Below are 55,357 nucleotides of genomic sequence, written 5' to 3'. Positions count from 1 at the left end.
GCCGCACGGTCAGACGGCGCGCGAGCAGGGCGGAGTTGTGGAACGGTAACCAGGAGTCGTCGCTGTGGTCGGTGTTCACCGACCCGGGGCACATCCTGCGGTGGGGCTGGCGGAGCTACCGGCGCAACCGGGCGAGGGTGCTGTCCCTGGTCGACGAGGTCGTGGTCGTGCGGCTGCGCGGGCAGCGGCAGGTGGAGCGGTGGCTGGCGGGGCCGCTGGCCTCGGTCGGGGAGGAGCGTGCCCGGTGAGAACGGCGCTGGTGCTCGGCGGGACCGGCATGCTCGTCGGCTGCGCGCGGCAGCTCGTGACCAGGGGCTGGCACGTGGTGCTGCCGTCGCGGACCCGGCCGCTGATGGCAGACGGCGGACCTGACCGCGCGGCACGGGCGATCTCCCGCGAACACCGGCCGACCTGGGTCAAGGCCGACTGGACCAAGCCGCACGAGCTCGCTGCCGAGGTCGAGTACGAGTTGCAGGGCCACGTGGTCAACCTGCTCGTGGCATGGGTGCACAGCAGCTATCGCGTGAACGTGCTCAACGCCGTGCTGCCCCTTCTGGCAGAAGGCGCACCGGTGGTGGAGGTGCACACGTGCGCGCCGGTACCGGACCCGGTGCTGCCGAACCCCACCCAGCAGGTGCTGCTCGGTCACTTCGCCCACGATGCCGCGCACCGCACGAGCCGTGCGGTGCTGGAGGCCGTCGAACGGGCGTTGGAGGGACGACCGCCTTCTCTGCATCACGAGGACGCCCGTTGAGCGGTCGTTCGACACGTCGGCGCCGCGATGGCGAGGCGCCGGTCAGCGTGCCGACCGCATCCCCCGCACCAGCAGCATGACCGACTCGCGCACCTCCGCCCGCGACCGCTCGGGCTGGAACACCTGCCAGTCCAGCGCGATCACGAGCAGGGTGCCGAACAACGCCGCCGACGCCGTGCCGACCTCGACGCCGTCGGGGAGCCGGCCCGCGTCGGAGAGGCGCTTCATCTGACCGCGCACGATCGACACGATGTCGTCGCGCAGCAGCGAGAGGGTGCCGTGCCACTGGCCCGGCGTCCGCCACAGCTCGGAGACCAGGAGCTGGCCGAACGCCGGGTACTCGGCCCAGAAGCCGAGCATCTCGTCGACCAGGGCCTCCAGCGAGTCCTCGGAGCCCTCGGCGGACCGCAGCCGGCTCGCGAGGATCTCCACGCCGTGTCGCAGCAGGGCCTCGACCAGGGCGTCCTTCGAGGCGAAGTTGTAGTAGATCGTGCCCTTGGCGACACCTGCCTCCGCGGCGATCTCGTCGACCGTCACCGAGGCCGCGCCCCGTTCGCCGACCAGCTTCAACGCCGCGTCGAAGAGCTTCTGCCTGGTCGCCGTCGTCCGCGCGCTCACAGCACGAGCTCCGGCTTCAGCCTCGACGCTGTCCACACCCGCTGCTTGTAGGCCGCCACGGACGTCAAGGCTAGGGCTCCGACCAGCCAGGCGAGAAGGATCAAAGCGTCGCGCTGCACGCTGCCCAGGTCACCGCCGTACATCAGGTGCCGCAGACCGTCGACCGCGTAGCCCATCGGCAGGCCGTAGTGCAGCGGGTACAGCGGCACCGGGATCGTCTGCCACGGGAACGTGCCACCCGCGCTGACCAGCTGCAGGATCAGCAGGACCAGGCCGAGGAACTTGCCCACCGCGCCGAACGCGGCGTTCAGCGCGTGCAGGATCGCCACGAACGTCAGCGACATGAGCACGAGGAACCCGAACGTGCCGAAGGGGTTCGACGGCTCGATGTCCACCACGAACCGCACCACCGAAAACATGACCAGCACCTGCACGACGCCCAGCAGCGCGGCCGGCAACCAGCCGCCCAACGCGACGCGCAACGCCGACTGGCCCGCGGCGAGCGCACGGCGTGAGAGCGGTCGCAGCAGAAGGAACAGCACGAACGCGCCGATCCACGTCGCCAGGCCGAGGAAGAACGGGGCCAGCCCGGCGCCGTACGTGGCGGCCTTCGTCTGGGACAGGCCGCGCACCGCCACCGGATCACCGATCGCCTGGGCCATCGCGGCGCGCGTCGGGTCGTCCGCGTCCGGGATCTTGCCGACGCCACCGGACAGGCCGTCGCGAAGCTGCGCCGACCCGGTCGCGAGCTCGGCGGCGCCGTCGCGCAGCTGCGGCGTGCCCTGCGCCGCCGTGCCGAGGCCGTCGCGGAGCTGCGCGTTGCCGCCGGCGAGCTTCGTCGCGCCGTCGTCGAGCCGGGCGATGCCACCGACCAGGGCCGGCATCTTCGCGGAGAGCTGCTCGGCGCCGTCGGCCACCTGGTCCGCGCCGGTCGCGAGCGCGCGCAGGCCGCCCGCGGCGCCCTGGACCTTGCCGTTGGCGTCGTCGACGGGCTTGCGGACCTGGCCGATCGTGCTCAGCACGCGCTGGACCTGGTCCTCGGTGAACCCCGCCGCGCGCAGGCGGGCCGCGATGTCGCCGTTCGCCTGGTCCAGCACGCCGACCAGCGCCTGCGCCTTCTTCGCGTACTCCTCGGCCTGGGCCGCCGCGGCCTCGTTGCCGGCCGCGACCTGGCGCGCGCCGTCGGCGACCTTCTTCGCGCCCTCGGGCAGCGGGGCGGTCTGGGCGCGGAGCTCGTGCGTGCCGTCCCGCAGCTGGGCCGCGCCGGACGCGGCCGTCGCGGCACCGGTCGAGAGCTGCTGCACGCCCTTGTCGAGCTCGGTCAGCTTGTCGCGCAGCCGGGCGCCGCCGTCCGCGATCCGCGTGGCGCCCTCGACGGCCTTGGTGGTCTCCTGGCGGATCGTGGAGAAGCCCAGCAACAGCCGGTCGGCGGCCTCCCTGGAGACCTTCTCGGTCACCGCGCGGCGCACCTCGGACACGACCTGGTTCGCGATCGTGCTGCCCAGGTAGTTGTTGGCGTCGTTGGTCGTCAGCGTCAGCACGCCCTGGCGCGGCTTCTTCTGCTCGGTGGACGTGAGCGCCTCGGAGAAGTCCTCCGGCAGCGTCAGCGCGAAGATGTACCTGCCCTTGCGCACGCCCTCGTCGGCGTCGGCGGCGCTCGGCACGACCTGCCAGTTGAACTTCTTGCCGGTGAGCAGCTCGTCCGAGACCTCCCGGCCGGCGTTGAGGTCCGGCTTCCCGCTCTGCGGGGCGCCCCTGTCCTGCACGACCAGCGCGGCGGGCACCTGGTCGAGGTTCGCGTACGGGTCCTTGTTGGCGTACAGGTACAGCGACGCGTACAGCAGCGGAACCAGCGCCAGAGCCAGGACGGCGAGCTTGGGGAGCCTGCCGGAGGTGATCCGGCGCAGTTCGTTGAAAGCCATGCGCAGGGCGCTCATGCGGTGATCTCCATCTTGGTGTCGTCGTCCTCACCAAGGCGCGCGTGCGGGAGGCCGAGGATGCGGGCGGAGGAGTTCGAGCACAGGACGACCACGGCCCGTTCGGGCGTCACGTGGGTATGCGCCAGGTCGAACCACTCGTGCGGGTCGGGGTGGTAGCGGTCGGGGCTGTCGAGGACGAGCGCCGTGACGCCGGGGCGCGCGGCCGCCAGTTCGAGCAGGACGGCGCAGCGCGTCCCGGCCGGCACCTGCTCGAACCGCTTGGCCGCGTGCTCGTCGGCGGCGTGCTCCACCAACCAGTCGTGGACCGCCTTCTTGCCGGAGGGCATGCCGTTCATCGCGAGCTCCTCGCCGACGACCGCGGCCAGGCTCAGCGCCTCCTCCGGCTCGGTCACCCCGGGGGCGTCGACCAGCACGACCCGCCGGCGCAACGTCCACGCGTCCGGCGACACCGTGCCCGTCGAGAGCTTCATGCGACCGGACAGCGCCAGGCCCAGCGCCGTGTGACCGGAGCCGGGCTCGCCCGCGACCAGCGTCAGCTCGCCCGGCTTCACGACCAGCGAAGTCGGGCGCAGCAGGGGACCATGTGCGCCGTCGACGCCTGCGCGCTGCGCGTGGATCTCCACGGCCTTTACCTCCCGTTTAAACTGACCGGTCAGTACAAATTCTTGCGCAGACTTCGGCCGTCGGCAACTCGGGCAGAGCTCACCTGAGGGCGGAAGCGGGGCGTACTTCCCAGACGGTCCAGAGCGGGCGGTAGCCCTGACGGGGCCAGAAGACGCTGCTCAACGGGTTCGGCGGGTTGTAGTAGAGGTACGTGCCGACGGCACCCGCCCGGTGCAGCTCCTGGTGGACGTGGGCGACGAGCTGCTGGCCGATACCGGTGCCGCGGGCTCCCGGCAGCACGGAGACGCAGTTCACGTAGCCCCAGCGGCCGCGGGGGAGCCGCACGGCCGCGCTGGTGCCCGGTTCGGACGACACGATCGCGCACTCGGCGAGCGCCACCGCGATGCCGTCGCGTTCGGCGAGCCAGATGGGGCTCGCGTTGGCCAGGCGATCGGCGAGCGCCCGTCGTTTGACCGCCGCCGCTTCCGGGCGGACGACGGTGGAGCCGACGTGCGACGAGTACTCCAGCTCCGCCAGCGACAGCTCCAGCACGGTCTCGAGGTCGTGCGGGGTGGCGCGGCGGATCGTGAGCGTGCGGGGCACGTTCGCGTTCGGCGCGCGAAGCCGGACGCCGAGCACGGACAGCGGCACCAGGCCGTGATCGAGGAACGCGCGCGCGGCCTTCGTGTCACGGCTCGGCCAATGCACGACGCACGCCGTGTCTTCACCTATCTCTTGCGTGTCGAGATGCGCGCGCCACCGCGCGAGGAGCGCGTCCATGCCTTGTGTGGTGCCCACGAGGGGCAGCAGCTCCCACACCTCCGCGGCTGACCACAGCCGTGTGATCGTGTGGGGCTCGAAGCTCTGATGGCTGATGACCCCGGCGACGCGTGTGCCGTCCGCGAGCGCCGCCGTGATGACGTGACCGCCCGCCGGCGGTTCGACGGCGGGCGGGAGCAACGGGTCCAGTGCCGCGAAACGAGCTGACTGGGCCGCCACGAGTCCGCGTGCCGAGGTCATGAGCAGGAAGATTACGACGTCAGGCGGGTGCGGAAGATCGCGGTGCCGGGGAAGAGCTTGCCGCGCAGCGGGCTCCACTGGCCCCAGACCCGGTCGTGCCCCCGCGGCCACTCCGGCTCGACCAGGTCTTCGAGGACGAACCCGGTGCTCGTGAGCGCGCGGACGTAGTCGCCGAGCGTGCGGTGGTGCTCGACGTAGGTGGCCTGGCCGTCGCCGTCGACCTCCACGTAGGGCGTGCGGTCGAAGTACGACTGGGTGACCGTGAGCCCGAGCGGGCCGGGGTCGTCCGGGAAGATCCAGCGCATCGGGTGGTTGACCGCGAAGACCCACCTCGCGCCCGGCTTGAGCACGCGGGCGAGCTCGCTGAAGACCTCCCGGACGTCCGCCACGAACGGCACCGCGCCGAACGCCGAGCAGGCGGCGTCGAAGGCGTCGTCGCGGAACGGCAGCTGGTCGGCGCTGGCCTGGACGAGCGGGACCGCGACGCCGGTCTTGGCGTTGTTCTCGCGGGCGTGGCGGAGCATGCCCGCGGAGATGTCGAACGCGGTGACGTCCGCGCCGTTGGCCTTGAGCCAGCGGGCGCACGGGGCGCTGCCGCAGCCGACCTCGAGGACGCTGCGGCCGGCGACCTCGCCCAGGAAGCGGCTCTGCTCCTCGCGCAGGCCCTCCGGGCACCAGACGAAGTCCGCCGCGCCCAGGAAGTCGCCGTGGGTGTCGTGGTAGTCGTCGGCGTCCGCGTCCCACCAGATGCGGTTCGCCAGGCGCGACTCGGCGGCGTCCGCACCCCGCTTGACGATGCCGGCCGTGCCGAGCGCTTGTTCCGCGCTCGCGTGCTGGTTGGACACACTGCTCCTTCACGAGGGGGCTGGTTTGCTTGCGGCTCCGGCGGCCGCGTACGATATCGCGTGCGTAGTGGGTTAGTCCTGCCCATGATCCAGAATGCTCGGGATTCCAGGTCGCTGCGACGCTGCGCGCGCACCACTACCCAGCCATCACTGCCAATCCGTACCGGAGCCACCTACCTAATGTCCACCGACACCACCACCGCCCCCGTTGCCGCTGCGCCGAAGCAGGTCGCGATCAACGACATCGGGACGGAGGAGGACTTCCTCGCTGCTATCGACAAGACGATCAAGTACTTCAACGACGGCGACATCGTTGAGGGAACCATCGTCAAGGTCGACCGGGACGAGGTCCTGCTCGACATCGGCTACAAGACCGAGGGCGTCATCCCCTCGCGCGAACTGTCGATCAAGCACGACGTCGACCCCAACGAGGTTGTCTCCGTCGGTGACGAGGTCGAGGCTCTTGTTCTCCAGAAGGAGGACAAGGAAGGCCGCCTGATCCTCTCCAAGAAGCGCGCCCAGTACGAGCGCGCGTGGGGCACCATCGAGGCCCTCAAGGAGAAGGACGAGCCCGTCAAGGGCACCGTCATCGAGGTCGTCAAGGGTGGTCTCATCCTCGACATCGGCCTCCGCGGCTTCCTCCCCGCCTCGCTCGTCGAGATGCGTCGCGTCCGCGACCTCCAGCCGTACGTCGGCCGCGAGCTCGAGGCGAAGATCATCGAGCTGGACAAGAACCGCAACAACGTGGTCCTGTCCCGCCGCGCGTGGCTCGAGCAGACCCAGTCCGAGGTCCGCAGCGAGTTCCTCAACCAGCTGCAGAAGGGCCAGGTCCGCAAGGGCGTCGTGTCCTCGATCGTCAACTTCGGTGCCTTCGTGGACCTGGGTGGCGTCGACGGTCTCGTCCACGTCTCGGAGCTGTCCTGGAAGCACATCGACCACCCGTCCGAGGTCGTCGAGGTCGGCCAGGAGGTCACGGTCGAGGTCCTCGACGTCGACATGGAGCGCGAGCGCGTCTCCCTGTCGCTGAAGGCGACCCAGGAAGACCCGTGGCGCCAGTTCGCCCGCACCCACGCGATCGGTCAGATCGTGCCGGGCAAGGTCACCAAGCTGGTTCCGTTCGGTGCGTTCGTCCGCGTGGACGAGGGCATCGAGGGCCTGGTCCACATCTCCGAGCTGGCCGAGCGCCACGTCGAGATCCCGGAGCAGGTCGTCCAGGTCGGCGACGACGTCATGGTCAAGGTCATCGACATCGACCTCGACCGTCGCCGCATCTCGCTCTCGCTCAAGCAGGCCAACGAGGGCTTCACGGTCGACACCGAGTTCGACCCGACCCAGTACGGCATGGCCGCCGAGTACGACGACCAGGGCAACTACATCTACCCCGAGGGCTTCGACCCGGAGACCCAGGAGTGGCAGGACGGCTTCGACAAGCAGCGTGAGGAGTGGGAGCGCCAGTACGCCGAGGCGCACACTCGTTACGAGGCCCACATGAAGCAGATCCGCAAGGCCGCCGAGGCCGAGGAAGAGGCGACGGCCGAGGGTGCGGGCAACTACACCTCGGGCGGCGACGCTCCTTCCGCCTCGACGGGCGCGCCGGCCCAGTCCGGTGGCACGCTCGCTTCGGACGAGCAGCTCGCGGCGCTCCGCGAGAAGCTGTCGGGCGGCATGTGAGTCGCTGACGCTCCTTCGGGTAGCTGACTGACGAAGGCCCCCGCACCTCATCGGTGCGGGGGCCTTCGTCGTGCGCGCCGGGTCGCGGTCCCGGTCGCGGGGCAGGTGCGCTTGCGGGAGCGCCTCGATCCGTTCACTCTGTGGTGGAGGGCCGAGCCCGTCTTGTAGGTTGGCAAACCTATGCGTGGGAACAAGTTCTTCGTGGCGCTGAGCGCGGTTGCGTTGACGGCCGGCTCGGCCTGCTCGGCGGCGGTGCCGCAGCCGCAGGCGCCGCCGCCGCAGATTCCGAAGATCACTCCGCACACCACGGCGTCGAAGGTCCCGGTGATGGTCGACCGGCCGTTGCCGGACGACTGCGAGCTCGTGGTGCCCGTCGACACGATGAACGCCGTGGTGGGGCAGGAGGTCCCGGGGGAGCCGCGGATCATCATCGGCGTCAAGGAGCCGGGGATCGGCCGCACGGGCAAGATCGACTGCTACTACGGCATCCCCGAGAAGAAGAACCTGCCGGACGCGAAGATCGTCATCGGGCTCGCCACGTACACGGACGAGGCGACGGCTCGGACGCGGGTCGCCGAGAGCGTCGAGGCCGAGCGGCAGGCGGGGTCGAAGATCACCGAGGTCGACGTCGGCAAGCAGAAGGGCACGCTGGTCGAGGGCAAGGACGAGCAGCTGCTCGTCGGCTCGCTCGGCAAGTCGACGTTCGTGGTGCGCAACCGGCACAACTTCATCCCCCAGGCCCGGCTCATCGCGATCCTCCCGGTGCTCGCGCAGCACTCGATGACGCCGCCGGTCTAGCGGTGCCGCTCCGGCGGGCGGCACCGGCCCGGTTAACCTGACCGGCATGCTCAGGGTGGGGTTGACCGGCGGGATCGGGTCGGGCAAGTCGACGGTCGCGCGGCTGTTCGCGGCGAACGGCGCCGTCGTCATCGACGCGGACAAGCTCGCGCGCGAGGTGCTGGAGCCCGGCACGGAAGGGCTCGCGGAGGTCGTGCGGGCCTTCGGCGAGGACGTCCTGCACGAGGACGGCACGGTGAACCGGGCGGCGCTGGCGGCCAAGGCGTTCGCGACCGAGGAGGCCCGGCAGACGCTCAACGGGATCACGCACCCCCGCATCGGGGCGCTCACCGGGCAGCGGATGGCGGAGGCGGCCGAGGACGCGATCGTCGTGCACGACATCCCGCTGCTGGTCGAGAGGGACATCGCGGCGGCCTACCACCTCGTGGTCGTGGTGTACGCGGACCCGGCCACGCGGCTGGAGCGGCTCGTCACGAGCCGGGGCATGGACCGGCAGGACGCCGAGAACCGGATCGCCGCGCAGGCCACGGACGAGCAGCGCCGGGCTGTCGCGGACGTGTGGCTCGACAACTCGGGCGAGGTCCCGGACGTCACGGCGTTGTGGGACCGGCTGGTGGTTTTCGAGGAGAACGTGCGCACGCGGACCTATGCGTCCGGGCCACCGGTCATCGTGCCGTACGACGAGAGCTGGCCCGCCCAGGCGTGGCGGATCGCGCGGCGGATCAGCGCGGCGGCCGGTGGGCGGCACGTCGAGCACATCGGCTCGACGGCCGTGCCCGGTCTCGCGGCCAAGGACGTCCTCGACTTCCAGCTCGCCGTCGAGGACATGGAGACGGCCGACTCGTTGCGGGAGGTGCTGGCCCAGGCCGGCTTCCCGTACGTGGGGCCGTACCTGGACACGCCGCGCGGCGAGGGCGACTGGAGCAAGCGGCTGCACGCCGGTGCCGATCCGGGGCGGGGGGTGAACCTGCACCTGCGGGTCGGGGGTGCGCCGAACTGGCGGTGGGCGGTCGACTTCCGCGACTGGCTGCGGCACGACGCCGAGGCCCGCGAGGAGTACGCCGCGCTCAAGCTGGAGCTGTCCCGGCGGTTCGCGGCGGACACCGGTTCCGCCGCCTACGGCGAGGCGAAGGAGCCGTGGATGGCGGCGGCCGTCGAGCGGGTCGAGGCCTACAGGGGCGGCCAGGAGTCGTAGATGCCGTGCCACGTCAGCCACGACGTCAGGTTGTGGTTGACGTTGCTCAGCTCTTCGAGGGCGCGGTGGACGGTGCGCAGCGCCTGGTCGGCGTCACCCGGCAGCAGCACCCGGCCCGCGACGGCGGCGGCGAACTCCTCGGTGCGCACGATGCGGGGCGTGGCGCCGCCGGGAACCGCGAGGCCGAGCAGCAGGTCCGTGGTGTGCCAGTGCCGGTGGTCGTGCTCGACCCGCACCGCGGACAGGATGCTCGGGCCGCTGCGGGAATGCCGGGAACGGGCGCGGTAGGTCGTGAGGCGCAGGCCCGGCTCGGGCATCAGCCAGGTGACCTCGGAGTCGGAAAAGGGGTCTTCCGGGGTGGGATGCTCGATTCGCAGACCCCACCGTTCGACATGACACGAACTGAGTGTCCGCGTGCCACCGGACGAATATGCACGCACGCCCGAAATGGTGTCGACGACATCGACCAGCTGAGGTGTAGTGACCGCTCCCACGGCGCCGAGGGTAGTCAAATAACTGCTCCCAGTTACACGCCGGACTGATTTGTTACGTCACGGTCAGGTGACGACTACACTCTGTGTATCAACGCCAGGTGGTAGGGCAACCCGAATAGGCGAGCCATCTCACCACATCGTGACCGTGCGCTGAAATTCCGGACACCGCCGAGTAGGTGTTTTCCAACGCCCATTGCGCGCGTTCCGGAGAGATCAACCCGTGCTGGACCGCGGAGATCAGCTCGTCGGTGTCCAGCACGCTGACGCTGCGACCCGTTCGCACGATCAGGTCGAGGTAGAGGTCGGTCGTACGCCATACGCTGCCGATCGCGGAGATCTCCACGACGTCGACGTAGAAGTCGAAGTCGAGCCGGTGGCCGGGGTGCCAGGACTGGCGGGTGACCCGGAGGCCGAGCTTCGGCAGGAACCAGCTCTCGAAGTGGCTGATCTTCGGATGTCCCGCGAGCGGCCGGAACATGTAGAGGCCCGCCGGGGTGAGCCGGAACTCGTCGACGCTCCTCAGGTATCCCTTCGGATCGGTGTTGCTCTTGGCGTCCAGGTCGAAGTACTCGATCTTCGGCGGATGGATGTGTGCCACGTCCGCGATACTGCCACCGCCGGGCCGTCCGGCCACTTAGGATTCCGCGCATGTTCGGGATCATCCGCCCCTGTCGCAACAGGATGGGCGCTGAGCTGCGATCCGCGTGGCTCGCCCACCTGTGCGGGATGTGCCTGTCGTTGCGCGACGAGCACGGTCACCTGTCGCGTCTCGTCACCAACTACGACGGTCTGATGATCTCTGCCGCGGTCGAGGCGCAGTCCGCTGTGTCGCGGCGGACGGCGGGCCCGTGCGCGTTGCGCGGCATGAGGTCCGCGGACGTCGCCATCGGCGCGGGTGCGCGGCTGGCGGCCTCCGTGTCGCTCGTGCTGGCGTCGTTGAAGATCGACGATCACGTGGACGACGGCGACGGGCTGGCCGGCCGGATGGGGTGGGCCGGGCGCAGGGTCGCGCAGCGCTGGGCCGCCAAGGGCCTCACCACGGCCTCCGACCTCGGGTTCGACGCCTCGGTGATGGTGGACGCGGTGCGGCGGCAGCCCCTCGTGGAGGCGGCGGCGGGACTCGGCAGCCCGGTGCTCGCGGTGACCGAGCCGACGGAGACCGCGACGGGGTTCGCCGTCGCGCAGACCGCGTTCATCGCCGGGAGGCCGTCGAACGCCGAGCCGTTGCGCGAGGTCGGCCGGTTGTTCGGGCGGGTCGCGCACCTCCTGGACGCCGTGGAGGACCTGGAGGAGGACCGCGCGTCGGGCGCGTGGAACCCGTTGCTCGCCACCGGGACATCCGTCGAGGAGGCGCACCGGCTGTGCCGGGACGCCGTCGCGGGGATCCGGCTCGCGCTGGCCGACGTCGAGTTCACCGACGCCCGGCTGGTGCACAAGCTGCTGGTGCACGAGCTGGAGGAGTCGGTCGTCCGGGTGTTCGGCAAGCGCAGGCGGCACGACCACCCGCCGGGCGAGCCGCGCTGGTCCGATCCCGGCAGCGGGCTGTGGGCCTATCCGCGGCTGAACTGGCAGCCGCGGCCCCGCGGGTGCTTCGCCGGCTGCGGCGCGTTCCTCTACATGTGCGGGACCTGCCAGTTCTGCTGCCGCGACCCGTTCCCGGGTCCGTGGAGCGACAAGCGGCGGGACGGCTGCGACCCCGGCGACTGCGGTCCGAACTGCGATTGCGATTGCAACTGCTGTCCGTGCGACTAGGCTCCTGACCAGGCGCGATCGGAAATTGTCAGACCTCCGGCGTAACGTTGTGCCCGTGGCATTCGCAACCGAGCTTCCGCCAGAGGAGAGCACCGTCAAGGCGCACTCCGAGCACCGCCCTGTCGGCGAGATCGCCCGCACCGACGGCAAGTTCCGCGTGGTCAGCGAGTACCAGCCGGCGGGTGACCAGCCGGCCGCCATCGACGAGCTGGAGCGCCGCGTGCGCTCCGGTGAGCGCGACGTGGTGCTGCTCGGCGCCACCGGCACGGGCAAGTCGGCGACCACGGCGTGGCTGGTCGAGCGGCTGCAGCGCCCGACCCTGGTCATGGCGCCGAACAAGACCCTGGCCGCCCAGCTGGCCAACGAGCTGAAGGAGCTCTTCCCGCACAACGCGGTCGAGTACTTCGTCAGCTACTACGACTACTACCAGCCAGAGGCGTACATCCCGCAGACGGACACGTACATCGAGAAGGACTCCTCGATCAACGAGGACGTCGAGCGGCTGCGCCACTCCGCCACCATGTCGCTGCTGACCCGGCGCGACGTCATCGTGGTCGCCTCGGTCTCGTGCATCTACGGCCTGGGTACGCCCCAGTCGTACCTCGACCGCTCCATCCCGCTGGAGACGGGGGTGGAGGTCGACCGCGACGCGTTCCTGCGCCTGCTGGTCGACGTGCAGTACACCCGCAACGACATGTCGTTCACCCGCGGCTCGTTCCGGGTGCGCGGCGACACGGTCGAGATCATCCCGTCCTACGAGGAGCTCGCCGTCCGCGTCGAGTTCTTCGGCGACGAGATCGACAAGCTGTACTACCTGCACCCCCTGACGGGCGACGTGGTGCGCGAGGTGTCCGAGCTGCGCATCTTCCCGGCGACGCACTACGTGGCGGGCCCGGAGCGCATGGAGCGGGCGATCCGCGACATCGAGGCGGAGCTGGAGACGACGCTGGCCCAGATGGAGCGCCAGGGCAAGCTGCTGGAGGCCCAGCGGCTGCGCATGCGCACGTCCTACGACATCGAGATGATGCGCCAGGTCGGCTTCTGCAACGGCATCGAGAACTACTCGCGGCACATCGACGGCCGTGCCCCCGGCACGGCGCCGGCCACGCTGCTCGACTACTTCCCCGACGACTTCCTGATGGTGATCGACGAGTCGCACGTGACGGTCCCGCAGATCGGCGGCATGTACGAGGGCGACGCCTCTCGCAAGCGCAACCTCGTGGAGCACGGGTTCCGGTTGCCGTCGGCGTTGGACAACAGGCCGCTGACATGGGAGGAGTTCGCCGACCGGATCGGCCAGGTCGTCTACCTGTCGGCCACGCCGGGGTCGTACGAGCTGGGGCAGTCCGGCGGCGAGTTCGTCGAGCAGGTCATCCGCCCGACGGGCCTGGTCGACCCCGAGATCGTGGTGAAGCCGACCGAGGGGCAGATCGACGACCTGGTGCACTCGATCCGCGAGCGCGCCGAGCGGGACGAGCGCGTGCTGGTCACGACGCTGACCAAGAAGATGGCCGAGGACCTCACCGACTACCTGCTGGAGCTGGGCATCCGGGTCCGGTACCTGCACTCCGAGGTCGACACCCTGCGGCGCGTCGAGCTGCTGCGGCAGCTGCGGCTCGGCGAGTTCGACGTGTTGATCGGCATCAACCTGCTGCGGGAGGGTCTCGACCTCCCCGAGGTGTCGCTGGTGGCGATCCTGGACGCCGACAAGGAGGGGTTCCTGCGGTCCGGCACCTCCTTGGTGCAGACGATCGGCCGTGCGGCGCGCAACGTGTCGGGCGAGGTCCACATGTACGCGGACCGGATCACCGACTCGATGCGGCACGCCATCGACGAGACCAACCGGCGCCGGGAGAAGCAGGTCGCCTACAACCTCGAACGGGGCATCGATCCGCAGCCGTTGCGGAAGAAGATCACCGACATCCTCGAGGCCGTGTACTCCGAGGCGGAGGACGAGGTCCCGGTCGGCGGGTCCGGGCGCAACCAGTCGCGGGGCAAGCGGGCCACCGGGGAGAGCGGGCGGTCCTCCGGGGTCGTCGCTGCCCAGGGGCGGGCAGGGATGGCTCGGTCGGAGCTCGCCGACCTGGTGCAGTCGCTGACCGATCAGATGATGAACGCGGCCCGGGATCTGCAGTTCGAGCTCGCGGCCCGGTTGCGGGACGAGATCCAGGACCTCAAGAAGGAGCTGCGGGGAATGGACGCGGCCGGGGTCAGGTGACCTGTTCTGGGTTCGCCGGTGGCGGGATTGCCGGTTGAGTGCGTGGTGCTGTTGCGTTCGCGGTGGCGGCTCGATTCCGCCACCGCCGAGATGCGTGTCGCCGTGGTGCGGAAAAGGCAATCCTCATCCGCGTAAATCGCCCTCTGGGGTGAGATGTCGGCTGACAGCTTCATCCGTGACGCGGGGCCGCCATGATCTCACGGTGGACGTGGACTCCCACCTCGCTGCGGTGGAGCAGGCGCTGATCGCCATGCGGCGCAGCCAGTCACGCCGGGCGCTCGCTGAGCTGGCCGTTCCTGCCTTCGACGTGCTCGACGTCGTGGAGACAGCCGAACGGGCCGGTGTGCAGGCGACGGTTTCCAGCGTGGCTTCGGCTCTGCACGTCGATCAGCCCCGTGCCAGCAAGCTCGTCGCCAGTGCCGTCGACTCCGGGCTGGTGTCGCGGGTGGCGGACAAGGCGGACGGGCGGCGGGTGCTGCTCGTCCGCACACCTCGCGGGCGGGCCACCTCAGCGGAGCTGCACCGGGCTCGGCAGGCGGCTTGTGCCGCCGCCATGGCCGAGTGGAGTGACGAGGAGCGGGCGGTGTTCGCCGAGCTGCTCGGCCGGTTCGTCGCCGTGTTCGGTGCGCGATGACGCTGTCGTGACACTGGACGAGCTGATCGCCTACTGCGCCGGGAAACCCGGTGCGGAGGAGACGTACCCCTGGGGTGAGGCCGAGCTGGTGTGCAAGGTCGGCGGCAAGGCGTTCGCCTTCATCGGGCTCGATGCGCACACCGTCGGGCTCAAGTGCGGGGTGGACGGTGAGGCTGCCGCGGTGTGGCGGGAGCGCTTCCCCGAGGACGTCGCGATCAGCGGGTACATCGGGCGTTATGGGTGGAACACCATCTCCCTCAAGGGATCGGTGCCCGACGACGACCTGGTGGAGCTGGTCGACGGGTCCTACGAGGCCGTCGTCGCCCGCCTGCCCAGGCGGAAGCGGCCGGCCTAGCGCTCGGCCGGCTGCAGGACGCCGAAGATGTTGGCCTCGGTGTCCCTGTAGTAGGCGAGGAGACCCACGCCGGGCACCTCGTCCTTGGGCAGAGCCACCGTGCCGCCGTTGACGTCGATGGCCGCGATCGTGGCGTCGATGTCGGCCGCGCTGATCGTCACGACGTAGCCGTGGACCGGTGCGTCGGGCGCCGGAGCCGGGCCTCGGCGCGGGAGCAGGCCGCCGTTCACACCCGGCTGGTCGTCCTCGCCGGTGGTGATGGTCCAGTAGGGGAGGTCGCCCCACCGCCCGATCTTCCAGCCGAAGACGGCGGAGCAGAACCGCCGCGCGCGATCGGGACCTGCGGCGTGGATCTCGAAGTGCACCGGACGTGGCATGGGGACGGCACGCTACTCCGGACAGTGGTTGTCCGCATTGGTCTCTACGGTTGCCGCATGGCAATCGGAATCCAGGTCACGATGGACGCCGCGGACCCCGGCAAGCTGGCCGAGTTCTGGGCGCAGGCACTCGGGTACGTGGTGCAGCCGCCGCCTCCCGGCTTCGAGTCGTGGGAGGACTTCGCGGTGAAGAACAACATCCCCTTCGAGTCGGTGAACGACTACTCGGCGATCGTCGATCCCGAGGGGAAGGGGCCGCGGTTCTTCTTCCAGCGCGTGCCGGAGGGCAAGACGGCCAAGAACCGCGTCCACCTGGACGTGAACGCGGGTCTCGGCGCGGTGGAACGGCTCGTTGCCCTCGGTGCCACCAAGGTGGAGGAGTTCGACGACGGCAAGGGCCACTGGGTGACCATGCTCGACCCCGAGGGCAACGAGTTCTGCGTCCAGTGACGACTAGCTGGTGATGTCCTTGGTCTTGAACCGCCTCGCCGCGAGCAACGTGAAGATGCCGCCGTAGACGAGCGCGGAGAACGTTCCGCGGGTCATCTCCGACCAGTCCACGTCGGTCGAGAGCAGGTCGGCCCACGCCATCGCGTAGTGCGTCGGCAGGTAGTTGCGCAGGTCCCCGAGCGGCTCGATCTGGTCGAGGATCTGCGACACGATCGACACCAGCACCGTGCCGCCGACCGCGCCGAGCGGCGCGTCGGTAATCACGGACAGGAACAGCGCAAGGCCCGCCACCCAGAACAGGTTGATCGCGATGTAGCAGACGGCGAGCGCCATGCCGAGCACGCCGTCGGCGAACGGGGCCGCCTCACCGGTCGGGCTCACGACCTCGCCCGCGCCGTACCACGCGACGCCGACGCCCAGGGCCACCGCCGGGAGCAGGGCCAGGGCGAAGACGCTCAGGATGCCCGACGCCATCGCCTTCTGCCGGAGCAGGCGGTGGCGCGGGATCGGCGCGGCCAGCAGGTACTTGAGGCTCGACCAGGACGCCTCGGACGCGATCGTGTCGCCGAAGAACAGCGCCACGATCATCGGCAGCAGGAAGCTGCCGCTCACGAACAGCGTCAGCACCACGAAGTTGATGCCGCTGGCGGTCGCGAGGTCCACGAAGCCGCCGGTGCGGCGGTTCGGGTCGGACTGGCCGATCTCGAAGCTCAGCGCGAGGATGAACGGCAGCAGCACCAGGAAGCCCAGCACGAACTGGGTCCTGCGGCGGCGGACCTGCCGTTGCAGCTCCACGCCGACGCGGAGGGTGCGGCGCGCCTTGTAGCCGGCCGCCGAACCGTCCTGGGCCACCTCGGTGCGCTGGTGGGCGGCGGCGTCGGTGAGCTCGGTGATCGCGCCGGGGTCGGTGTGGACGTCGTGCTCGTTCACCGGTCCACCTCCTGCCGGGTCGGGGTCTTCGCGCGGGCCGGGGCCTTCGTGCGGTTCGGGTTCGCGGTGAGGACGGTCTTCACCGGGTAGGCGGACTTCGCCGTGCGCGAACCGCCGTCGTGAACGGTCCGTTCGCGACGCTCGCCGTGGGGAACTGTCGGTGCCGGCTGGGAGAATGGAACCAGGGGTCCCCCTTGCCGAGCGGGCGACGTGTGCGCCGGTTCGGAGGGGACGCCTGCGGGAGCGTGCTCCACGCTCGTCGGCTCTTCCGTGTTCGGAGTCTGCCCGGCGGTCATTCGCCGCCCTCCTCGTCCTGCATCGTCTCGCCGGTGGTGGTCCCGCCGGTGGTGATTCCGTCGGCGATGGTTTCGTCGGTCAGGTCGAGACCGGCCCCGGCCAGCACCTCGAGCGCGCCGGAGCCCGGGGCGCCCGCCGCCGTGGCGGACGCCGCTGCCATCAGGAAGTCATTCACCGACCAGCTCCAGGAACGCGTCTTCCAGCCTGCGGCGCGGACCCGCCTGGTCCACCGCCACACCGGCCGCCACGAGAGCGGACAGCGCGGCGGCGCGCGGGACGCCGTTCAGCGACGCGTGCACGGCGTCCTCGTCCTCGTGCACGTCGTGCACGCCTTCGAGGCCCCGCAGCACGTCGGCCGCCTTCGCCGGGGCGTCGACGCGGAAGGTCGCCTCGCCGCCGCCCGCCGCGATGTCGGCCACCTCGCCCGCGGCGACGAGCTGGCCCTTGTGCATCACGACCACGTGCGAACAGGTCTGCTCCACCTCGGCCAGCAGGTGCGACGACACCAGCACCGTGCGGCCGGCCGCGGCGTAGCGGCGCAGGACCTCGCGCATCTGGTGGATCTGGGGCGGGTCGAGCCCGTTGGTCGGCTCGTCCAGGATCAGCAGGTCCGGGAGGCCGAGCATGGCCTGCGCGATCGCCAGCCGCTGGCGCATGCCCTGGCTGTACGTGCGCACCCTGCGGTGCACCGCGTCGCCGAGGCCCGCGATCTCCAGGGCCTCCTCGACGTGCGCCTCCTCCAGCGGACGTCCGGTCGCCGCCCAGTACAGCCGCAGGTTCGCGGCGCCGGAGAGGTGCGGCAGGAAGCCGGAGCCCTCGACGAACGAACCGATGCGCGACAGCACGGGCGCACCCGGCGTCACCTTGTGGCCGAAGACCCGGATGTGGCCCTCGGACGGGTGAATCAGGCCCATGACCATGCGCAGGGTCGTCGTCTTGCCCGCGCCGTTCGGGCCGAGCAGGCCGAGGACCTGGCCGTGCTCCACGCGGAACGACAGGTCCTTCACCGCGGTCAGGCCACCGGGGTAGGACTTGGTCAGGTTCGAGATGACCAGCGGCACGCCGGCCAGGTCGGGGTCCGAGTCGTGCGCGAGGCGGCGGCGGAACATCGCGACGACGCCGGCGCCGATCAGCACCAGCAGCGCGACCACGATGCCCCACAGGGCCCCGGTCGGGAAGCCCGTCGTCACGTTGCGGCCGGACACCACCGGCACCGAGATCTCGTCGGAGGCCAGCGAGATGCGGTACGCGGCGGGCTGTTCGGCGTTCGCGAACGCCTGGTCCGTCGTCGACACGACCAGAGCCAGCTTGTGCTCGCTCTCGACGGGCCGCACGGCCGGCGGCAGCGTCACGGTCACCTCGGCGGCCGAGCCGTCCGGCGGCAGCGCCACGCGGAACGGCGCGACGGCCGAGCCCGGCAGCACCCGCGAGCCGTCGGCGGCCACGTCGTAGAGCTTCGCGAACAGGATCGCCTCGCCGGAGGTCTGGTCGCCGCGGGCGACGCGCAGCCGCACCGTCGACGACCCCGTGAGCAGCAGCTGCGACTCCAGGGCGTCGGAGGTGAACACCGCGGCCTGGCCCGGCAGGTCGATCGACAGCCGCGACGAGATCGCCGACGACCGGGAGAGAGCGGAACCGAGGCCCGGCAGGTTGCTGATCGCCGCCGGGTTGCCGCCGGCGGGGTTCACCGCCACCTGCTCGCGGCCGTTCAGCTTGAGCGTCCGGCGCTCGGCGGACGAGCCGGGGGACAGACCGGGGTAGGCCGGCGCGACCACGGTGCGCAGCGACGGCGTGCCGGACGAGCGGAACGCGCCCTGCACCGCGTACTCGAAGCCGGTGCCGGGGTCGGTCCCCCTGCCCTGCAGGTGGAACGCCATCCAGTCGGCGATCTCGCCGCGCAGGGACGTGCCGGGGTTGCCGCCGTCGTGGCCGCCCGCGTACCAGACCATCTTCACCTTGCCGCCGGCCGCGGCGATCTGGCGCGCGGTCGCGTCGGACTGGTCGAGGCCGAACAGGGTGTCCTGCTCGCCCTGCACCAGCATCGTCGGCTGGCTGATCCGGTCGGTCACCGCGACGGGGGACGACTTGCGCAGCAGGTCGAGCGTCTGCTGCGAGGCGCGGCCCGTGGTGGCGACCTCGGTGTAGGCGGTGCACACCTCCGGGCGGAAGCGGCCGCACGCGCCCAGCGACGGCGTCGGCGGCTGCTGGCCCTGCGCGCCCGAGCCACCGGCCGGCGGCTGCTGCACGGCGGGCTGGTTCGACTCCGTCTGGCCCATCTCGGGCGCCTCGCCGGTGGGCGAGGAGAGGTCGATCGACGTCATGCCCGCGGAGAAGAAGATGCCCGCCCACGACCGCTTGAAGATGCCGTCCTCGCCGAACGCGGTCGCGGCCGGCGTGGCGTCCGAGCGCGGTGTCGCGAGGGCCGAGTTCGGCAGCAGCGACTGCGCGAGGTCGTTGTAGGTGATGACGGGGACAAGGGTGTCGACGCGCTTGTCGACGCCCGCGAGCAGCAGCGAGAGCGCACCGCCGTACGACGCGCCTGTCACGCCGACGCGCGGGTCGCCGCCGCTGTCCTTCTGCACCTCGTCACGTGTGCCGAGGAAGTCGAGCAGCTTCTGCGCGTCGCGGACCTCGCGGTCGAGCGAGTTCAGCGCGATCTGGCCGGTGCTGCGGCCGAAACCGCGAGCGGACCACGTCAGGACGACGAAGCCGCGCCGGGCGAACTCCTCCGCCTGGGTGTGCACGCTGCGGAGGCTGCCGCCGAAACCGTGCGCGAGCATGATCGCGGGCGCGGGCGTCTGCTGGGGGAGGTAGAGGCGCGTCTCGATGTTCACCGTCTGCGGGCTGTCGGGCCCCTCGGGTGCGTCGATGATCGCTTCTCTGAACGTCACGGGCGCGGGGTCGTCGCCTGAACGGGTGAAGTACACGCCACCTGCGATGAGGGCGAGCACGACGACCGCTGCGGGGATTGACCACCTGCCGCGAATGCGGGAGAGGCGGGACACAACGCAGACGATAGGCGAGTTCCGCTGAGAACGACCGGGAGGGATCCGCCCGTGGTCTCAGCATGAGTGGATCTTCAGCCGAGCTTCAGGTAACGGCGGCTCGATGCCCCGCCGGCCCCCTCTTATTCCCGTTGCACCTGGTCGCGTGGGTCTGATCACCCTGTGTGGCGCCGACCGACCCTCGTGGAGCACAATATTCACGCAGGATGGAGGGGAGTACTCCCTAAGCGGCGGTGTCGTCAGTACGGAGCTCGGCGTGGAGCTTCCGGTGCCGTCGGTCGTTCGAGAGCTTCTCTCGGCGGCGGAGGAGACCTCCGGGTGTATTTGGCGTGCGCTAAAAGTCCCGGAGGTTGGGTTGTGAACGTCCCCGCATGGATGTGGATCGCTACGATCGCAGGTCTGCTCGTCCTGCTCGCCGTGGACCTCGTGATCGTCGATCGAAAGCCCCATGAGGTGACGATCGGTGAAGCCGCCCGCTGGGTGACCTTCTACGTGGCCATGGCCGCCGTCTTCGGCGTCGGTGTCTGGTACTTCTCCGGTGGTCAGTACGCGACGGAGTTCTTCGCGGGGTACATCACCGAGTACTCGTTGAGCGTCGACAACCTGTTCATCTTCTTGATCATCATGACGACGTTCAAGGTGCCCGCGATCCACCAGCACAAGGTGCTGCTGATCGGCATCCTGCTCGCGCTCGTCATGCGCGGCATCTTCATCGCGCTCGGCGCGGCGCTCATCGCGAAGTTCAGCTGGGTCTTCTTCATCTTCGGCGCGTTCCTCATCTACACCGGCTGGCAGCTGGCGCGGGAGAGCCACGACGACGAGGAGGAGTACAAGGAGAACCTGATGCTGCGCATGGTGCGCAAGGTTTTCCCGGTGACCAACGACTTCCACGGCTCCAAGTCGTTCATCAAGATCGACGGCAAGCGCTTCGTGACCCCGATGTTCATCGTGATGGTCGCGATCGGCTCCACCGACCTGCTGTTCGCGCTCGACTCGATCCCCGCGATCTTCGGCCTCACCAAGGAGCCGTTCCTGGTGTTCACGGCCAACGCGTTCGCGCTGATGGGCCTGCGCCAGCTGTACTTCCTGCTCGGCGGCCTGCTCGCGAAGCTCGTCTACCTGTCGATCGGCCTGTCGGTGATCCTCGGCTTCATCGGCGTGAAGCTGATCCTCGAAGCGCTGCACACCAACAGCCTGCCGTTCCTCAACGGCGGCGAGCCGTTCCACGTACCGACCATCGGCATCGAGGTCTCGCTGTCGGTGATCATCGGCGTGCTGGCGATCACGACGATCGCCAGCCTCCTCAAGGTGAAGCGCCACCCGGAAGCCGCCAAGCACATCGGTGCCGACGCCGACGCCCACCACTAGCCCGGTCTCCCGAAGTGGCCCGTGTCCTAGGACGCGGGCCACTTCCGCGTCAGCGAACGTTGCAGTAGTTCGGATCGACCGCGGCCGGTCGGTGCCAGTCCTTCAGCAGCCCCTGGTTCCGAGCGTCGACATGAACTCGTCGTCCCACCTGTGCTTCAGGAAGTCGGCGATCTTGTCGGAGAGGTCGCGGCACACGTTCGGGTGGTTCTGCCGGAGTGCGACGCCGTAAGCCTGCCGGGCGGAGTCCTGCGCATCGGGCATCGACACGGTCACGAGCGGAACGCGGTCGGCGTCGGCCTCGACGATCGTGGCGTTCTGGTTGAAGACGCGGATGATGCTCCAGTCCGAAGCGATGTACTTCGTGTCGCTGTCGTCGAAGAACTCCTTGTAACAGGTCGACAGCTTCTCCGGGACGTCGACGAACATGATCGCGCCGAGGTCTTTGCCGATGCGCGCCTGCACATCGGCGAGCCTGTGCTTGCCGGTTGTTCCCTCGACCGCGCACCCGCGCAGGATTTCTCCTCGTTTGACCTGCGGCTTGTCACCGTTCGCGAGCGCCATGGACTTGTCGAGGTAGTAGGGGCCGGCCATGTCGAACATGGCGAGTCGTTCCGGGGTGATGGAGAACGCCGAAATCACCAGATCGACCTCTTCGGTGTTCTGGGTCCCGTCCCACATGTGCTCCCGCTGGGCCTGGCTCACCTTGACCCACTTGATCTCCTTGATCCCGTAGGCCTTCTGGATGTGCTTGGCCAGAGCGATGTCGAACCCCTCCTTCTCCCCTCCCGTCTCGAGGCTCCAGCCGGGGAGCTCGCCGTTGATGGCGACTCGCAACTGGTCGCGGTCGAAGTAGAGGTCCGGGTCATCGCCGGAGAACGGCCACATCGTGCTCAGGGCGACCAGCACCGCTGACGTCGTGTACGAAAGGACGTGCGACCGGATCCCCGCGGGACGACCTGCCGAGGATCGGACGTGCGTGGACGACTGCAGGCGGAAGAGGATGAACGAAATCGCGATGCCGAGAACGGCGAGGACGATGCCGATCACGGCGGCCAGGGTCTCGGCATCACCTGACGTCATGACCAGCACGACCACGAACGCGGTGACGGCGATGGTCGGGGCGAGCCACAGCAGCTCCCGGAGCACCGAGCTGCCCCGACCTGAGGAGGATTCGCTGTCGGTTGTCTTCATGGATCCTGTTCCAGGTCAGTGGGAGCTGGCGGGCGATCGAACGCGCTCAAGAGATGGATCGCCGGGAACTGACCACTGTGTATTGGAACTTCGGGTGCTGAACTCCTCTTCCGCCGATGTTCCCTCGAACGGATCAACCGAGTTCGCTCGAGTGGAATCAGTTCGTCTCAGAGCACGGAGACGCCGTTCTGGTAGACGGCGCGGATGGCCTGCTTCAGCGTTCCGGCCTTCACGTGCTGCTCGGCGTCACCCTCCACGAGAACGAGATCGGCGAGCTTGCCAGGGGCGAGCTCGCCGAGTTCGTCCTCGAGCCCCATCAGCTCGGCGGCGGACCTGGTGGTCGCGTGGATCGCCTCGGCGGGCGACATGCCGTACTCGGCCATCAGCGTGAGCTCGGTCAGGTTGTCGCCGTGCGCGCCGACCCCGGAGTCGGTGCCCATCGCGATCTTCACCCCGGCCCGGTACGCCTTCTGGAACGACTGGAAGTGCTGGGCGACAACGGACTTCGCCTTCTCCAGGATGACGTCCGAGATCGCCACGCCGGCCGCTGCCTGGTCGAGCACCATGCGCGGCGCCATCAGCGTCGGCACGAGCCAGGTGCCGTTCTCCAGCATCGCCTCGACGCCGGAGTCGGTGAGGAACACGCCGTGCTCGATCGAGCGGACGCCGTTGCGCACGGCCGTGAGGATGCCGTCGCCGCTCATCGCGTGGGACATGACCGCGATGCCCGCGGCACGCGCCTCCTGCACGATCATCGCGATCTCCTCGTCGCGGAAGTGCGCGTGCCGGGGGTTGCTGCGCGGGGACAGCACGCCGCCGCTCGACGCGATCTTGATGATGTCGGCGCCGTGCCGGACCAGCGTGCGGACGACCTTGCGCAGCTCCTCGGGACCGTCGGCGACGGTGTCGGGCAGCCCGGGGTGCAGCGGCGGCGAGATGTGCGCGCCGCACTGCATCCAGTCGTCGTTGTGGCCGCCGGTCTGCGACACCATGTTGATCGCGATCTGCATCCGCGGGCCCGGCACCAGGCCGCGCCGGACGGCCTCCGCGACCCCCAGGTCGGCGCCGAGCGCGTCGCGGACCGTGGTGATGCCGCACCGCAGCGTCGCCCTCATGTTGCCGATCGCCTCGTAGAACCTCAGCGAGAACGGCGTGTTCAGCGACCGCACCAGGTCGGAGCCGCTGAGCATGAAGTGCACGTGGCAGTCGAACAGCCCGGGCAGGACCGTGTGGCCGGTCGCGTCGACGACGGTGTCGCCGTCGAGCCCGATGCCCACGTCGACGATGCGGTCGCCCTCGACCACCACGTCGCCGGGCTCCGTCGTCCGGCCGGTGAAGACCCGGCCACCAGAGAACACGATGCGCGTCATACGCGGAAATCTATGCCGCGAGTCAATTTTTGTGATCGGTCAACAAACAACTCTGAGCTTTGCTAACAAGTTCTGTTAGCGTCCACGCCGTGCGCCCAGAAGACCTGCAGCTGCTCACCACGCCCGGCACCGTCGCCGTGTCCGGAGACCTGGTGCTGGTCAGCATCACCACACCCGACCTCGACCGGAACACCTACCGGGGCGGCCTGCACCGGGTGTTCCCCGACGGCACGACGACACCGTGGACCCACGGTGACCGCGACAATGCGCAGCGCATTTCCCCCGACGGTCGGTGGGTCGCTTTCCTCCGCGTCAGCGGAAAAGCCAAGCCGCAGCTCCACGTCATGCCGGTGGACGGCGGCGAGCCGCGCAAGCTGACCGACCTGCCGCTCGGCGCCGGCGCGCCCGTGTGGTCGCCGGACTCGTCCCGGATCGCGTTCGTCGCCCGCGTGCCGGAGCACGGCCGCTACGGCACGACCGACGACGGCCCCGAGGCCGAGGCGCCGCGCCGCATCACGCGGCTGGACTACCGCGTCGACGACGTCGGGTTCCTCGCCGACCGCCGCCCGCGCCTGCACGTCGTGACCCTCGACGGCGTGGTGTCCGAGGTGACCGACGGCTCCTTCGACGTCTCCGACCCGGCGTGGATCGACGACGAGACGCTGGTGTTCGTGACACCGCGCGATCTCGGCGCGGTCGAGACGCTGCACTCCGACCTCTGCACCGTGCCCGCCGCGGGTGGTGAGGTGTCGCTGCTGGTGCGCGGCGCCGGCGAGGTCTCCATGCCGTTCGTCGCCGGCTCCTCGCTGTACTGGCTGGGCACCGAGTTCACCGGGATCGACGCCGTGGCGCGCAACCACGGCCTGTGGCGGTCGTCGCTCGACGGTGCCGGCCCCGTGCGGCTCACCGACGAGGAAACCGTTGACGTGGAACGGCTTTCCGGGCAGCCCGTGGCGGACTCCGCCGGGGTGCTGCTCGTCGTGCGCAACCGCGGGGCGCTGGAGCTCCGCCGGATCCCGTTCGACGGCGGACCCGGCGAGGTGCTCGCGGGCGCCGGTGCCGCGGTGCGCTCGTTCGCGACCGACGGGTCCACAGTGGTCGCCGTCGTGTCCACTCCGGACAGCCCCGGCCAGGTCGAGTTCGTCGGAACCGGTGTGCGCACGGCGTTGCAGTCGGTGCCGGCCCGCCGGGTCGTGGAGCTCTCCGGCTCGGCCTCCGACGGCTACCCGGTGCACGGCTGGCTGGTGCTGCCCGACGGCGACGGCCCGCACCCCGTGGTCCTGGCGGTGCACGGCGGCCCGTTCATGTACCACAGCTGGGGTTTCTACGACGAGGCCCAGGTCTACGCCTCGGCCGGGTACGCCGTCGTGCTGCCGAACCCGCGCGGCTCCGCGGGCTACGGCCAGTCCCACGGGCAGGCGGTGGTCGGCCGGTTCGGCACCGTGGACGTGGACGACGTGCTGTCCCTGCTGGACGTCGCCCTCGCGCGTCCGGACTGCGACGCCGAGCGCGTCGGCGTGATGGGCGGCTCGTACGGCGGCTTCATGACGTCGTGGCTGTCCGCGCACCACGGCGAGCGCTTCAAGGCGGCCTGGAGCGAACGCGCAGTCAACGCGTGGGACTCCTTCTCCGGCTCGTCGGACATCGGCTACTTCTTCACCGACGCCTACTGCGGCACCGATCCCGAGGCCCAGCAGCGGATGTCGCCGCTGACCTACGCCGAGAAGATCAACCTGCCGTTCGCCGTCGTGCACTCCGAGCAGGACTGGCGCTGCCCGCTCGAGCAGGCCCAGCGCATGTTCGTGGCGTTGAAGCGGCGTGGCGTCGAGGCGGAGATGCTGATCTTCCCGGGTGAGGGGCACGAGCTGACCCGGTCGGGGCAGCCGCGGCACCGCAGGCAGCGCTTCGACGCGGTGCTGGAGTGGTGGGGCCGCTACCTCAAGGCCTGACCGGCCCTGAACAGCCAGCCGACAGGTGACTCCCGCACCGGGTCCGCCTTCAGCCACACGCGGACGCGGCGCGGGACGAGCTTGACCGAGCGGAGCCTGTCCTCCAGGTCGGCGAGCTCGGCGCGCACCAGGTCGTCCAGCGCGACGTCGAGGTGCAGCCGGGTCGTCGAGTCGGCCCTCAGCTCGGTGAAGCGGTCGCCGACGTGCTCGCGGAAGCGGCGGAAGTCCTTGGGGAACGATTCGCGCAGTTCGAGGATCTTCTCGGCGGGTACGCCGGCGAGGCCGTCGGGTACCACGGTGTGCACGGCGGCGGTGACGAACGACTGGGTCGCGTCCTGGTGCCGTGGACGCGGCGGCACGCCGAGCAGCACCTCGGCGATGCGGTTGGCGTCCTGCTCCAGCAGTGCGTCGTGCGGGAGCGCCTCGTCGGTCAGGGGGTGCAGCGACTCGTGCCGGGCGAGGTGGTCGGCCAGCAGGCACATGTAGACGGCAGCGAGGTCGGGGTGCATGCCGAGCCAGCTGTTGCCGTGGCTCTTGCCGAGCCCCTTGGCGATGAGCTGGTCGATGACCTCCGGGTCGAGCTTGTCGTAGTGCAGGTAGGTGAGCTTCGGGTCGGTGCCGGGCCCGGCTGAGATGCTCCTGGATCTCCGGGCGGCCCGGAAGACCCACGCTCCGCGCCGGGCGACTCCGTAGCGGGCGCGGAACTCCGCCGCACGGGACAGGACCGCCGGGAAGAAGTCGTTGTAGTGGCCGCCGAGGGCGCTCACGCGCGGCAGCCGGGCGAGCACCCCGGCTCGGACGAACTCGCGCGCGGTCGGCGAGTCCGCCGTCTCGTACCCCCGCGGTACCAGGCGAGTGATCTTCGGCCAGTACATCGCCGCGTACTTCAGCCACGTGTCGTCGCGAACGTGGATGTACGGGTAGTAGAACGCGATCGCGGGCGTTCGTCCGCGCGGGTGCTCGACGTGCTGGTGCAGGCTTCCGACCTGCAACGCCGTGCCGTGCACGGGCCCGTTGATCTCGTTGTGCGTGCTCACCCGAGCAGTGTGTAGTTCAGCTCCTCGCACACGCGCGCCAACGGCAGATCGAGACCCGGATGGTCCAGTGGCAGCAGCACGTCCGGAGCGGCCGGCAACCCGGAGGCGCCGGGCGGGTCCCACAGGCAGATCGCCGGGTCGCCGGAGTCCATCGACGACCGGTACCACAGCCCGTCCAGCTCCGGATGAGCCGCGCGGATGGCCCGTGACCAGGCCTGCGTCACGATCTTCGGGCCGGTCGAGATCTCCTGCGACGCACCGACGCGCGTGGGCCACAGCCCACCCAGGTCGAGCAGCCTCAACGTCCGCCGGGGCCGCAGGACGACCAGGAACGGCGAGCGGGTGCGGCGGTCCACGATCGAGGTGGCCTGGAAGACCTCGGCGATCGACGTGCGCACGGACAGGCCGAAGTAGAGGACGCCGTTCTGGTGGTCCTGGACCGGGCTGCCGTCGTCGGCCGGTTGCTGCGCGTCGAAGCGGGCGTGGGGGAGCGGGCCCGTGTAGCGGAAGGTGTTCCAGCGCTGCGGGTGGGAGCCCTTGGCCGTGAAGACGCGTACCAGGCGGGTTGCCCGGTGCACCGCCACGACGTCCTCGGTGCGGCGCAGCTGTGCTTGCAGCACGGCAGGGGCAGGCGGCTGCGGAAGCCGTGACATTCGGGTCCTGTCGGGTGTTCGGGAGCGCTCAGGCGGGGGTGCCGAGCACGGAGACCAGGTCGGCGACGCGGCGGGGATCTCCTCCTGCGAGGAGCCAGTCGCGCGGTGTCGCGGGCATGCCGTCGACCAGCAGGTCCTCCTGGAGCTTGGTCATGAACGCGGCGACGACCAGCGCCGGTTGGTCCGGCGGGATCTCCGCCAGCACGGTTTCCAGCCCCGGCAGCACGCCGCTGCCCGCGAACTGCCACGCGGGCAGCCGCCAGCTCCCCCTGTCCTTCCAGCCGACGAGCCTGCCGACGCCGAGGCGGTGCCGGATGCGGCTCGTGTCGACCTGGAGCTGACGCGCGGCGTCGGCGACGGTCAGCGCCGAGTCGCGCAGCACCGCGTGCGCCACGACCGTGCGGGTGCGGGGCTTCGCGTCGCCGGGGCTCGCCGGGGACAGGTCGAGGCCCACGTCGGCGAGCGCGGTCTGCTGGTCGGGTGTGAAGTAGGTGGCCGGCTCCGGGTGCGGTGGGGCGAGCCTGCGCGCGGCGTCGGTCACGAGGTCCAGGAACTCGTCGGGACTCACCTGCAGGCCGGCCTTGGCCAGCACCGTCTCCAGCGCGGGGCTCATGCGCACAGAATAACCTGAGCGTGCGCATCTGTGCGCCGTACGAATGGCTTAAGCGCAAATCTTTGACGTTGCGCGGTCACTCGGCGACGCTACGTGAGTTTTTGTGGTTCATAGCGGTGACGTCGGCCTCATGTGGCGGATGGATACGATTCCCGGATGCAGCCGGACCGCACCACCAAGCTGGTCGTGGTGGCGTGGGCCGCCGTCATGGTCGCCACGCTCGTCCACGTCCTGCTCCGCCCGCCGGGGTGGTCGCTCGACCTGCGCGTCTACCGCAACGGCGGTGCGGCGCTGCTCCAGGACATCCCCCTCTACGCAGAGGGTTTCGCGAAGTCCCTCGGCGGCCCCGACCTGCCCTTCACCTACCCGCCGATCGCCGCGGTGCTGTTCAGCCTGCTGGCGATCGTCCCGCTGGGTGTCGCCATCTTCGCGGTGGCGGTGGCGAACCTCGCGATGCTCACCGGGCTGTGCCTGATCGCGGCGCACCGCGTGCTCGGCCGGGGTCCCGAGGCCGTGAGGTGGGGGCTGGGCGCCGCGGCGGTGTCGTCGATCTTCGACCCGCTGCGCGAGACGCTGTGGTTCGGCCAGATCAACCTGCTCCTGGGCGTGCTGGTGATGGCCGACTGCCTGCTCGAACGCACGCGCTGGTGGCCGCGGGGCGCGCTGATCGGCCTGGCGGCCGCGATCAAGCTGACGCCGGCGTTCTTCGCGTTGTACTTCGTGGCACGACGCCAGTGGAAGCCCGTCTTCGTGTCCATCGGCTCGTTCTTCTTCTTCGTGCTGCTGGGATTCGTCATCTCGTTCGCCGACGCGAAGGAGTACTGGACGCACGCCCTGCTCGACCCGAGCCGCGTCGGGCGTCTCACCTACGCGTCGAACCAGGCCCTGCGCGGCACGCTGGCGCGCTTCGGCCTGGAGAACGGCGCGCAGGTCGCCGTGTGGCTCGGGCTGTCGCTGCTGGTCGTGGGGCTCGTCTGGTGGCTGGCGGCGCGCAGGGGCCTCGGCGACGTCGAAGCGTTCCTCGTCGTGGCGCTGGGCGGGTTGCTGATCTCCCCGGTGTCGTGGGGACACCACTGGATCTGGATCGCGCCCGCCCTCGTGCTGCTGGCACGGCCCGCGTTGCGCCGCCTCTGGGCGTCGTGGGTGGTCGTGGCGGTGTTCGCGGCCGGACCCCACTGGCTCTTCCCGCGCGACAACGACGTCGAGCGGGACTGGAACTGGTGGCAGCAGGTGGTCGGCAACCTCTACGTCATCACCGGGGTCGCCGTGCTGGTCACACTGGCTGTGCTGGCCGTGCGAGAACGCCGCCGAACTGCCTCAGCCGCAGGCTGAACAGCACCAGCACCACACCCCAGAGGACCGCGAACGCGCCGATGGTGATCACGAACGCCATCGCGCCCGCGGCCGGGTTCATGACGAGGAGGACGCCGAGCAGCACCGTCAGCGCGCCGGTGACGACGTAGAACCACTCGGTCGTCATCACCCTGCGCAGGCGGACGGCGTCGGCGATCTGCAGCACGCCCGTGACCAGCGCCCACGCCGCGATGAGCAGGAGCAGCGCCGTCGCGGTGACGCCCGGCCAGAACAACGCGACCAGTCCCGTGACGACACCGAGCACCCCGGCGAGGCCGAGAACCCAGCGTGCCGGCCACTCCTCGTGGGTGAGGGTCGCGTAGAGCGTCATCGCGCCGTCGGTGAACGCGTAGACACCCCACAGGACGACCAGCGCGAGCAGCGTGAGGTCCGGCCAGGTGAGAGCGGCCAGACCGAACAGGACGGCGAACACCCCGCGCGCCGTGAAGAGCCACCACCGTTGCATGGCCGGATCGTCTCGGCTGCCGGCGGGACCGGCAACCGGAGACCCCCGTTCGGTGTGACCCGGGCGGGAACCCTAGCCCTGACCCTGGCCCGTGATGATCTGCACCGCGCGGTCCTGCGTCTGCTCGGGGACCTCGCCGACCTGGAAACCGCGCGCGACCACGTGCGCCACCAGCTCGGGCTCCGGCGGGAGGCCGTACTTGCGCAGGTAGTGCGGCACGGCGCCGGCCCAGATCCAGGTGCCGTCGGTGCGGAAGTTGAGCGGCACGTCCTGCTCGCCGCCCTGCGAGAACTCGTCGAGGTCGTAGCTGCGCGCGGCGAGCACCACCGGCGCCGACTCGAGGTAGGCGAGCAGGCTCTCGACGAGCTGCGGGTCGATCGGCGGGCGGTTGACGATGATGCGGCCGTCGTCGTTCTTGCCGTCGTACACGCGCGCGGTGCGCAGCTCACCGGTCTGCTGGTGCGCCTGCTGCGGCTCCGGCTCCGGCGCGGGCAGCGGCGGCAGGCCGACGCGCTGGCGCCACCAGTCCGGGATCAGCTGGTCGGGCCGCGGGAACGTCTGCAGCTCGTCGCGGAAGCCGATGGGCGGCGGCGCGTTGCGCCAGCGCGGCTCGTCCTCGGCGTTGAAGTCGACCGTGAACGCCGCCGGCGCCTCGATCTCGTACAGCGCGTGCAGCCACGTGCCGCGGTCCGGGTGGTACATGCCCGCGCGCAGCTGGCCGAACATCTGCACCACGTCCATCGGCGGACGCACCGGGCGGAGCTGGCCATCGGGTCCGGCGAACGCCAGGTCGACCTCGATGTGCCTGCCCGCCGCGCGGTACTCGGCCCGGATGCGCTGCCAGCCCTGTGGTACGACCGGCAGCATGGCACGGCCGATCTGCCGCACGAGCTGCTGCTGTTCCTGCTCGCTCAGCGGTGTCACCGGCTGGCTCATGTGGTCCTCGCCCCTCTGTCCCGTGCAAACCTCGCTGATCTTATCGGGCGCCTCCGACGGGCGTGGGCCGGTCGGACACCCAGCGTCGTTCGCGCTACTCCCCGTACTCGCCCGGTCCCGCGGTCCCGGTCGCACCGCGTTGCCGGCCGGGTACGTGATCGTTGTGGCACAACAGAAGCCGCGTCTCGCTGGGGTGTGCGCGAGCGCGGTCCCGGAGAAGGTCGCTCGTCTCGCGATGTCGCCGGGTGGTGCTCCGGCCGGGCACGCGTGTCCCGGCAGGTGGAATGCGCGTCAGAGCTGCTTCTCGCCGACCCAGGTCCCGTCGAGGAGGTTCCGGGGCAGGTAGCCGGACTCGACGGTGATGTCCACGCCGGCGTCCTTGGCGAGGCACGCGACGGCGAGGACCCGCCACGCGACGAAGCCCTCCGGGTCGGCGGCGCGCTCGGCGTCCGCGGTCCAGTAGGCCTTGTGGAGCTCCAGGGCCTTGGTGAGCGACTCGGTGAACCGCGCGTCTTCCCGCTGCGTCAGCAGGTAGAAGAGCTCCATGGGCGGGTAGAACACGTGCGAGACCATCTCCGGGCCCGCGATCGTGTCCGCCGCGGGGTCCGCGCCCTGCATGGCGCGCAGCAGCGAGTCGATCAGACCGTCCTCGGAGCGCCAGTAGAGCTGCAGGGTCTTCACCCAGTCGAACTGGAACTCGTCGGCCTGACCACCGGAGTCCCGCAGCGCCTCGGCCGGCACGCCCGCGATGACGTCGATGCGCGGCCGTTCCCGGCAGATCATCGCGAGCGACATGGCGGTGAGCCAGTCACCGGGGTTGGCGGTGGTCTTCGGACCGGTGGCGGCCTGGCTGAAGTCCTGGTCGCCGAGCCGGAAACCGACCTCGCCCCCGGTGCGGCCGGTGAGCGCGTAGATGGCCCCACCGGCCTGCATCGCCAGTGCCACCGCGTTCCACGTCTCGGCACGGGCCGCGGCCGGGTCCAGGACCGTGTGGCACGCGGCCTCGTTGCGCGAGTTGGTGAGCATGTAGGACAGGACCGTGTGCGGGCGCCGGTCGATCCCCACGATCTTGTCCTCGAAGGGCTCGACGTAGAACTTGAGCATCGACTCCGCGTTCGCGACGTCGATTTCGTGCCTGGCGACGGTCACCACGAGACCGGTCCTCTCTGCTATTCGACGTTCTGGTCGAAGTGCTTCTGGGTGTAGCCACCGTACTCGGCCGCCGGGCCGCTGCCGTTGACCTTCGCCTGGACGACCATGTAGTCCAGATCGCCGCGCCGGTGCGCCTTCAAGAGGTCCTTGGCCAGCTCCTTCTCGGCGTCCGTCCCGTACTTCGCCATGTTCTGGATGACGCTCTCGGTGTACTTCGGGTGGCCCTGCTGGTAGTTCTGGCCGTCGAACTTGCGGGTGCCCAGGTCGGCGTTCGGGCCCTTCGCCTCGACGACGACGACGCGCGTCTCGCCGGTCTCCCTGTTGTGGACCTCGTAGACCTGGTCGAAGCGGCCGGAGCCCTTGAGGTCCGGGTCGTGCAGGGGCTTGACGTCGAACTTCTCCGGCGGGAACGTGTCGCGCACCGCGTCCGCCGCCGCGTGCTCGCCGAGCTCCTCGCCGACGTCGGTGCGTTCGGCGTGCGCCGCGCGGCGTTCTTCGACCGTCGCGTCCGCGGCGTCGCGGCCGCCCGCGATCTCCTTCTGGTAGGCGTCCTCGGCGGTCTTCGTGCGTTCCAGCGAGGCCTCGCGCCGCTCGATGATGTCCTTCGCGGCGGCCTTCTGCTCCGGGGTGGCCTCGTGCTTCACCTCGGGCATGTCGTCGCGGAACTTCGCCGGGACGTAGGCGTCGGAGGACGGCTCGAAGTTGCCGGAGCCCTTCGGGTTCTCCACCATCTTCGGCACGTCGTCGCCGTTGGCGTCGACCTGGTTGGCGTTCTTGCGGCTGTACTCGCCGTTCGTGTTCGGACCGTCGTAGTACTTGTCGCGGTAGGCCTTGTCGTTGAGCTTCTCCTCCATCAAGGCCTTGGGATCGCGGGTCTCGATGTGGACGGGCTCGTCCGGGATGTGCCGCTGTGCCATGCGGTCGCGGGCATCGGACGGGTCGACGTCCTTGTCCTTGTCGTGCGTGCCGGGCGCGAAGCCGTCGTCGCCGGTCTTGGACCTGGAGCCGTCCGGGTGGTGGGTCTCCCACTCGCCGTTCGGCGGGATCTTCGGCTGGCGGGTGCCGTCGGGGAGGACCTCGGGATCGCTGGTGAAGACGCGGCCGTGGCTGTCGGTCCACGCGGGCTTGGTGGGCGCGAGGACCGGCGCGTCGAGGTGCTTGGACAGCTGCTGGGCGAAGTCGTTGCTGCCCGCGTCGCAGCCGATCAGGCGGATCGGCTTGCTGCCGTCGTAGCCGGCGCGGCGGAGCATGTCCGCGTACTCGGCCGGGGTGTAGTCGTGGCCGCCGATGCGGGCCCGGCCGTCCGGGGTGACGTGGACGTCGGCGGTGAAGTAGCGCGGGTCTTCGGGGACCCGGTGCGGCAGGTCGCCCATGTCCTTGTCGCCGCCGTGGTGCGACACACCGGCCGGAGTGGACTCCGCGTGCCTGGCGTGCGCCTCCTCCGGGCTCGGCCGGTCCGCCGGCGGGGCGTCGTGGTCGCGGTGGTCGGGGCTGCCGGGGTCGCCGTCGTGCGGCTTGTCCGGGGTGCCGTCGTGCGGCTTGCCGCCGTCCGGGGTGTGGTGGGGCGCGTCGGTGTCGGCGCGGTGGGGCGCCTCGGCCCTGTCGGGGCCGCGGTGGCGAGCGCCGTCCGGGGTGTGCGGGCGCGAGCCGTCGGGACGCGAGCCGTCGGGACGCGAGCCGTCTGGGCGTGTTCCGTCCGGGCGGTTGCCGGGTCCGCTGCCGTCCGGGCGGGACGGGCTGTCGGGCCGGTGCGGCGCGTCCGGACGGTTCGGGGCGTCCGGACGTGACGGGCCGCCATGCGGGTTGTCCGGGCGGAACGGCGAGTTCGGGGTGTGTGGAGCGTTCGGCGCGTGCGGCGTGTTGGGGCCACCGTGAGGTGCGTTCGGGCTGTGAGGTGCGTTCGGCGCGTCCGCGCGGGAAGGCACGAAGGGACCGTTGTGCGGTGCGTGAGGCCGTGACGGCACGTCGGTACGAGATGACGGCGTGGTCCCGCCGTGCGGCCCGTCGGGACGCATCGGGCCGTTCGGGCCACCGTGGGGCGTGTTGGGGCCGTGCGGCGTGTTGGGTCCGCCGAACGGGCCGGTGTGCGGCGCGTTCGGTGCGGACGACTGCGGGCGCATCGGGGCGTCGGCGCGGGGAGCGTTCGGCGCGGAGGGGGAGTGCGGGGCCGAGGGAGCGTGGGGCGTTCCCGCGGACGGGATGTGCGTCGGCGGCATGTTCGGTGCCGACGGGGCGTGCGGAGCTGACGGGGCGTGCGGGGCGGCTGCCGAAGGGGCCGTGGCGCGGCTCGGGGGAGTCGCGTCGGGACGGCCCGCGTTCGGGGCGCCGCCGGTCGACGGGCTGTGCGGGGTGCCGGCCGAAGGCGCGTGCGGCATTCCGCCGGACGGAGCGCCACCCGAAGGCATGCCACCCGAAGGCATGCCACCCGAAGGCGACGAGGGCATCGACGGCGACGACGGCATGGACGGCGACGACGGCATGGACGGCGCGGAGGGCATCGACGGCGCGGAGGGCGCCGACGGGCGGGCCGGGGCGTCGGCCCGCGCCGCGGAGGTGGACGTGTCGGGGGTGCGCGGGGCCGGGGCACCCGTGCCCAGGTCGCCGCGGCTGCCCGGAGTGCCGGTCCAGCCCTGGCCTCCGGTCGCCGGACGGCCCGCCGCGGGCGACGACGGGGCGTTGCCGCCCGCGTTCGGCGCGCCACCGCCCACCGGGCCCGCCTGGGCCGGCGTGGCGGACGGGGAGCCGTCCGGGGTGCGGGCGGGGGCTTGCGGCGCGTCCAGGCGGGACGGGGCCTCCGGAGGAGCCACCGACGACTGGACGGTCTGACCCGTGTTGCGGGCGGGCGCCGGGGCGTCCGGGGTCGAGGACGGGCCGCCGGTCTGCGGCGAGCCCGGGCCAGGGGACGCGGAGCTGTCGGGAGTCCGCGACGCCGACGGGGGCGACGCGGTGTCCGTGTTCCGCGACGGCGACGGGGAGTCGGGACTGGAGCTGTCCGGCGTGCGCGCCGACGAGGGAGCCGCGGACGACGGCGACGAGCTGTCCGGGGTCCGCGACGGCGAAGGCGCGTCGGGCGAAGACGACGACGGCGAAGACGACGACGGCGAAGACGGTGAGGACGACGAAGGCGAACTGTCCGGAGAGGACGGTGACGATGGTGACGACGAGGACGGCGAAGACGAGGGTGACGAGGACGGCGACGACGGCGAACTGTCCGGAGTGGACGACGAGGGCGAGCCGTCGGGCGAGGACGGCGAGCCCCCGCGGCCACCGGAAGGCGTCAGGTCCGGCACGTCGGTGCGGTGGATCAACCCGCCGGGCTTGATGGACTTCGTCGAGATCACGTCGAGCCCGGTCACCTTGCCGACCAGCTTGCCGACGACCTTCATGATCTTCGTGAAGATCTCCACCAGCCGGCCCAGCAGCGGCGAGACCTTCTTGATCGTCTTGATGAGCTTCTGGATCAGCTCGCCGATGCGGGCCGCCCACTTCGAGATCGCCGTCACTGCCTGCGCCACGATCACCGGCGTGCCGAAACCGAGCGTGAAGACGGCCTCCAGCACCCACGTGATCAGCTTCGCGACCAGGTCGGCGATGAGGTCGCGCACCATCTCGCGCACGAACCCGACGACCATGCCCATCACGCCGACGACGGTGCCGACCGAGCCCGCGGCGGACGCCGCGCCGGACAACGCGTCGAGCTGCTCGCCGGCCGCGGCGCGGTAGGCGTCACCGGCCGCGCCGGTCCACGACGTGGTCTGGTCGACGGCCGCCTTGTAGTCGGCCGCGACCTTGCCCAGCTCCTGCGAGACGTTGCCCCACGTCGTCGAGTACGACTCGATCACGGGCGGGTCGCCCGCGAGCCAGTCCAGCGCTTCCTTCAGCGGCTGCATGTGCTCCATCAGGAACGAGGCCGCGGAGGACAGCAGCGTGCCGAACGGGTCGATCGCCATCGACGCCGCGTCGGCGGCCAGGCCGACGACGCCGAGGCCGCCCTCGATCCAGCTGCCCTCGGAGATGCCCTTGTAGGCGTCCACCGCGGAGTCGGCGATGGAGAAGCCGGTCGCCCAGCCGTTGTCACCGGTGCCGGCGTTGAAGAAGCCCGACGGCTCGGCCGGGGCCTGCGCCACCAGCGGGTTCGGTGAGGACATCAGAAGCCGCCCTTCAGGGTGTTGGCGATCTGGTCCTCGACCTCTTGGTAGTGCTTCGCGGTCTCGGTGACCTTCTTGGCGGTGGCGCTCATCGCTTCCGACACGCCCTTCAACGCATCCATGCCCCACTGCTCAACGGGGTCGAGCAACATGCGGAACGGCTGGCAGATGATCCCGTACGCGTCGGTCGGCATCGACACGGTGTTCGCCGCGTCCACTGCCCCCTGCAACCGCCCTTGCAGGCCCTCCAAGGCCTTGGCGTGCGCTTCCAGCACGTCCGAGGTGACGTGGAAACCACCGGAAGTCATCGAACCCCCTCAGTTCGGGCAGCGGACAGGAAGATCAGGTGAGCACGGACTCCCCGCCGAAGTCGTCGTCGTCGTCCGGTCGCGGACGGCGGCGAGGCGGCGGAGGCGGCGTCGGCCTGGCGGGTGGGGGCGCGTCGTCCTCGACCCGGAAGTTGATCTCGTTGCGGTCGTACGGCGTGCGGGTCGGTTCCTCCGCGGGAGGGGCCGGGAAGTTCTTCTTCGCTTCGGCGAACAGCACGTTGGCGGTCTCGTCCTGCGTGCCGATGGTCTCGGCCATCGCCTCCTGCAGCAGCTCGGGGATCCGGGACTGCGCGCGTTGCAGCAGCTTCATGATCTCGCCGCTGATCTCGGACATGCGCTTGCCGGCGGCCGACTCGGCGATGACGAGGTTCTGCAGGATGCCGTTGGACCCGACCAGGATCTCGATGGAACCGTCCGACGACCGCTCGGAGATCGTCATCCCCTGCACGCGCGTCGCCATCTCCTGGTAGCGGGCGGCGCGCTCCTGGATGTTCTGGTTCCAGTTCGCGAGCATCTGCTCGGATCCGGCGATGTCCTCGGGCACCGGTGCTTCCCTTCCCCAACTGCGGCGGACTCAAAGGATGACGCAGCCGGATCCGATCTCGTTCCACCCTCGGGTCAAATCGGCCGCGCAGACCAGCGGCGTTCCACTGAACGGGTCAGTGGAACGCCGCTGGTGCCGACGTTCTAGTTCACGCCGAGCAGGTCGACGACGAAGATCAACGTCTCGTTGGGCTTGATCACGCCACCGGCGCCGCGCGCGCCGTAGCCGAGGTGCGGCGGGATGACCAGCTTGCGGCGGCCGCCGACCTTCATGCCCTGGACGCCCTGGTCCCAGCCCGCGATGACGCGACCGCCACCGAGGGGGAACTGGAACGCCTCGCCGCGGTCCCAGGAGGCGTCGAACTGCTCACCGGTCGAGTGCGAGACACCGACGTAGTGCACGGACACGAACTGACCGGCCGTGGCCTCCGGACCGTCGCCGACGGTGATGTCCTCGATCAGCAGGTCGGCGGGCGCCGGGCCGTCGTGCGGGTCGACCTCAGGCTTCGTGGGGGCCATCAGAACTTCCTTCCGGAACGGGATTGTTCGCGTTCGATCCAATCACGCGCGTGCGGGAACGGCCGAATGGCCTACGCGGACCGCCCCGGCCGGTCCCGGACGCCCTCGACGCCGCGTCCGCACCTGCGCGGGTCCAGGAACGAATGGCAGGGAGGAGCAACCTTTCCCGGCCTCGCCTACGTCCTGGTGGCATGAACGGCAGAAAGCTGTTGGCCGGTTCCGTCGTGCTGGCGGTCGCCGGAGTGAGCGTCAGCTCCGCGGTGAGGGACGACACCCTCGCGCCACCGCCGGTCGCCGGCCACGGACCGGTGCGCCTCGTCGCCTTCGACTCGTGCGACAACGCGGTGGCGGAACTGCGCCGCGCCCTGGCTCCGCACGTCACCGCCTACGGTGTCGGAGGCGGCAACTTCCTCTTCGCCGAAGGCATGGCGGCCGACACGAGTGCCGGTGTCGCGCAGAAGAGCGCGTCCGACATGGGGGCGGCGACTCCGCCCGCGCAGCAACGGGAGCACTCGACGACGAACGTCCACGAGCAGGGCGTCGACGAGCCCGACATCGTGAAGACGGATGGAAAACGCGTCGTCACCATCGCCGGTGGCGAGCTGCGCGTGATCGACGTGGCGAGCCGGGCGATCACCGGCACCGTCGACCTCGGTGAGCGCCGCGCGAGCCAGTTGCTGGTCGCCGGTGACCGCGCGCTGGTGGTCGTCGACAGCGCTGTGCCGGTCGTGAAGCCGACGCGGCCCTCCGGCCGTCCGTCGTTCGCGCCCGTGCCCGGCACCGAGCTGGTCCTCGTCGACCTCGGGGCGCTCAAGGAGATCGGCAGCCTGAAGATCGACGGCTCCTACCTCGACGCGCGTCAGATCGGTGGCACCGCCCGCGTCGTCGTCCGCTCGCAGCCGCGCATCGAGTGGGTGCACCCGGACCGGACGACGAACGAAGCGGGAGCCCTGCGCCGCAACAGGGAGATCCTGCAGAGCGAGCCGATCACGTCGTGGCTGCCGCGCTACGAGCTGGCCGAGAACGGCGCCCGGTCGAGCGGGACGCTCCTCGACTGCGCGAACGTCAGCCGCCCGTCCGCGCCGAGCGCGACCTCGATGCTGACCGTGCTCACGTTCGACCTCTCCGGCCGGCTCGGCACCGGTCAGCCGGTCTCGGTCGTGGCCGACGGCGACACCGTCTACGGCACGGACCGCACCCTCTACATCGCCGACGACCACCGCCTGCTGCCCCAGCACCCCACCAGGCCACCGGTGCGGCGCCCGGTCACCACGGCGATCCACCAGTTCGACATCAGCCAGCCGGGACCGCCGAAGCACGTCGCGTCCGGCGACGTCGGTGGCACGCTGCTCAACCAGTACTCGTTGTCCGAGCACGACGGGATCCTCCGCGTCGCCACGACGACCGGCACCGGCAGGGGGTGCTGCCGGCGGACGCCCGCGGAAGCGCGGGAACAGGTGCGGTCGGAGAGCTTCGTCACGACGTTGCGCCGCGATGGGAACGTGCTCACAGAGGTCGGCCAGGTCGGCGGGCTCGGCAAGGGAGAGCGGATCTACAGCGTCCGCTTCATCGGCAAGATGGGCTACGTCGTCACGTTCCGCCAGACCGACCCGCTCTACACGCTGGACCTGAGCGATCCGGGGCGGCCCCGGGTCCTGGGCGAGCTGAAGATCACCGGCTTCTCCGCGTACCTGCACCCGGCGGGTGACGGCAAGCTGATCGGGGTGGGCCAGGAGGCCACGGAGCGGGGCCGCACCACCGGGACGCAGGTGTCGTTGTTCGACGTCGGCAACCCCGCGTCACCGCAACGGCTCGCGCAGCACCACCTGCCGAACTCGAGCTCCGAGGCCCAGTTCGACCCGCACGCGTTCCTCTACTGGCCGCAGGACGGCACGCTGGTCGTCCCCGTGTGGAGGAACCGGACGGCCTACGAGGCCTCGTCCCTGGTGCTGCGCGTGGAGGGCGACCGGTTGCTCGACGTGGGCCGGATCGTCGAACCGCAGAGCGCCGAACCGCAGAGCCGGAACCACGGAGGCGATCAGCGGCGCACCATCGTGATCGGCGACCAGCTGTGGTCGGTCTCCGCGGCGGGTGTGCAGGTCAACGCCCGCGCCGGGCTGGCGCAGCAGGCCTGGTTGCCGTTCACGCGGTAGCGCGGTCCCCGGTGAGCAGGCGGTGCGACAGCACCGTGCCGCCTGCCATCGCCGCCGGGATCACGACCAGCGCGGCCAGCGGGACCAGGCAGAGCAGGTACGCGGGCACGGCGAACCCGAGCACCATCGCCCGGCGCGTCGCGAGGATCTGCCTGCGCTGCTTGAACGACCGGCCGCGCCGGGTGAACGGGATGCCGGTGAGCTCGATGCCGAGCAGGTAGCCGTTGACGCACACCGCCAGCACCGGCACGACCGTCTGGCCGACCACCGGGATGAAGCCGCAGAGGAACAACGGGATCGCGAACAGGATCGACGTGCCCACCAGCAGGACCGTGCCGCGCAGCCCCACCAGGAACCCGCGCCACCAGCCGACCTGCTCCGCCTCCGGCACGCCGCCGAGCTCGTCCTCGACCTCCTCGGCGATGTACTCGTAGAACGGCCCGCCGATCGTGATCGTGATCGCGGTGAACAGCAGCACGCTCAGGCCGAGCACCACCGCGATCACCGAGATCCCGACGGCGACCTCGACGACGTTGCGCGCGGTCTCGCTCCACGAGTCCGCGAAACCGGTGAGCCACCCGGCGATCGAGTCGATGTGCAGGAACAGCAGCACCCAGCCGGTGATCATCAGCGCGGCGGTGATCACCGCGGGCAGCGCCCCCACGAGCACGCGCTTGGGCGAGCTGAACACGAGCCTGAACCCGCGCAGCAGCAGAGCGGCACCGGCACCGAAGTCCTTGATCACGCGCGCAGGATAGTCGCTGCGGAGCCCTGGTGAGGCGAAGTGGGGTGAACGGGCCGTCGCCGCCGGCCCGCCGGAGCCGGCCCGCGGTGCCGTTGACCGCGTTTCTACTCGGCGGGCGAGGCGATGCAGGCCGTGCCGGCGTGGCGGAACCCGACGCGCTCGTAGACCCGCGCGATCTCCGTGCTGCCCGCCGACAGGAACACCAGCGTCGCGCCCCGCTCCAGGGCGTCGCGCGCCAGTGCGGCGGTGACCGCGCCACCGAGGCCGCGCCGCCGTGCCACCGGCAGCGTGCCGACCCCGGCGATCTCCACGACGTCGCCCGCTCGCTGCGCGGTGCCCACCGCCAGCACGCCCTCACCCGGCAGGTCGGCCACCGCGTGCCGGTGCCGGGTGCTCGCCGGGACGGCGCCCGCCAGCGCGGCGTCGCGTTCCGCCACGCCGGCCTGGCCCGGTGCGGTGCCCGGTGACGAGAACGCGAGCTCCGCGACCACCGCCACCTCGGCCGGCCGGGTGGCGAGGACGCGCACGTGCGGGTGCGGCCGCGGCAACCTCTCGGGATCGAGCACCATCAGCGGTGCCCGGAGCACCTCCAAACCGGCCGACACCGCGATGCCGAGCAGGTCCGGCGTGGTCTCGTGCACCCACTCGAACGCCTCGGGCACCCCGAGCTCGCGCTGCCGCTCCCGCATCCTCACCACGTCGGCGAGCACCGGCCGGCCACCGGGGAACCGCGGCCGCGCGTAGTACGGGTAGCCGTCGCCCGCCTGGACGAACAGCACCAGCTCGCCGTGGTCCTCGACGTGAGATCCCGGTCGGGGCACGGAGTCGTAAAATTCCTCGAGAACGTCCCACACGGCGGATCACGCTAGCTACCTTCGGCGGTATGACCCACCGAGTTTCCCGCCCCGAGCCGTCATGAGGACCCCGGCGGCGCTGGCCGCCCTGCTCCTCGTGCTCACCGGCTGCGCCGACGACGGCGAGGACCGGTTCGCCCGGCCCGGCGCGCCCAGGCAGTCGCCGAGCGGGAAGTTCGTCGCGCACGCCGAGAGTTCCAGCGAGGTGCGGGTCACCGACCGCAACGGCGGTGACGTGTTCCGCAAGTCCTACGAGTACGCGACGAGCTCCCGCGCCGACGGCATCGGTGTGGTGTGGCTCTCCCAGCGGGACCAGCTCTGGGTGCTCGTCCCCGGCGACACGAGCGAGCGCGTCGAAGCGGGGCCGGACGGCGTGTGGACCGCCGTCGAGGCCGAGCTACCCCGGGAGATCACGCGGCTCGGGTGAGGGGTCCTTCTCGCCCTGCGCGATCCGCCTGCCGCGCTCCAGCTCCGCGTCGAACTCGGCGCCGAGCAGCACGGCGATGTTCGAGATCCACAGCCACACCAGGAAGACGATCACACCACCGAGTGAGCCGTAGGTCTTGTTGTAGGACGCGAAGTTCGCCACGTAGAGCGCGAAACCGACCGTCGCGAGCACCCACAGCACGATCGCGAGCAGGCTGCCGGGGCTGACCCAGCGGAAGCCGGGCTGCCGGACGTTCGGCGCGGCCCAGTACAGGACCGCGAACGCCAGGCTCACGAGCAGCAGGATGACCGGCCACTTCACGATGTCCCACACGGTGACGACCGTGTCGCCGAGCCCGATCGCGTTGCCGACCGCGTCCGCGACCCCGCCCGTCAGCACGAGCGCGCCGAGCGTGAGCGACACGAGCACGACCGACCCGATCGTCAGCAGCAGCCGCAGCGGCACCGTCTTCCAGAACGGCCGGCCTTCCTCGACGTCGTAGACGGCGTTGCACGCCCGCATGAACGCGCCGAGGTAACCCGACGCGGTCCACAGCGCGGTGAGCAGACCGACGATGCCGAGCAGGCTGGCGGCGTTCTGACTCTTCTGAAGTTCCTGGATCGACGACTTGACCAGCGCCCCGGCCTCACCGGGGGCGACCTGGTCGACGTACTTCAGCAGCTCCTGCGTCGTCGTGTCGCCGAGCAGGGCGAGCACGGATGTCAGCACGATGATGCCGGGGAACAGCGACAGCACCGCGTAGTAGGTCAGCGCCGCTGCCCAGTCCGTCAGGTTGTCGTCGTTGAACTCCTTGACTGTGCGTTTGAGAACACCCCACCAGTCACCCTTCGACAACCTGGTGGGGCTTTTGACTGTTTCACCTGCGGGCACGGCGTCGGCTCCAAGAACGGTTGCCCGTACCCACGCCTGCGAGGTGCAGGGCGGTGAGCAGCAGGCCCAGGGTCACGAGAGTGCTGCCGGTGACCACGTCACCGAGCGAGACGTTGGCGAGGTCGAACAACAGGGCGAGACCGAACGCCACAGCGGCGGCTAATGCCAGCACGTGCACCTCCTCGATTGGTGAGCTGCGGATACCCGTTTCGTTGCGCGGGAATCACACCGATCGGAGCAACGGTCGTGTCATGATCCGCGCCATGGACGTCCAGCGCTGGCAAGCGGCCGCGGTTCCGTGGTGGGTGACCAAGGTCGGGCTCGTCGGTGGCTGGATCGTGGCCTTCTACTTCGCCGCGAGCGGGGGCGAGGCGCCGTGCACGACCGCGCACCCGTGTGTGCCGGATCCGCTGTTCGCCCTCGCGGTGGTGCCGTTGCTGGCCACGCCGTTGCTGTTGGCGTTCGGCCGGGTGCTCACCGGCTGCGGGATGGGCGTGCTGTTCGGCGTGCTGGACGTCGCGCTCGACGGCAGTGCGACGGCCAACGTCGCATTCGGACTGCACGCCGGTGCGTGCGCGGCGGTGGCGGCGTGGACCCTCAGGTCCCGCGCGGACCAGCACGACGCGGCGGGAACGACGCTCGTCTCGCTGCCGGACGTGCCGCCGCAACGCGGAGTTCTGCGGATGGTCGCCGTGCTGCTGGTGCTCTTCGGCTTCCTGACGTTCGTGCAGTACGACCTCACCAGCGGTGAGATCGAGCAGCACGAGGCGAGGGCCAGCCGGGTCGAGGCCGAGGTCGTCGAGATCAAGAACACCTACGAGGTCTGGGTGGAGCTGCCGGACCGGCAACGCGCCGGCTTCGAACCGCTCGCGCCGGAGAGCTACCAGGTCGGCGACGCGGTCCCGGTGCTGGCGGACGGCGACTGGGTGCGGATGGCGAACGAACCCGAGGACGTCACGTGGTGGCTCACGCTCGGTGGCGCGGCCGTGTTCCTCGCGGTCATGCTTGCCGCGCGGGAACGCCGCCGCCGCGCGTTGTGGAGCGGACCGGTGAAGGCGGTCCGGCTGCAGGCGGTCCCGGTGGGCGCGCGGCGGGTCCTGTTGCGGCACAACGGGGAGAACATCGCCACCGTCGCGACGCTCGCCGACCTCGGGCTGGAGGAGCCGCTCTACCACGACACCGAGCAGTTCGGCCGGGTGTGGCGCGGCGAGGAGGACCCGCCGGTGCGGCTCGACCCGCCGGAGGTCCTCGTCGCCGGGGAGTGGCACCACGGTGGCCAGGTCGCGGTGCTCGTCGAGGGCGAGGTCGTCGCGACCAGCACGCTGAGCAGGGTGCGTTCGCGCCACACGGTCCACAGTGCCCACCTGCCGGGCGAACCGGTCACCGCCGGCACGCCGGTCGACCTGCCCCACGCGGTGTGGCCGGGGGACCGGCGGCGGACCGAGGGCGTGCTGCTGCTGTTCGCCGCCGCCGGTGCGCTGATCGCGATGAAGCACTACCCGGACCTGTTCGTGCTCGGTTTCATCGGCGTGCAGTGCGTGCTGTCGGCGGTGACGCGGTTCCAGCCGATGCTGCGCCTGGACCACCGCTCGGTCGTGCTCTACACCGGCGTCTGGACGTACCGCGTGCCGTGGGCGCAGGTGCACGGCGTCCGCAGGAGCGGTCCACAGCTCATGATCGCGTTCGGCCCGCACGGCGACGTGCTCACGACGCCGCACCTGCCGGACAGGCAGGCCGGCGAGAAGGTGATGTGGGCACGAGCCCGCTCGTTGCTCGCCGAGCAGCCCGGCGAGCGCGTGACCCGCAAGCTCAACGTCAGCGTCTTCGCCGGGCTGGCCTACGTCGGGCTGGTGCTGTTCACCTGAGCCGCGCCACCGCCTTCAGCAACCGGTCCACATCGGACTCGTCGGTGTACGGGCCGATGCCCGCCCGCACCGCGCCCTTGTCGCCCAGGCCGAGCCACCGCGAGCACTCGATCGCGTAGAAGTGCCCGGCGGGCGCGTTCACGCCCTCGGCGCCGAGCCTGCGGTACACCTCGGCCGGCTCCAGGCCGTCGACGGAGAACAGCACGGTCGGCGTGCGCGACGAGGCCTTGCTGTAGATGCGCACGCCGAGCTCCCGCAGCCCGTCCTCCATCCGCTCGCGCAACGCGAGCTCGTGCTCCTCCAGACCGTCCAGCGACCGCATGAACTCCACCGCCGCGGTCGTGCCCGCCAGCAGCTCGTAGGGCAACGTGCCCAGCTCGAACCGTTCCGGCACGGCGTTGGTCGACGGCAGCAGCTTGTCCGGGCGCAACGTCTCCAGCAGCTCCGGCGCCGCCGCCAGCACGCCGAGGTGCGGGCCGAGGAACTTGTACGGCGAGCACACGAAGAAGTCCGCGCCCATCGCCTCGACGTCGACCGGCACGTGCGGTGTGTAGTGCACGCCGTCGACGTAGACGAACGCCGCGGCCTCGTGTGCCGCCGCCGCGATCGTCGCCACGTCCGGACGCGTGCCCAGCAGGTTCGACGCCGCCGTGATCGCGACGACGCGGGTGCGGTCGGACAGCAGGTCCGTCACCGCCTTGACGGGCAGCTCACCGGTCGTCCGGTCGAACGGCGCCCACCGCACCGTGGCCCGCGCCGCCTCGGCCGCCTGCACCCACGGCCGCACGTTGGCGTCGTGGTCGAGCCTGGTCACGACGATCTCGTCACCCGGCCGCCAGTTCTTCGCGAGCGTGCGGGAGAAGTCGTAGGTGAGCTGGGTCATGCTGCGGCCGAACACGATGCTGCCGGCGTTGAGGAACTCCGACATCGTGCCGCGCGCTCTCCGCACGATCTCCTCGGCGCGGCGTTCGGCGGCCGTGACCCAGCCGCGGTTCGACACCGCCGAGGTCAGCGCCTCGCGGACGGCCTCGCCGACGACGTCGGGCACCTGCGCACCGCCGGGTCCGTCGAAGTGCGCGGCGCCCTCGCGCAGAGCGGGGAAGTGGGCGCGGACTCGGGCGACGTCGTAGACCATGCCCTCATGGTGCGGGAGCACCCACGAATCCGGAAAGGATCAACCGGAGGGTCGTCACCTGTTCGTTCGCGTCGAAGTCCGGGTCGACCAGCCTGCCGAAGAGGCCGTCGACGAGCCCCTGCGCCCAGGTCGCCGCCGTCCGCGCGCTCACGGGGAGGGCGATCTGGCCTGCGTCGTGGGCCTGCCGCAGCAACGCGGCCAGCTCGTCGCGCACGACCAGCTCGTTGCGGGCGAGGAGGTCCCACAGCTCCTGGTCCCGGCTCGCCTGCGCGACGACCTCCAGCACCAGCCCGGCGACCGACCGGTCCAGCGCGGGCGCGCACAGGTGGTCGACGACCAGCAGGACGCCGTCCCACGGGCTCAGCTCGCGGGCGCGGGCGAACACCTCCGCGTTGTCCTGGCCGTCCTGCTCGAAGATCTCGCGGAAGATCGCCCGCTTGGTGGGGAAGTAGTGGAACAGGCTGCCCGTGCTGATGTCGGCGGCCTTGCAGATGTCCGCGACGGTCGTGCGCTCGAACCCCTTCCGCGCGAACAGGACCGCCGCGGTGTCGGTGATGTGCCGCTTCTTCTCCGCGTGCTTGGCCGGGTCTACCGTTCGCACCTGTAGTACTGCCTCTTCTTCTCGTCCCGCACGGCGACTCCGCGTTTGCGGATCTCCCGAGCCAATTCTGCGGCCTCCTCGTGCTCGTACTTCGCAATGGCCTTCCTGCGGGCCGTGAACAGCGCGTTGACCTCAGCCGGCAGTTCGGGCGCATGCTCGACCCACATCCTGAACTCGCTCGCGAACGGGTCCGTGGCGCGCCACCGGTAGCCCTGCGAGGTGAACGCCCGTTCCAGCCGGTCGCGGCTGAGGTCCGACCTCTCCCTGGCCAGCTCGGCACCGCTCGGCGACAGCAGCACCAGGTGCTTGCCGTCGGTGAACGCCGACTCGACCCGGTGGCGCTCGAACTCGAACCTCTTGTCGTCCTTGTGCAGCGCGACGCGGTCGGGGGAGACGTCGACCGACAGCATGTCCGCGGCCCACAACGCCGCGAGCACGAGCCCGGCGGCCGCGCCGACGCCGAGCGCCGCGATCGTCACCCACGGCTCGGGGATGTCCGTGACCAGCTCGAACACTTCCTGGAACGGGAACCAGCCCAGCGTCGTGACCCAGCCCGACGCCAGCTTGAGCCCCCACACCGCCGCGGCTCCCACGGCCGGGCAGAGCACCCAGATGCCGTACCGGACCGCCGCGGCCTCCTGCACAGTCGTCATGGGCAGCAATAATAGACCGAGCGCTCGGTTTATCGGTGCGGTTCTCGCTGACGCGGGTCGTTGAGGACGGTTGTTGTCCGCAAGCGGTCGTACGGTCACCGGCATGGACTGGAACAAGCAGGTGACGGACCAGCTCGACTGGCACTGGCGGAGGCAGCTGCGGCCGCGGCTGGAAGGGCTGACCGACGACGAGTACTTCTGGGAGCCCGTCCCCGACGTCTGGACGATCCGGCGGGACAACGCGATCGACTGGGAGCACCCGGCGCCCCAGCCCGTCCCGGTCACCACCATCGCGTGGCGGATGGCGCACATCACCGTGGGCGTGTTCGCCATGCGCTCGGCGTCGCACTTCGGCGGCCCACCGGCCGACTACTCGACCTGGCGGTACGCGATGACCGCGGACGAGGCGCTCAAGCAGCTCGACGACGCCTACGAGACTTGGATGGCCGGCGCGCGCAAGGCCGACCTCTCGCTTCCCGTCGGACCGGCGGAGGGGCCGTTCGCGGAGGAGCCGATGGCGACCCTGGTGTTGCACATCAACCGAGAGGTGATCCACCACGGCGCGGAGATCTCGCTGCTCCGAGATCTGTTTCTGAGGGAGAGCAAGTCACTCTGAAGTGCCTACTTTCCAAGAGTTGGCGCTAACTGCAAGATGGTGCCCATCGGAACTTCGAAGGGGATCATCATGCGAGTCATCACGCAGAAGGCAGTGGGGGACGCGTCCGTCCTGGAGGTCGCCGAGGCCGAACGCCCGGCGCCGGAACCGGGCCAGGTGCTGGTCAAGATCGGCGCGGCCGGTGTGAACCCGATCGACACCTACATCCGCGGCGGTGGGTTCCCCGCGCTGGGCGAGCCGCCGTTCACACTGGGCTGGGACCTCGCGGGCACCGTCGAGCAGCTCGGCGAGGGCGTCAGCGGGTTCGCGCTCGGTGACGAGGTGTACGGGCTGCTCACCTTTCCCGGCACCGGTGGCGGCTACGCCGAGTACGCCGTGGCGGAGGCCGCCGATCTGGCGCCGCGGCCCTCCTGGCTGACCGTCGAGCAGGCCGGTGCCGCGCCGATGGTGGCGCTGACGGCCTGGCAGGCGCTCGTCGGCCGGGGTGGCGTGGCGGAGGGGCAGCGCGTGCTCGTCCACGCGGCGGCCGGCGGTGTCGGGCACGTCGCGGTGCAGATCGCCAAGGCGCGGGGCGCGCACGTGATCGGCACGGCGTCGGCGGCCAAGCACGACTTCCTGCGCTCCCTGGGCGTGGACGAGGTCATCGACTACCGGCACCGGGACTTCACCGAGATCGACCCGGTCGACGTGGTGCTCGACACGGTGGGCGGCGACTACGCCGAGCGGTCCGCACGAGTGCTCAAGCCCGGCGGGGTGCTCGTGTCGATCATCCCGGGCAACCCGGGTTTTGACGTTGACCGAGCCGCCGCGCTCGGCGTCCGGTTCGAGCTCTTCGCGAACGTCACCGCATCCGGCGCGGACCTCGCCGCGTTGCCGCAGCTCAAGGTGCAGATCGACCACGTCGTGCCGCTCGCGGAGGCGGCGAAGGCCCACGAGCTCGTCGAGTCGGGCCGCACCACCGGCAAGGTCGTCCTGGTGCCGTGACGCCTTGAGGCCGTGGCATCGCGTTAACCGCCCGTTGACCATGGGCCTCGATCGTGTGCTCAATATCCACACGATCGGGGAGGGCATATGGCGCGGTGGAGTCCACTGGCATTAGTCGTCGGTCTGTTGGCGGCGGTCGGCCTGTACGGGTCGACCGCCGCTTCCGCAGCAGCTCCGCTCACCGTTGCCCAGGCGGCCAGCCAGCAGAACGGGGCGTCGGCGACCGTCCGGGGGTACGTCGTCGGTCAGCCCACGGCCACGACCACAGTCATCCGTTCGGGTTTTCCGAACGACTACGCGCTCGCGCTGGCCGACTCCCCGGCCGAGACCGGCACCTCGCGCATGGTCTACGTGCAGATCCCGTCGGCGTTCCGCACGTCGTGGGGGCTGAGGTCCACCCCGTCGTTGCTGGGCAGGCAGATCGACGTGACGGGCTCGTTGACCGCGTACTTCGCGCACGCCGGTCTCACCTCGGCGACGGCTTTCGCGTTCGCTGGCACAACAACGCCACCCACGACCACCACCACCACCACGACCGCCACCACGACCACTGCGCCCCCACCCGTTGGTGACTACTACGCGGCGGCCGCCGGCAAGACCGGTCCGGCGCTGAAGACGGCGTTGCACGGCATCATCCGCAACCAGACCAAGCTGAGCTACGACCAGGTCTGGGAGGCGCTCAAGCTCACCGACCAGGACCCGGCCAACGCGGCGAACGTGATCCTGCTCTACAGCGGCCGTTCGCAGTCGAAGTCGCTGAACGGCGGCGACCCGGACGACTGGAACCGCGAGCACGTCTGGGCCAAGTCGCACGGTGACTTCGGCACCGCCACCGGTCCCGGCACGGACGTCCACCACCTGCGGCCCGAGGACGTGTCGGTCAACGCAGACCGCGGCAACAAGGACTTCGACAACGGCGGCACCGCACGGTCCGAAGCGCCGGGCAACTACGGCGACGCCGACTCGTGGGAGCCGCGCAACGCCGTGAAGGGCGACGTCGCGCGCATGCTCTTCTACATGGCCGTGCGCTACGAGGGCACCGACGGCTTCGCGAACCTGGAACTCAACAACTCGGTGTCCAACGGCACCGCGCCGTACCACGGCAAGCTCCCGGTCCTGCTGCAGTGGCACCAGCAGGACCCGCCGGACGCGTTCGAGAAGCGGCGCAACCAGGTGATCTACGACAGCTTCCAGCGCAACCGCAACCCGTTCATCGACCACCCGGAGTGGGTCGCCGCTATCTGGAGCTGAGCCGTTCGAGGAAGGGGCGCTGCGCGGAGACGATCTTCGCGCTCGCCTCCTCCAGGGTCATCCAGGCGACCCTGTCGACCTCCGGGAACGTCTTCTTCCGGCCGGACTTCGGCGGCCACTCCATCTCGAACGTGCCGGGGACGACCGTCCCGGGGTCGAGGTCGCCCTCCAGCGCCCAGACCGCGATGACCTTCCCGGAGCCCTTGGCCTCGCCCAGCGGGACCAGCTCACCGGGCGGCACCGGCAGCCCCAGTTCCTCCTCGAACTCGCGGCGCGCGGCGTCCTCCGGCGTCTCGTCGTCGGTGTGCTCGCCCTTCGGCACGGACCACGCGCCGGCGTCCTTGCGGGCCCAGAACGGGCCGCCCATGTGCCCGAGGAGCACCTCGAGGTGCGGGGTTCGTCTGAAGAGCAGGATTCCGGCGGACCGTCTCATACTGTCCAGCATGGCGGACTGGGTCCTGCACGTGGACCTCGACCAGTTCATCGCGGCGGTCGAGGTCCTGCGCGATCCGTCGCTGCGCGGCAGACCGGTCGTCGTGGGCGGCAACGGCGACCCCACCGAACGCGCCGTCGTGGCCACCGCCTCCTACGAGGCGCGCGAGTTCGGCGTGCGGTCCGGGATGCCGCTGCGGACCGCGGCCAGGAAGCTGCCGGACGCGGTGTTCCTGCCGGCGGACCACGCGCTGTACGAGGCGGCGTCGGCCGACGTCATGGCGGTGCTGCGGTCGTTCCCCGTCGTCGTCGAGGTGATGGGCTGGGACGAGGCGTTCGTGGGCGCCTCGGTCGACGATCCGGTGGCGCTGGCCCGCTCGGTGCAGGCGGCGGTGCTGGCCGGGACCGGTCTGCACTGCTCGGTGGGCATCGGCGACAACAAGCTGCGCGCCAAGATCGCGACCGGCTTCGGCAAGCCCGCCGGGGTGTTCGAGCTGACCAGGGCGAACTGGGTCGAGGTGATGGGCCACCGGCCGACGTCCGCGCTGTGGGGGATCGGCGCGAAGACCGAGCGCAAGCTCCGCGAGCTGGGCATCGCGACCGTGACGGACCTGGCGGCCGCGTCCGCCGACGAGCTGGCGGCCCGCTTCGGCCCGCGGATGGGTCCGTACTACCGGACGCTCGCCCTGGGTGCGGGCGACACGGTCGTGAGCGCGACACCGTGGGTCGTGAAGTCCCGAAGCCACGAGAGGACCTTCCAGCAGGACCTCGCCGCACCGGAGGACATCCGGCGCGAGGTCGTGGCGCTGGCCCACCGGGTGGCGCTCGACGTGGCCGCCGAGGGACGCCCGGCGGTGCGCGTGGGCGTGAAGGTGCGGTTCGCGCCGTTCTTCACGAACGTGCGCGCGATGAAGCTGCCCGCGCCGACGTCCTCGGCGGCCGAGCTCGCGGCGGCCGCGCTGGTCGTGCTGGAGCGGTTCGAGCTCAGCCGTCCCGTGCGCCTTCTGGGCGTGCGTGCGGAATTCTCCGACGGAGGTGTCGAACCGAGGGGGCCTTCTTCGACGTATCACTGAGTAGACGTTCCACCGTCAGGAGAAGAAAATGACCACCTCACCGCTCACACACCGGGACCGCGCAGTTCTCAGAGCCGTCGCCGACGGCCGTTGCGAGATCACCGGAAGCTCATTGCTCGTCGACGGCCTGTGCTGCGCCGACCAGTTCGTCGGACCGCGGCTGACCTCCGCGGGCCTGATCAGTGCCTGCCCCGGTCCCGCCGCGCTGACCAGCGCCGGCTACGAGGTCCTCTCCGCCGCCTGATCCCGGCCGTCGCCATTTTCGCGGAAGACCGACATCGGGTACCCGTTCATGGACCGATAGCGCCCCTGCGGGGTTCGGTGCGGTTCCGCGGCGAGGCTTGATCCTTTCTGTCGCGCTTTCTTCGCCCTCCTTCTCGAATGATGTGCTGGTAGCTGCCCACGCTCGAGGAATGTCGATCGCGAGTTCCTGTTGTGGTTCCGGCGCCTTCGCGGGTCTCGCGGCCGCCGAAATCCTCTGGCCGGGACGCGGATCATGGTGGGCATGGGTGTCTTGGCGCGGGTACTGCGATCGATCGGCGGCGAGGACGCGCTGGACCGGCTCGCAGCGTTGCCCGGCAGCGACCTCACCAGCGTGCTGCTCGCGCTCATGCGACGCCGGGCGGGCGCGTTGTCCGGGGCGGACGTGTTGCGGCAGTACCGTTCCGACCGGTTCGTGGCGCCGTCGGAGGTGCCGTTCGAGGTGGTGCGAGCGGCGGAGGACCGGCTGCTGGCCGCGCTGCCGCCGTCGTTCTCCGTGCTGGGACTCGCGCCCGTGGCGCCACTGGGGACGTGCTCGGCCGTGGCCGAGGTGGACCAGAACAACGTGGTGTCGACCATCCGCGGCACCGAGGTCGCGGCCGACCCGACCAACGCGCTGGCGCTCGAAGCCGCCGTGCGCAGGCAGTCCGGTCCTGGCGACGTGCGGCTCGCCGCCGTGCAGCGCGTGGTGCGAGCCCAGCTCTTCGGCGGTGCCGGGCGGTTCGCGCACTTCACGTTGTTCGCCGCCGTGTCGGCCGGCCGGGACCGCGGCTCGCTCGCCTTCGAGCGCGAGCACTTCGCCGAGCACCTCTCGTTCCTGCGTTCCGCGTGCGGCGACGTCGAGGTGCGCGTCACCGTGCTCGACCCGCGGTTCGAGGCGGTGCGGGGTGACCTGCCCACCGACCCGTCGCGGCGCACCGGCTACTACCAGGGCCTGTGCTTCAAGGTGTACCGCGACGGCGTGGAGATCGGCGACGGCGGTTTCGTCGACTGGACGCGGCGGCTGACCGGCAACCGCAAGGAGCGGCTGCTGATCAGCGGCATCGGCGTCGACCGCTTCGCGACGCCCGATCAGCTCCCGGCGTAGCGCCTGCGCAGTTCTTCTTCCCGGTCGGAAGGCCAGGGGCAGCGGATCTCGCCCTGCGTGGCCGCGAAGAACAGCTCCAAGTGCACGTGCCAGGCCGCGAGCGCCTCAGGGCCGTGCGCGTTCTCCTGCAGAAGCGTGACCGTGGTGCCTTGCAGCGGCACGTGGTCGAACTCCCAGCGCACCACACCACGGGGCTCACCGTCCTGGAGCCACTCGTACTCCAGCAGGCGCGGTGCGTCGGACCTCACGACCCGGCCCGGCTCCAGTCCGGGGTGCGCGGCGCGCGTCGGCACGCCGTCCTCGCTGCCCTCGGTGAGGACCTGCCAGACGTCGTCCAGCGGAGTCCAGACCAGGTCGCGGACGAACCGGACCCCGCCCGGCCCGTCGGTGCCCTCGTCGAGGCCGAACTCCCGCACGTAGTGCTCGATGCGCGCCAGCCAGTCCCGCGGCGCCTGGAACTCCACGCCGTCGACGTGGGCCACGAGCGCGTCGAGGCAGGTGATCCAGCCGGGGGCGTCGCGGCCGGCGGTCAGCCTGGTCGTGACGACCGCGGTGAACACCAGCAGGCAGCCCTGGTCGCGGGGCAGGACCTCGAAGCGCAGCACGTCGTCGATCCAGCGGAAGGCGAACACCCTGGGCGGGTCGCACTCGAGCACCTCGCCCTCGCCGCCGTCGGCGTCGACCGGCGCCGCCTCCGGGAACGTGAAGCGCATCTTCCGCCCGTCGACCTCGACCTCGGCCGGGAACCAGTGCCTCATCTCGGCGGGATCGGTGACGACCCGCCAGACCTTCTCCGGCGAGTGCCGCAGTTCGCGCTCGAAGCGCAGGACGGGCTTGCCCTCGATCATCCGCAGTTCGACGTCCACGGGTCAGTCCCCTTCGATCTCGTCGAGTCGTCGTTCCAGTGCGTCCAGGCTCTGCTTCCACAACCGCCGGTAGGGCGCGAGCCAGGCGTCGATCTCCGCCAGTGGGCCGGGGGAGAGCCGGTACCAGCGCCGTTGGGCGTCGGTGCGCACCTCGACGAGACCGGCCTCGCGCAACACCCTGAGGTGCTTCGAGACGGTCGGCTGGGTGAGCGTCAGCCGGTCGACGAGGTAGCCGACCGGCCGCTCCCGCTCACGCAGCAGGTCGAGGATCTCCCGGCGACTCGGATCCGCCAGCACGGCGAACGTAGATGCCATGGTGGCAATATAGCTCGAAGTGCATATAGGTGTCGACCTCAGTCGGCGAGGCGGATGGCGACCTCCGTGGCCCACTTGCTCTGGTCCGGCTCCACGGCGGGGTCGGTGAAGTAGGTCTCGACGCGGGCACCCCACCTGTCGCCGTCGCGGTCGAACCGCACGGTCTTGGCGAGGATCCGGTCGGTGACGGCGGCCAGCCCGTCCGGGCTGCCCTCGTGCAGCGCCACCACGTACTGCCCGGCGGGCAGCGTCGAGGTGAACACCTCGCCGTCGCCGACGACCCCGGCGATGGTCGGGATCCCGGCCTCCACCTCGAACTCCTCGCCCGTGACGCGCAGGTACCGCAGGAACGGCGCGCCGAGAACCGGTAACTCGCGGTCGGCCAGCCACTGCATGACCTCGGGGAAGCGGTCGGCGATCGTCCCGAACGCCTCCGGCGTCACCGTGGCCTTGACGGCGGCGTAGGGCTGCTCTCCACGTGTCTCGATGTCCATGCGGCCACGCTAGTCACGCCCACCGACAGAAATTCCGGGTTCGCCGGCAACTGCCCCCGATTAACCCGAACTTCACGTGTCAGAGCGGAGTTCGCATCGATCGGTGATGGAACCACCCGGCCGGGCGAACATCCACAATGGACGAGAACCGGTGCTTCACCACGCGGTGACGCCACGCCGGTCCCGCGGTCAGGCGAACAACTCCAACGCGTCCTGGTGGTACTCGCACCGGCCGCCGCCGGTCGCGATCGTGCAGGGCGAGCCCTTCTTCGTGACGGCACCGCATTGCAGCACCGGGTCGTGCACGTGGCACAGTCCGCTCGACCCCGCCGTGATCGGACAGGGGGTGCCATTCTTCGTGGGTGCGCCGCACGGCTCGCCGGTCAGCTCACGCGGTTGCCTCGGCTTGGCCTTCTTCGGTTTCGCTTGGGGCTGCTGCACTTCCCGCCCCGTGACTTCCTCGACGCCGCGCACGGCCAGGCGGTCGGCGCGCTCGTTCTCCGGGTGGCCGGCGTGCCCCTTCACCCAGTGCCACTCGACCTCGTGCCTGTTCGCGGCCTCTTCGAGGCGGCGCCACAGATCGGCGTTCTTGACCGGCTCGCGGGCCTTCGTGAGCCAGCCGTTCGTCTTCCAGCCGTGCACCCAGGACGTGATTCCGTTGCGGACATAAGTGCTGTCCGTATAGAGCTTCACGATGGACGGTCGGCTGAGACTCTCCAACGCCACGATGGGCGCCATCAGCTCCATGCGGTTGTTCGTCGTGGGGCCGATGTCACCGCCGTACAGATCCTTCTCGTGCTCGCCGTAGCGCAACACGGCACCCCAGCCACCCGGACCGGGATTGGGACTGCACGCGCCGTCGGTGTAGATCTCGACCTCCATGCGTCATGAGGCTACCGACGGCGTCCGGCAGCCTCACCGGGGCAGCCAGCTCGCCATGTCGGCCATGGCGTCGAGCACCTCACCGCTCACCCGGCCGGACGCGGGCTCCGCCTCCGCGATCACGACGGTGCCGCCGTCGGAGCGCGAGCGGTAGTGCAGTCCGGTGAAGCGGACGTCCGCCAGGCCGAG

The 55,357-nt window shown here is 70.6% G+C and carries 57 protein-coding genes and 1 pseudogene (2 of these 58 running past the window's edge); 22 read left to right on the top strand and 36 right to left on the bottom strand.

Features of this window, described 5'->3' with window-relative positions:
• Positions 1 to 248 carry the 3' portion of a P-loop NTPase family protein gene (locus tag BMW88_RS10180; protein WP_089950404.1) on the top strand. It extends 325 nt beyond the left edge of the window, so only the last 248 of its 573 coding nucleotides appear in the window; its start codon lies off the left edge, out of view; the stop codon is at positions 246 to 248.
• Positions 245 to 754 carry a Rossmann-fold NAD(P)-binding domain-containing protein gene (locus BMW88_RS10175; protein ID WP_245777686.1) on the top strand — a complete coding sequence of 170 codons (510 nt, stop codon included), beginning with the start codon at positions 245 to 247 and terminating at the stop codon, positions 752 to 754. The genes BMW88_RS10180 and BMW88_RS10175 overlap by 4 nt, the downstream gene beginning before the upstream one ends.
• A 42-nt stretch (positions 755 to 796) precedes the next feature.
• Here the strand turns inward: BMW88_RS10175 and BMW88_RS10170 are convergent, their stop codons facing one another.
• The 5 genes from BMW88_RS10170 to BMW88_RS10150 all read right to left on the bottom strand — a co-directional run bounded on the left by BMW88_RS10170 (position 797) and on the right by BMW88_RS10150 (position 5,780).
• Entirely contained in the window at positions 797 to 1,372 is a 576-nt protein-coding gene (locus BMW88_RS10170) for a TetR/AcrR family transcriptional regulator (RefSeq protein ID WP_177221033.1), read from the bottom strand.
• Positions 1,369 to 3,309: a YhgE/Pip domain-containing protein gene (locus tag BMW88_RS10165; RefSeq protein WP_089950402.1), complete on the bottom strand. Its 1,941-nt coding sequence runs from the start codon at positions 3,307 to 3,309 to the stop codon at positions 1,369 to 1,371. The genes BMW88_RS10170 and BMW88_RS10165 overlap by 4 nt, the downstream gene beginning before the upstream one ends.
• Complete coding sequence (locus tag BMW88_RS10160) at positions 3,306 to 3,935, bottom strand: hypothetical protein (RefSeq protein WP_089950401.1); 630 nt, start codon at positions 3,933 to 3,935, stop codon at positions 3,306 to 3,308. Before BMW88_RS10160 ends, BMW88_RS10165 begins: the two co-directional genes overlap by 4 nt.
• Positions 3,936 to 4,014: 79 nt before the next feature.
• Positions 4,015 to 4,935, bottom strand: a complete 921-nt coding sequence (locus BMW88_RS10155; RefSeq protein ID WP_089950400.1) for a GNAT family N-acetyltransferase — start codon at positions 4,933 to 4,935, stop codon at positions 4,015 to 4,017.
• Positions 4,936 to 4,946: 11 nt separating this feature from the next.
• The gene (locus BMW88_RS10150; RefSeq protein WP_089950399.1) at positions 4,947 to 5,780 is read right to left on the bottom strand and encodes a class I SAM-dependent methyltransferase; all 834 of its coding nucleotides are present in this window, start codon (positions 5,778 to 5,780) and stop codon (positions 4,947 to 4,949) included.
• 180 nt (positions 5,781 to 5,960) lie between these two features.
• Here BMW88_RS10150 and rpsA point away from each other — a divergent pair, with 180 nt between their 5' ends.
• The 3 genes from rpsA (at position 5,961) to coaE (ending at position 9,444) form a co-directional block, all read left to right on the top strand.
• A complete protein-coding gene (rpsA, locus tag BMW88_RS10145) occupies positions 5,961 to 7,451 on the top strand; it encodes a 30S ribosomal protein S1 (RefSeq protein ID WP_089950398.1) in 1,491 nt (496 codons plus the stop codon).
• Positions 7,452 to 7,631: 180 nt separating this feature from the next.
• Entirely contained in the window at positions 7,632 to 8,249 is a 618-nt protein-coding gene (locus BMW88_RS10140; protein WP_089950397.1) for a hypothetical protein, read from the top strand.
• A 46-nt stretch (positions 8,250 to 8,295) separates the two neighbouring features.
• On the top strand, positions 8,296 to 9,444 hold the full coding sequence (gene coaE, locus BMW88_RS10135; RefSeq protein WP_089950396.1) for a dephospho-CoA kinase: 1,149 nt from the start codon (positions 8,296 to 8,298) through the stop codon (positions 9,442 to 9,444).
• Here coaE and BMW88_RS10130 read toward each other — a convergent pair.
• Positions 9,420 to 9,761 (bottom strand): DUF402 domain-containing protein, encoded by a 342-nt coding sequence (locus BMW88_RS10130; RefSeq protein ID WP_245777685.1) that lies wholly within the window; start codon positions 9,759 to 9,761, stop codon positions 9,420 to 9,422. The genes coaE and BMW88_RS10130 overlap by 25 nt on opposite strands.
• A gap of 265 nt (positions 9,762 to 10,026) precedes the next feature.
• Complete coding sequence (locus BMW88_RS10125) at positions 10,027 to 10,536, bottom strand: ribonuclease FAU-1 family protein (protein ID WP_089950668.1); 510 nt, start codon at positions 10,534 to 10,536, stop codon at positions 10,027 to 10,029.
• Positions 10,537 to 10,586: 50 nt separating this feature from the next.
• On the opposite strand from BMW88_RS10125, the gene BMW88_RS10120 reads away from it, so the two are divergent.
• From BMW88_RS10120 to BMW88_RS10105, 4 genes are all read left to right on the top strand, one after another.
• Positions 10,587 to 11,690, top strand: a complete 1,104-nt coding sequence (locus BMW88_RS10120) for a DUF5685 family protein (protein WP_089950394.1) — start codon at positions 10,587 to 10,589, stop codon at positions 11,688 to 11,690.
• Positions 11,691 to 11,745: 55 nt separating this feature from the next.
• Positions 11,746 to 13,908: an excinuclease ABC subunit UvrB gene (gene uvrB, locus BMW88_RS10115; RefSeq protein ID WP_089950393.1), complete on the top strand. Its 2,163-nt coding sequence runs from the start codon at positions 11,746 to 11,748 to the stop codon at positions 13,906 to 13,908.
• A gap of 202 nt (positions 13,909 to 14,110) precedes the next feature.
• Positions 14,111 to 14,542 (top strand): MarR family winged helix-turn-helix transcriptional regulator, encoded by a 432-nt coding sequence (locus tag BMW88_RS10110; RefSeq protein ID WP_342714994.1) that lies wholly within the window; start codon positions 14,111 to 14,113, stop codon positions 14,540 to 14,542.
• Between the two features lie 7 nt (positions 14,543 to 14,549).
• Positions 14,550 to 14,897: an MmcQ/YjbR family DNA-binding protein gene (locus tag BMW88_RS10105; protein ID WP_089950392.1), complete on the top strand. Its 348-nt coding sequence runs from the start codon at positions 14,550 to 14,552 to the stop codon at positions 14,895 to 14,897.
• On the opposite strand, the gene BMW88_RS10100 is transcribed toward BMW88_RS10105, so the two are convergent.
• Positions 14,894 to 15,274 (bottom strand): VOC family protein, encoded by a 381-nt coding sequence (locus BMW88_RS10100; RefSeq protein ID WP_089950391.1) that lies wholly within the window; start codon positions 15,272 to 15,274, stop codon positions 14,894 to 14,896. The genes BMW88_RS10105 and BMW88_RS10100 overlap by 4 nt on opposite strands.
• Before the next feature lie 57 nt (positions 15,275 to 15,331).
• Here BMW88_RS10100 and BMW88_RS10095 point away from each other — a divergent pair, with 57 nt between their 5' ends.
• Entirely contained in the window at positions 15,332 to 15,724 is a 393-nt protein-coding gene (locus tag BMW88_RS10095; RefSeq protein WP_089950390.1) for a VOC family protein, read from the top strand.
• Between the two features lie 3 nt (positions 15,725 to 15,727).
• Here the strand turns inward: BMW88_RS10095 and BMW88_RS10090 are convergent, their stop codons facing one another.
• The 3 genes from BMW88_RS10090 to BMW88_RS10085 all read right to left on the bottom strand — a co-directional run bounded on the left by BMW88_RS10090 (position 15,728) and on the right by BMW88_RS10085 (position 19,956).
• Positions 15,728 to 16,654, bottom strand: a complete 927-nt coding sequence (locus BMW88_RS10090; RefSeq protein WP_089950389.1) for an ABC transporter permease — start codon at positions 16,652 to 16,654, stop codon at positions 15,728 to 15,730.
• Between the two features lie 292 nt (positions 16,655 to 16,946).
• Positions 16,947 to 17,126, bottom strand: a complete 180-nt coding sequence (locus tag BMW88_RS40880) for a hypothetical protein (protein WP_143116027.1) — start codon at positions 17,124 to 17,126, stop codon at positions 16,947 to 16,949.
• Positions 17,119 to 19,956, bottom strand: a complete 2,838-nt coding sequence (locus BMW88_RS10085; RefSeq protein ID WP_089950388.1) for an alpha/beta fold hydrolase — start codon at positions 19,954 to 19,956, stop codon at positions 17,119 to 17,121. Before BMW88_RS10085 ends, BMW88_RS40880 begins: the two co-directional genes overlap by 8 nt.
• A 357-nt stretch (positions 19,957 to 20,313) precedes the next feature.
• On the opposite strand from BMW88_RS10085, the gene BMW88_RS10080 reads away from it, so the two are divergent.
• Positions 20,314 to 21,324 (top strand): TerC family protein, encoded by a 1,011-nt coding sequence (locus BMW88_RS10080; RefSeq protein ID WP_089950387.1) that lies wholly within the window; start codon positions 20,314 to 20,316, stop codon positions 21,322 to 21,324.
• Positions 21,325 to 21,426: 102 nt separating this feature from the next.
• Here BMW88_RS10080 and BMW88_RS10075 read toward each other — a convergent pair whose 3' ends face one another.
• Together BMW88_RS10075 and BMW88_RS10070 are read right to left on the bottom strand one after the other, a co-directional pair.
• Complete coding sequence (locus tag BMW88_RS10075; RefSeq protein WP_089950386.1) at positions 21,427 to 22,515, bottom strand: transporter substrate-binding domain-containing protein; 1,089 nt, start codon at positions 22,513 to 22,515, stop codon at positions 21,427 to 21,429.
• A 167-nt stretch (positions 22,516 to 22,682) separates the two neighbouring features.
• Positions 22,683 to 23,885, bottom strand: coding sequence for a metal-dependent hydrolase family protein (locus tag BMW88_RS10070; protein WP_089950385.1), 1,203 nt, complete (start codon positions 23,883 to 23,885; stop codon positions 22,683 to 22,685).
• Between the two features lie 89 nt (positions 23,886 to 23,974).
• Between BMW88_RS10070 and BMW88_RS10065 the strand changes: the two genes are divergently transcribed.
• Positions 23,975 to 25,834 (top strand): S9 family peptidase, encoded by a 1,860-nt coding sequence (locus BMW88_RS10065; RefSeq protein WP_089950384.1) that lies wholly within the window; start codon positions 23,975 to 23,977, stop codon positions 25,832 to 25,834.
• On the opposite strand, the gene BMW88_RS10060 is transcribed toward BMW88_RS10065, so the two are convergent.
• The 3 genes from BMW88_RS10060 to BMW88_RS10050 are packed head-to-tail and all read right to left on the bottom strand — an operon-like array spanning position 25,819 to position 28,137.
• Positions 25,819 to 26,871, bottom strand: a complete 1,053-nt coding sequence (locus BMW88_RS10060; protein WP_089950383.1) for a DUF6236 family protein — start codon at positions 26,869 to 26,871, stop codon at positions 25,819 to 25,821. The two genes, BMW88_RS10065 and BMW88_RS10060, sit on opposite strands and share 16 nt — an antisense overlap.
• A complete protein-coding gene (locus BMW88_RS10055) occupies positions 26,868 to 27,524 on the bottom strand; it encodes an RES family NAD+ phosphorylase (RefSeq protein WP_089950382.1) in 657 nt (218 codons plus the stop codon). Before BMW88_RS10055 ends, BMW88_RS10060 begins: the two co-directional genes overlap by 4 nt.
• A gap of 28 nt (positions 27,525 to 27,552) precedes the next feature.
• Complete coding sequence (locus BMW88_RS10050) at positions 27,553 to 28,137, bottom strand: DNA-binding protein (RefSeq protein WP_089950381.1); 585 nt, start codon at positions 28,135 to 28,137, stop codon at positions 27,553 to 27,555.
• Between the two features lie 156 nt (positions 28,138 to 28,293).
• Between BMW88_RS10050 and BMW88_RS10045 the strand changes: the two genes are divergently transcribed.
• Complete coding sequence (locus tag BMW88_RS10045) at positions 28,294 to 29,469, top strand: glycosyltransferase 87 family protein (RefSeq protein WP_089950380.1); 1,176 nt, start codon at positions 28,294 to 28,296, stop codon at positions 29,467 to 29,469.
• Here the strand turns inward: BMW88_RS10045 and BMW88_RS10040 are convergent.
• The 7 genes from BMW88_RS10040 to BMW88_RS10010 all read right to left on the bottom strand — a co-directional run bounded on the left by BMW88_RS10040 (position 29,411) and on the right by BMW88_RS10010 (position 37,583).
• Positions 29,411 to 29,956, bottom strand: a complete 546-nt coding sequence (locus tag BMW88_RS10040) for an HdeD family acid-resistance protein (protein WP_089950379.1) — start codon at positions 29,954 to 29,956, stop codon at positions 29,411 to 29,413. The genes BMW88_RS10045 and BMW88_RS10040 overlap by 59 nt on opposite strands.
• A gap of 72 nt (positions 29,957 to 30,028) precedes the next feature.
• Complete coding sequence (locus BMW88_RS10035; RefSeq protein ID WP_089950378.1) at positions 30,029 to 30,892, bottom strand: hypothetical protein; 864 nt, start codon at positions 30,890 to 30,892, stop codon at positions 30,029 to 30,031.
• 291 nt (positions 30,893 to 31,183) lie between these two features.
• Positions 31,184 to 32,044: an immunity 49 family protein gene (locus BMW88_RS10030; RefSeq protein WP_089950377.1), complete on the bottom strand. Its 861-nt coding sequence runs from the start codon at positions 32,042 to 32,044 to the stop codon at positions 31,184 to 31,186.
• A 17-nt stretch (positions 32,045 to 32,061) separates the two neighbouring features.
• Complete coding sequence (locus BMW88_RS10025) at positions 32,062 to 36,192, bottom strand: hypothetical protein (protein WP_089950376.1); 4,131 nt, start codon at positions 36,190 to 36,192, stop codon at positions 32,062 to 32,064.
• Complete coding sequence (locus BMW88_RS10020) at positions 36,192 to 36,500, bottom strand: type VII secretion target (protein ID WP_089950375.1); 309 nt, start codon at positions 36,498 to 36,500, stop codon at positions 36,192 to 36,194. The genes BMW88_RS10025 and BMW88_RS10020 overlap by 1 nt, the downstream gene beginning before the upstream one ends.
• Before the next feature lie 34 nt (positions 36,501 to 36,534).
• Complete coding sequence (locus BMW88_RS10015) at positions 36,535 to 37,065, bottom strand: YbaB/EbfC family nucleoid-associated protein (RefSeq protein ID WP_089950374.1); 531 nt, start codon at positions 37,063 to 37,065, stop codon at positions 36,535 to 36,537.
• 143 nt (positions 37,066 to 37,208) lie between these two features.
• Positions 37,209 to 37,583 (bottom strand): FKBP-type peptidyl-prolyl cis-trans isomerase, encoded by a 375-nt coding sequence (locus BMW88_RS10010; RefSeq protein ID WP_089950373.1) that lies wholly within the window; start codon positions 37,581 to 37,583, stop codon positions 37,209 to 37,211.
• A 191-nt stretch (positions 37,584 to 37,774) separates the two neighbouring features.
• On the opposite strand from BMW88_RS10010, the gene BMW88_RS10005 reads away from it, so the two are divergent.
• Positions 37,775 to 39,736 carry a beta-propeller domain-containing protein gene (locus BMW88_RS10005; protein ID WP_143116026.1) on the top strand — a complete coding sequence of 654 codons (1,962 nt, stop codon included), beginning with the start codon at positions 37,775 to 37,777 and terminating at the stop codon, positions 39,734 to 39,736.
• Here the strand turns inward: BMW88_RS10005 and BMW88_RS10000 are convergent.
• Together BMW88_RS10000 and BMW88_RS09995 are read right to left on the bottom strand one after the other, a co-directional pair.
• Complete coding sequence (locus BMW88_RS10000) at positions 39,726 to 40,481, bottom strand: EI24 domain-containing protein (RefSeq protein ID WP_089950371.1); 756 nt, start codon at positions 40,479 to 40,481, stop codon at positions 39,726 to 39,728. The genes BMW88_RS10005 and BMW88_RS10000 overlap by 11 nt on opposite strands.
• Before the next feature lie 104 nt (positions 40,482 to 40,585).
• Positions 40,586 to 41,335: a GNAT family N-acetyltransferase gene (locus BMW88_RS09995; RefSeq protein WP_218148026.1), complete on the bottom strand. Its 750-nt coding sequence runs from the start codon at positions 41,333 to 41,335 to the stop codon at positions 40,586 to 40,588.
• Positions 41,336 to 41,396: 61 nt separating this feature from the next.
• Here BMW88_RS09995 and BMW88_RS09990 point away from each other — a divergent pair, with 61 nt between their 5' ends.
• Positions 41,397 to 41,762 (top strand): hypothetical protein, encoded by a 366-nt coding sequence (locus tag BMW88_RS09990; RefSeq protein ID WP_089950369.1) that lies wholly within the window; start codon positions 41,397 to 41,399, stop codon positions 41,760 to 41,762.
• Here BMW88_RS09990 and BMW88_RS09985 read toward each other — a convergent pair.
• Positions 41,733 to 42,617 carry a YihY/virulence factor BrkB family protein gene (locus BMW88_RS09985; protein WP_245777684.1) on the bottom strand — a complete coding sequence of 295 codons (885 nt, stop codon included), beginning with the start codon at positions 42,615 to 42,617 and terminating at the stop codon, positions 41,733 to 41,735. The genes BMW88_RS09990 and BMW88_RS09985 overlap by 30 nt on opposite strands.
• Before the next feature lie 22 nt (positions 42,618 to 42,639).
• Positions 42,640 to 42,825, bottom strand: a complete 186-nt coding sequence (locus BMW88_RS09980) for a hypothetical protein (protein ID WP_089950666.1) — start codon at positions 42,823 to 42,825, stop codon at positions 42,640 to 42,642.
• A gap of 79 nt (positions 42,826 to 42,904) precedes the next feature.
• On the opposite strand from BMW88_RS09980, the gene BMW88_RS09975 reads away from it, so the two are divergent.
• Entirely contained in the window at positions 42,905 to 44,518 is a 1,614-nt protein-coding gene (locus BMW88_RS09975) for a hypothetical protein (RefSeq protein WP_143116025.1), read from the top strand.
• On the opposite strand, the gene BMW88_RS09970 is transcribed toward BMW88_RS09975, so the two are convergent.
• The 3 genes from BMW88_RS09970 to BMW88_RS09960 are packed head-to-tail and all read right to left on the bottom strand — an operon-like array spanning position 44,511 to position 46,907.
• Complete coding sequence (locus BMW88_RS09970) at positions 44,511 to 45,653, bottom strand: cysteine desulfurase-like protein (RefSeq protein WP_089950366.1); 1,143 nt, start codon at positions 45,651 to 45,653, stop codon at positions 44,511 to 44,513. The two genes, BMW88_RS09975 and BMW88_RS09970, sit on opposite strands and share 8 nt — an antisense overlap.
• A 4-nt stretch (positions 45,654 to 45,657) precedes the next feature.
• The gene (locus tag BMW88_RS09965) at positions 45,658 to 46,254 is read right to left on the bottom strand and encodes a TetR/AcrR family transcriptional regulator (RefSeq protein WP_089950365.1); all 597 of its coding nucleotides are present in this window, start codon (positions 46,252 to 46,254) and stop codon (positions 45,658 to 45,660) included.
• On the bottom strand, positions 46,242 to 46,907 hold the full coding sequence (locus BMW88_RS09960; protein ID WP_143116024.1) for a YqeB family protein: 666 nt from the start codon (positions 46,905 to 46,907) through the stop codon (positions 46,242 to 46,244). The genes BMW88_RS09965 and BMW88_RS09960 overlap by 13 nt, the downstream gene beginning before the upstream one ends.
• Before the next feature lie 103 nt (positions 46,908 to 47,010).
• Here BMW88_RS09960 and BMW88_RS09955 point away from each other — a divergent pair, with 103 nt between their 5' ends.
• From BMW88_RS09955 to BMW88_RS09945, 3 genes are all read left to right on the top strand, one after another.
• Positions 47,011 to 47,523 (top strand): DinB family protein, encoded by a 513-nt coding sequence (locus BMW88_RS09955; RefSeq protein WP_089950363.1) that lies wholly within the window; start codon positions 47,011 to 47,013, stop codon positions 47,521 to 47,523.
• A gap of 69 nt (positions 47,524 to 47,592) precedes the next feature.
• The gene (locus BMW88_RS09950) at positions 47,593 to 48,507 is read left to right on the top strand and encodes an NADP-dependent oxidoreductase (protein ID WP_089950665.1); all 915 of its coding nucleotides are present in this window, start codon (positions 47,593 to 47,595) and stop codon (positions 48,505 to 48,507) included.
• An 87-nt stretch (positions 48,508 to 48,594) separates the two neighbouring features.
• A complete protein-coding gene (locus BMW88_RS09945; protein WP_089950362.1) occupies positions 48,595 to 49,758 on the top strand; it encodes an endonuclease in 1,164 nt (387 codons plus the stop codon).
• Here the strand turns inward: BMW88_RS09945 and BMW88_RS09940 are convergent.
• A complete protein-coding gene (locus tag BMW88_RS09940; protein WP_218148025.1) occupies positions 49,745 to 50,191 on the bottom strand; it encodes an NUDIX hydrolase in 447 nt (148 codons plus the stop codon). The genes BMW88_RS09945 and BMW88_RS09940 overlap by 14 nt on opposite strands.
• Before the next feature lie 10 nt (positions 50,192 to 50,201).
• Between BMW88_RS09940 and BMW88_RS09935 the strand changes: the two genes are divergently transcribed.
• From BMW88_RS09935 to BMW88_RS09925, 3 genes are all read left to right on the top strand, one after another.
• Complete coding sequence (locus BMW88_RS09935; protein ID WP_089950361.1) at positions 50,202 to 51,263, top strand: DNA polymerase IV; 1,062 nt, start codon at positions 50,202 to 50,204, stop codon at positions 51,261 to 51,263.
• Between the two features lie 28 nt (positions 51,264 to 51,291).
• A complete protein-coding gene (locus tag BMW88_RS09930; RefSeq protein WP_089950360.1) occupies positions 51,292 to 51,507 on the top strand; it encodes a hypothetical protein in 216 nt (71 codons plus the stop codon).
• A gap of 261 nt (positions 51,508 to 51,768) precedes the next feature.
• Entirely contained in the window at positions 51,769 to 52,611 is an 843-nt protein-coding gene (locus BMW88_RS09925) for a hypothetical protein (protein WP_143116023.1), read from the top strand.
• Here BMW88_RS09925 and BMW88_RS09920 read toward each other — a convergent pair.
• The 5 genes and pseudogenes from BMW88_RS09920 to BMW88_RS43180 all read right to left on the bottom strand — a co-directional run.
• A complete protein-coding gene (locus tag BMW88_RS09920; RefSeq protein ID WP_245777683.1) occupies positions 52,596 to 53,477 on the bottom strand; it encodes an SRPBCC family protein in 882 nt (293 codons plus the stop codon). The genes BMW88_RS09925 and BMW88_RS09920 overlap by 16 nt on opposite strands.
• Before the next feature lie 3 nt (positions 53,478 to 53,480).
• The gene (locus BMW88_RS09915) at positions 53,481 to 53,792 is read right to left on the bottom strand and encodes an ArsR/SmtB family transcription factor (protein WP_089950358.1); all 312 of its coding nucleotides are present in this window, start codon (positions 53,790 to 53,792) and stop codon (positions 53,481 to 53,483) included.
• A 38-nt stretch (positions 53,793 to 53,830) separates the two neighbouring features.
• The gene (locus tag BMW88_RS09910; RefSeq protein WP_089950357.1) at positions 53,831 to 54,286 is read right to left on the bottom strand and encodes a GyrI-like domain-containing protein; all 456 of its coding nucleotides are present in this window, start codon (positions 54,284 to 54,286) and stop codon (positions 53,831 to 53,833) included.
• A gap of 438 nt (positions 54,287 to 54,724) precedes the next feature.
• Positions 54,725 to 55,168: pseudogene (gene rnhA / locus BMW88_RS09905) on the bottom strand (ribonuclease HI); the annotation flags it as partial.
• Between the two features lie 33 nt (positions 55,169 to 55,201).
• Positions 55,202 to 55,357: the 3' portion of a hypothetical protein gene (locus BMW88_RS43180; RefSeq protein WP_245777682.1), read on the bottom strand. It continues 504 nt past the right edge of the window; the window shows 156 of its 660 coding nt (coding positions 505-660); the start codon falls outside the window, past its right edge; the stop codon is at positions 55,202 to 55,204.

The organism is Lentzea xinjiangensis (genome assembly GCF_900110955.1).
Classification (GTDB): domain Bacteria; phylum Actinomycetota; class Actinomycetes; order Mycobacteriales; family Pseudonocardiaceae; genus Lentzea; species Lentzea xinjiangensis.
This window is presented reverse-complemented; position numbering and strand designations above follow the sequence as displayed.

Excerpts from the sequence above, each read along its gene's own strand:
- BMW88_RS10165 (WP_089950402.1), bottom strand. The coding sequence starts at position 3,309 with ATGAGCGCCCTGCGCATGGCTTTCAACGAACTGCGCCGGATCACCTCC.
- BMW88_RS10155 (WP_089950400.1), bottom strand. The coding sequence starts at position 4,935 with ATGACCTCGGCACGCGGACTCGTGGCGGCCCAGTCAGCTCGTTTCGCG.
- rpsA (WP_089950398.1), top strand. The coding sequence starts at position 5,961 with ATGTCCACCGACACCACCACCGCCCCCGTTGCCGCTGCGCCGAAGCAG.
- BMW88_RS10140 (WP_089950397.1), top strand. The coding sequence starts at position 7,632 with ATGCGTGGGAACAAGTTCTTCGTGGCGCTGAGCGCGGTTGCGTTGACG.
- coaE (WP_089950396.1), top strand. The coding sequence starts at position 8,296 with ATGCTCAGGGTGGGGTTGACCGGCGGGATCGGGTCGGGCAAGTCGACG.
- BMW88_RS10130 (WP_245777685.1), bottom strand. The coding sequence starts at position 9,761 with ATGCCCGAGCCGGGCCTGCGCCTCACGACCTACCGCGCCCGTTCCCGG.
- BMW88_RS10120 (WP_089950394.1), top strand. The coding sequence starts at position 10,587 with ATGTTCGGGATCATCCGCCCCTGTCGCAACAGGATGGGCGCTGAGCTG.
- BMW88_RS10100 (WP_089950391.1), bottom strand. The coding sequence starts at position 15,274 with ATGCCACGTCCGGTGCACTTCGAGATCCACGCCGCAGGTCCCGATCGC.
- BMW88_RS10095 (WP_089950390.1), top strand. The coding sequence starts at position 15,332 with ATGGCAATCGGAATCCAGGTCACGATGGACGCCGCGGACCCCGGCAAG.
- BMW88_RS10075 (WP_089950386.1), bottom strand. The coding sequence starts at position 22,515 with ATGAAGACAACCGACAGCGAATCCTCCTCAGGTCGGGGCAGCTCGGTG.
- BMW88_RS10070 (WP_089950385.1), bottom strand. The coding sequence starts at position 23,885 with ATGACGCGCATCGTGTTCTCTGGTGGCCGGGTCTTCACCGGCCGGACG.
- BMW88_RS10055 (WP_089950382.1), bottom strand. The coding sequence starts at position 27,524 with ATGTCACGGCTTCCGCAGCCGCCTGCCCCTGCCGTGCTGCAAGCACAG.
- BMW88_RS10050 (WP_089950381.1), bottom strand. The coding sequence starts at position 28,137 with ATGAGCCCCGCGCTGGAGACGGTGCTGGCCAAGGCCGGCCTGCAGGTG.
- BMW88_RS10045 (WP_089950380.1), top strand. The coding sequence starts at position 28,294 with ATGCAGCCGGACCGCACCACCAAGCTGGTCGTGGTGGCGTGGGCCGCC.
- BMW88_RS10040 (WP_089950379.1), bottom strand. The coding sequence starts at position 29,956 with ATGCAACGGTGGTGGCTCTTCACGGCGCGCGGGGTGTTCGCCGTCCTG.
- BMW88_RS10035 (WP_089950378.1), bottom strand. The coding sequence starts at position 30,892 with ATGAGCCAGCCGGTGACACCGCTGAGCGAGCAGGAACAGCAGCAGCTC.
- BMW88_RS10025 (WP_089950376.1), bottom strand. The coding sequence starts at position 36,192 with ATGTCCTCACCGAACCCGCTGGTGGCGCAGGCCCCGGCCGAGCCGTCG.
- BMW88_RS10020 (WP_089950375.1), bottom strand. The coding sequence starts at position 36,500 with ATGACTTCCGGTGGTTTCCACGTCACCTCGGACGTGCTGGAAGCGCAC.
- BMW88_RS10010 (WP_089950373.1), bottom strand. The coding sequence starts at position 37,583 with ATGGCCCCCACGAAGCCTGAGGTCGACCCGCACGACGGCCCGGCGCCC.
- BMW88_RS10005 (WP_143116026.1), top strand. The coding sequence starts at position 37,775 with ATGAACGGCAGAAAGCTGTTGGCCGGTTCCGTCGTGCTGGCGGTCGCC.
- BMW88_RS09990 (WP_089950369.1), top strand. The coding sequence starts at position 41,397 with ATGAGGACCCCGGCGGCGCTGGCCGCCCTGCTCCTCGTGCTCACCGGC.
- BMW88_RS09975 (WP_143116025.1), top strand. The coding sequence starts at position 42,905 with ATGATCCGCGCCATGGACGTCCAGCGCTGGCAAGCGGCCGCGGTTCCG.
- BMW88_RS09970 (WP_089950366.1), bottom strand. The coding sequence starts at position 45,653 with ATGGTCTACGACGTCGCCCGAGTCCGCGCCCACTTCCCCGCTCTGCGC.
- BMW88_RS09960 (WP_143116024.1), bottom strand. The coding sequence starts at position 46,907 with ATGACGACTGTGCAGGAGGCCGCGGCGGTCCGGTACGGCATCTGGGTG.
- BMW88_RS09955 (WP_089950363.1), top strand. The coding sequence starts at position 47,011 with ATGGACTGGAACAAGCAGGTGACGGACCAGCTCGACTGGCACTGGCGG.
- BMW88_RS09950 (WP_089950665.1), top strand. The coding sequence starts at position 47,593 with ATGCGAGTCATCACGCAGAAGGCAGTGGGGGACGCGTCCGTCCTGGAG.
- BMW88_RS09945 (WP_089950362.1), top strand. The coding sequence starts at position 48,595 with ATGGCGCGGTGGAGTCCACTGGCATTAGTCGTCGGTCTGTTGGCGGCG.
- BMW88_RS09940 (WP_218148025.1), bottom strand. The coding sequence starts at position 50,191 with ATGAGACGGTCCGCCGGAATCCTGCTCTTCAGACGAACCCCGCACCTC.
- BMW88_RS09935 (WP_089950361.1), top strand. The coding sequence starts at position 50,202 with ATGGCGGACTGGGTCCTGCACGTGGACCTCGACCAGTTCATCGCGGCG.
- BMW88_RS09930 (WP_089950360.1), top strand. The coding sequence starts at position 51,292 with ATGACCACCTCACCGCTCACACACCGGGACCGCGCAGTTCTCAGAGCC.
- BMW88_RS09925 (WP_143116023.1), top strand. The coding sequence starts at position 51,769 with ATGGGTGTCTTGGCGCGGGTACTGCGATCGATCGGCGGCGAGGACGCG.
- BMW88_RS09915 (WP_089950358.1), bottom strand. The coding sequence starts at position 53,792 with ATGGCATCTACGTTCGCCGTGCTGGCGGATCCGAGTCGCCGGGAGATC.
- BMW88_RS09910 (WP_089950357.1), bottom strand. The coding sequence starts at position 54,286 with ATGGACATCGAGACACGTGGAGAGCAGCCCTACGCCGCCGTCAAGGCC.